The sequence below is a fragment of the Neisseria uirgultaei genome, from assembly GCF_962719845.1.
Taxonomy (GTDB): domain Bacteria; phylum Pseudomonadota; class Gammaproteobacteria; order Burkholderiales; family Neisseriaceae; genus Neisseria; species Neisseria bergeri.
Genome location: NZ_CAUIYF010000014.1, coordinates 1 through 42,955, shown reverse-complemented (window position 1 = coordinate 42,955; position 42,955 = coordinate 1). Strand labels below are relative to the sequence as shown.

The 42,955-nt window shown below is 50.8% G+C and carries 36 protein-coding genes and 1 pseudogene; 15 read left to right on the top strand and 22 right to left on the bottom strand.

The window, feature by feature from the left end; genetic code table 11:
* The first annotated feature begins 97 nt into the window (after positions 1-97).
* Positions 98-3,424 (top strand): autotransporter family protein, encoded by a 3,327-nt coding sequence (locus Q9J32_RS08470; protein WP_301884829.1) that lies wholly within the window; start codon positions 98-100, stop codon positions 3,422-3,424.
* Positions 3,425-3,562: 138 nt separating this feature from the next.
* On the opposite strand, the gene Q9J32_RS08465 is transcribed toward Q9J32_RS08470, so the two are convergent.
* Positions 3,563-4,219 (bottom strand): response regulator, encoded by a 657-nt coding sequence (locus Q9J32_RS08465; RefSeq protein ID WP_301884831.1) that lies wholly within the window; start codon positions 4,217-4,219, stop codon positions 3,563-3,565.
* Complete coding sequence (locus tag Q9J32_RS08460; RefSeq protein WP_301884833.1) at positions 4,216-6,090, bottom strand: histidine kinase; 1,875 nt, start codon at positions 6,088-6,090, stop codon at positions 4,216-4,218. Before Q9J32_RS08460 ends, Q9J32_RS08465 begins: the two co-directional genes overlap by 4 nt.
* Positions 6,091-6,295: 205 nt before the next feature.
* On the opposite strand from Q9J32_RS08460, the gene Q9J32_RS08455 reads away from it, so the two are divergent.
* The 3 genes from Q9J32_RS08455 (at position 6,296) to Q9J32_RS08445 (ending at position 8,560) form a co-directional block, all read left to right on the top strand.
* On the top strand, positions 6,296-6,910 hold the full coding sequence (locus Q9J32_RS08455; RefSeq protein WP_301884834.1) for a molybdenum cofactor guanylyltransferase: 615 nt from the start codon (positions 6,296-6,298) through the stop codon (positions 6,908-6,910).
* Between the two features lie 161 nt (positions 6,911-7,071).
* Positions 7,072-7,689 carry a riboflavin synthase subunit alpha gene (locus Q9J32_RS08450; protein ID WP_301884835.1) on the top strand — a complete coding sequence of 206 codons (618 nt, stop codon included), beginning with the start codon at positions 7,072-7,074 and terminating at the stop codon, positions 7,687-7,689.
* A 7-nt stretch (positions 7,690-7,696) separates the two neighbouring features.
* On the top strand, positions 7,697-8,560 hold the full coding sequence (locus tag Q9J32_RS08445; RefSeq protein ID WP_301884836.1) for an ATP-binding protein: 864 nt from the start codon (positions 7,697-7,699) through the stop codon (positions 8,558-8,560).
* A 12-nt stretch (positions 8,561-8,572) separates the two neighbouring features.
* Here Q9J32_RS08445 and Q9J32_RS08440 read toward each other — a convergent pair whose 3' ends face one another.
* The gene (locus Q9J32_RS08440) at positions 8,573-9,007 is read right to left on the bottom strand and encodes a Spy/CpxP family protein refolding chaperone (RefSeq protein WP_301884838.1); all 435 of its coding nucleotides are present in this window, start codon (positions 9,005-9,007) and stop codon (positions 8,573-8,575) included.
* Between the two features lie 259 nt (positions 9,008-9,266).
* Between Q9J32_RS08440 and rpe the strand changes: the two genes are divergently transcribed.
* Positions 9,267-9,950 carry a ribulose-phosphate 3-epimerase gene (gene rpe, locus Q9J32_RS08435; protein ID WP_301884839.1) on the top strand — a complete coding sequence of 228 codons (684 nt, stop codon included), beginning with the start codon at positions 9,267-9,269 and terminating at the stop codon, positions 9,948-9,950.
* An 82-nt stretch (positions 9,951-10,032) separates the two neighbouring features.
* Here the strand turns inward: rpe and Q9J32_RS08430 are convergent, their stop codons facing one another.
* The 8 genes from Q9J32_RS08430 to leuC form a co-directional block, all read right to left on the bottom strand.
* Positions 10,033-10,512, bottom strand: a complete 480-nt coding sequence (locus tag Q9J32_RS08430; protein ID WP_301884841.1) for a TonB-dependent receptor domain-containing protein — start codon at positions 10,510-10,512, stop codon at positions 10,033-10,035.
* Between the two features lie 35 nt (positions 10,513-10,547).
* Positions 10,548-11,111: a YceI family protein gene (locus tag Q9J32_RS08425; protein ID WP_301884844.1), complete on the bottom strand. Its 564-nt coding sequence runs from the start codon at positions 11,109-11,111 to the stop codon at positions 10,548-10,550.
* 347 nt (positions 11,112-11,458) lie between these two features.
* Entirely contained in the window at positions 11,459-12,529 is a 1,071-nt protein-coding gene (gene leuB / locus Q9J32_RS08420; protein WP_004464412.1) for a 3-isopropylmalate dehydrogenase, read from the bottom strand.
* Positions 12,530-12,620: 91 nt separating this feature from the next.
* Positions 12,621-13,082, bottom strand: a complete 462-nt coding sequence (locus Q9J32_RS08415; protein ID WP_301672943.1) for a NanQ anomerase/TabA/YiaL family protein — start codon at positions 13,080-13,082, stop codon at positions 12,621-12,623.
* Between the two features lie 97 nt (positions 13,083-13,179).
* Positions 13,180-13,848: a DUF2625 domain-containing protein gene (locus Q9J32_RS08410; RefSeq protein ID WP_301672944.1), complete on the bottom strand. Its 669-nt coding sequence runs from the start codon at positions 13,846-13,848 to the stop codon at positions 13,180-13,182.
* A gap of 68 nt (positions 13,849-13,916) precedes the next feature.
* Positions 13,917-14,558, bottom strand: a complete 642-nt coding sequence (gene leuD / locus Q9J32_RS08405) for a 3-isopropylmalate dehydratase small subunit (RefSeq protein WP_107819337.1) — start codon at positions 14,556-14,558, stop codon at positions 13,917-13,919.
* Positions 14,559-14,619: 61 nt separating this feature from the next.
* Positions 14,620-14,862 carry a hypothetical protein gene (locus Q9J32_RS08400; protein ID WP_301884853.1) on the bottom strand — a complete coding sequence of 81 codons (243 nt, stop codon included), beginning with the start codon at positions 14,860-14,862 and terminating at the stop codon, positions 14,620-14,622.
* 95 nt (positions 14,863-14,957) lie between these two features.
* On the bottom strand, positions 14,958-16,367 hold the full coding sequence (leuC, locus tag Q9J32_RS08395; RefSeq protein WP_301884856.1) for a 3-isopropylmalate dehydratase large subunit: 1,410 nt from the start codon (positions 16,365-16,367) through the stop codon (positions 14,958-14,960).
* 259 nt (positions 16,368-16,626) lie between these two features.
* On the opposite strand from leuC, the gene gshA reads away from it, so the two are divergent.
* On the top strand, positions 16,627-17,976 hold the full coding sequence (gene gshA, locus Q9J32_RS08390) for a glutamate--cysteine ligase (RefSeq protein WP_301884858.1): 1,350 nt from the start codon (positions 16,627-16,629) through the stop codon (positions 17,974-17,976).
* Here gshA and Q9J32_RS08385 read toward each other — a convergent pair.
* Positions 17,950-18,072, bottom strand: a complete 123-nt coding sequence (locus tag Q9J32_RS08385; RefSeq protein WP_255265604.1) for a hypothetical protein — start codon at positions 18,070-18,072, stop codon at positions 17,950-17,952. The two genes, gshA and Q9J32_RS08385, sit on opposite strands and share 27 nt — an antisense overlap.
* Before the next feature lie 26 nt (positions 18,073-18,098).
* On the opposite strand from Q9J32_RS08385, the gene radC reads away from it, so the two are divergent.
* Together radC and Q9J32_RS08375 are read left to right on the top strand one after the other, a co-directional pair.
* On the top strand, positions 18,099-18,776 hold the full coding sequence (radC, locus tag Q9J32_RS08380; RefSeq protein WP_301884862.1) for a RadC family protein: 678 nt from the start codon (positions 18,099-18,101) through the stop codon (positions 18,774-18,776).
* 72 nt (positions 18,777-18,848) lie between these two features.
* Positions 18,849-19,574, top strand: coding sequence for an epoxyqueuosine reductase QueH (locus Q9J32_RS08375; RefSeq protein WP_301884864.1), 726 nt, complete (start codon positions 18,849-18,851; stop codon positions 19,572-19,574).
* Positions 19,575-19,596: 22 nt separating this feature from the next.
* On the opposite strand, the gene Q9J32_RS08370 is transcribed toward Q9J32_RS08375, so the two are convergent.
* A complete protein-coding gene (locus tag Q9J32_RS08370; protein WP_301667688.1) occupies positions 19,597-19,728 on the bottom strand; it encodes a hypothetical protein in 132 nt (43 codons plus the stop codon).
* Here Q9J32_RS08370 and Q9J32_RS08365 point away from each other — a divergent pair.
* The 4 genes from Q9J32_RS08365 (at position 19,727) to Q9J32_RS08350 (ending at position 25,490) form a co-directional block, all read left to right on the top strand.
* A complete protein-coding gene (locus tag Q9J32_RS08365) occupies positions 19,727-21,007 on the top strand; it encodes a CAP domain-containing protein (protein ID WP_301884866.1) in 1,281 nt (426 codons plus the stop codon). The genes Q9J32_RS08370 and Q9J32_RS08365 overlap by 2 nt on opposite strands.
* A 4-nt stretch (positions 21,008-21,011) precedes the next feature.
* Positions 21,012-22,193: a GTPase HflX gene (gene hflX, locus Q9J32_RS08360; protein WP_301884869.1), complete on the top strand. Its 1,182-nt coding sequence runs from the start codon at positions 21,012-21,014 to the stop codon at positions 22,191-22,193.
* The gene (locus tag Q9J32_RS08355) at positions 22,190-24,670 is read left to right on the top strand and encodes a heavy metal translocating P-type ATPase (protein ID WP_301884871.1); all 2,481 of its coding nucleotides are present in this window, start codon (positions 22,190-22,192) and stop codon (positions 24,668-24,670) included. The genes hflX and Q9J32_RS08355 overlap by 4 nt, the downstream gene beginning before the upstream one ends.
* Positions 24,671-25,346: 676 nt before the next feature.
* Positions 25,347-25,490 (top strand): hypothetical protein, encoded by a 144-nt coding sequence (locus Q9J32_RS08350; protein ID WP_002244108.1) that lies wholly within the window; start codon positions 25,347-25,349, stop codon positions 25,488-25,490.
* 70 nt (positions 25,491-25,560) lie between these two features.
* On the opposite strand, the pseudogene Q9J32_RS08345 reads toward Q9J32_RS08350, so the two are convergent.
* The 6 genes and pseudogenes from Q9J32_RS08345 to Q9J32_RS08320 form a co-directional block, all read right to left on the bottom strand.
* Positions 25,561-25,667: pseudogene (locus tag Q9J32_RS08345) on the bottom strand (IS5/IS1182 family transposase); the annotation flags it as partial.
* A 75-nt stretch (positions 25,668-25,742) separates the two neighbouring features.
* Positions 25,743-26,519 (bottom strand): ferredoxin--NADP reductase, encoded by a 777-nt coding sequence (locus Q9J32_RS08340; protein ID WP_002213456.1) that lies wholly within the window; start codon positions 26,517-26,519, stop codon positions 25,743-25,745.
* Positions 26,520-26,706: 187 nt separating this feature from the next.
* Positions 26,707-27,501 carry a BUD32 family EKC/KEOPS complex subunit gene (locus Q9J32_RS08335; protein WP_301884874.1) on the bottom strand — a complete coding sequence of 265 codons (795 nt, stop codon included), beginning with the start codon at positions 27,499-27,501 and terminating at the stop codon, positions 26,707-26,709.
* Positions 27,502-27,547: 46 nt separating this feature from the next.
* On the bottom strand, positions 27,548-28,957 hold the full coding sequence (gene thrC, locus Q9J32_RS08330) for a threonine synthase (protein WP_301884875.1): 1,410 nt from the start codon (positions 28,955-28,957) through the stop codon (positions 27,548-27,550).
* A gap of 72 nt (positions 28,958-29,029) precedes the next feature.
* A complete protein-coding gene (locus tag Q9J32_RS08325) occupies positions 29,030-29,398 on the bottom strand; it encodes a hypothetical protein (protein WP_301884878.1) in 369 nt (122 codons plus the stop codon).
* 303 nt (positions 29,399-29,701) lie between these two features.
* A complete protein-coding gene (locus tag Q9J32_RS08320; RefSeq protein ID WP_369415177.1) occupies positions 29,702-33,475 on the bottom strand; it encodes an autotransporter outer membrane beta-barrel domain-containing protein in 3,774 nt (1,257 codons plus the stop codon).
* A gap of 527 nt (positions 33,476-34,002) precedes the next feature.
* On the opposite strand from Q9J32_RS08320, the gene Q9J32_RS08315 reads away from it, so the two are divergent.
* A complete protein-coding gene (locus Q9J32_RS08315) occupies positions 34,003-35,313 on the top strand; it encodes a replication-associated recombination protein A (protein ID WP_301884880.1) in 1,311 nt (436 codons plus the stop codon).
* A gap of 231 nt (positions 35,314-35,544) precedes the next feature.
* Here the strand turns inward: Q9J32_RS08315 and Q9J32_RS08310 are convergent, their stop codons facing one another.
* Positions 35,545-35,745, bottom strand: a complete 201-nt coding sequence (locus tag Q9J32_RS08310) for a hypothetical protein (protein ID WP_301667676.1) — start codon at positions 35,743-35,745, stop codon at positions 35,545-35,547.
* A 61-nt stretch (positions 35,746-35,806) separates the two neighbouring features.
* Between Q9J32_RS08310 and glgX the strand changes: the two genes are divergently transcribed.
* Together glgX and Q9J32_RS08300 are read left to right on the top strand one after the other, a co-directional pair.
* Positions 35,807-37,798, top strand: a complete 1,992-nt coding sequence (glgX, locus tag Q9J32_RS08305) for a glycogen debranching protein GlgX (protein WP_301884883.1) — start codon at positions 35,807-35,809, stop codon at positions 37,796-37,798.
* A gap of 113 nt (positions 37,799-37,911) precedes the next feature.
* The gene (locus Q9J32_RS08300) at positions 37,912-40,383 is read left to right on the top strand and encodes a glycogen/starch/alpha-glucan phosphorylase (protein WP_301884885.1); all 2,472 of its coding nucleotides are present in this window, start codon (positions 37,912-37,914) and stop codon (positions 40,381-40,383) included.
* Between the two features lie 299 nt (positions 40,384-40,682).
* Here Q9J32_RS08300 and ribBA read toward each other — a convergent pair whose 3' ends face one another.
* Together ribBA and Q9J32_RS08290 are read right to left on the bottom strand one after the other, a co-directional pair.
* Positions 40,683-42,023 (bottom strand): bifunctional 3,4-dihydroxy-2-butanone-4-phosphate synthase/GTP cyclohydrolase II, encoded by a 1,341-nt coding sequence (gene ribBA / locus Q9J32_RS08295; RefSeq protein WP_301884888.1) that lies wholly within the window; start codon positions 42,021-42,023, stop codon positions 40,683-40,685.
* 195 nt (positions 42,024-42,218) lie between these two features.
* A partial coding sequence (locus tag Q9J32_RS08290) for a glycosyltransferase family protein (RefSeq protein WP_304675404.1) occupies positions 42,219-42,955 on the bottom strand: 737 nt, incomplete at its 5' end.

Genomic DNA, 42,955 nt, shown 5'->3' with positions numbered 1-42,955 from the left:
GGGGGGGGGGGGGTAAAATTTTAGTAAGTTCATTCTTATTAAAATGATTGACATCAATTTTTACTTATCTTTATGTTCTGAAATTACGGGCTCCCTTATGAAACCATTTCCTTATCACAAAACGCTTTTGAGCATTTTGATTTCTTCTCTTTCTGCAACAGCTTTTTCAGCTGAATATACCAGTATTAATGAAAATAAACAGATTTCCGGTGAAGGTCCGGTTCACGAAGTGAGCGATACCGAGAACACCGTTACCGGTGATGTAAATATCACGGTTACGCCTGCAAATCCTTCAATACACACTTATCCTAAAGCCATTATCATTCGTGGCGATCGCAGCGAAGAAATTCAAGGAAAAACCGATATTGCTGTTACCTTAGCCAGTGAAGGAAATCCTAATAAGTCACCAGATTCCAACGCTGCTTATGGCATTGCGGTAGGTTATGACTACAGCGGAAATGGGACAAAAGAAAGCATTTTAACATTAAAAGAAAATGCAACAATTACAGTAGATAATACCCCAGATACTATTCTTGGTTCTATGAGCTATAGCGGTGCCACAGCTAAAACCGGTCATCAACTTTCAGGGATTAGAATCTATCGAAAATCATCCGATCATTCAACTCCTATTTTAAATTCTGAAAAATCATTAACTATCAACGTTGAAGATAAATCAACCGCAAAAATTGGCGATTATTTAGTGGGTATCTACATTGCAGGCGACGGCGCGGAAGCCAATTTAAAAGACAGCAAAATCACTGTAAAAGCGAATGGCAAACATTCCGCAGCACTGAAAATCGGCAAACCGGAATTACCTAACACAGATAAACCTAATGATTACAAAGGTGCGGTAATCAACTCGACAGGCAATATGGTGCTTGATACTTCCGAGACGAAGGATTCGGCTGCGGTACGTTTGTTCGGCACAAAATCCCGTTTAATCGCGGATAGTGAAACCAGCACAGGAACAATCACATCAGGTAATTCGGCTATTGTGTTTGATACAGGGGATTACGCTACTGATGTAACCTATTTTCTCACTGTACCCGTTTCCCGTAACGAACCAAACAAAAACCAAGAAGTGCGGTTGAACAATACCAAGATTTCAACCACTTCTGAAAATGCCTCATTGATTGTCGCTAATGCTGAGAATGTGAACAGCCTTGCGGTATCTTATGCGGGAAACAAAGTCGCCAACTGGTTTAACAATGGGGAATTTGTTGCCGAAAATGCAAAATTCTTATTAAAAGGCGTGCAATCTGAAGCAAGGGCGGCAAACAAAGGTTGGTTGGCTGAAACAAAATTAGCAAAAAACAAAGCCTCAGATCTCACTTTTACGCTGGATAATAAAGCAAAAGCGATTGGCTTGACGCATCAGCAAAGTGAGGGACTCATCAGCTCTAAACTTGATGTTGCAATCAAAAATGGTGCTATTTGGGAACTCGCACCTAAAATAGATGAGTCAGTTCAACGTGCGACAGCTTATGATGTGGAGCTTGCTGATGGCGGTGTATTAGATGCTTCAAAACATTCTCTAGGAGATGGAACGGATTATAAAGTAACCCTGACTCACGCTGCGAATGAGCAAAAAATTGAAAAGAATATCACTAATGGCACAATAAATGCCAAAGGTCTATTCAAAATAAAATCAAGTACGCTATTAAAAGCAGATGGCACAGAACAACCAAATGATAATACCGTTAAATATGTTACGAAACCATTCAAAATTGTAAACGGTGTAATAGAAATAGAAGATAAGGCAGGAACAATTAAAATTAAAGAGGGTAGTTTCGCGATTACAAAAGGTGTAGTCGAGACACCGGATGGGAATATACAACTTGCTAAAAGTACATTTACCCAGTCAAGTATGGGTGTTGCTTTATCAGGTACAAGTTATGAAACTGAAAAGGGAACATTCACCAACGGCGGCATCATTACGCTTGCCAATCAATCCTATGCAGACAAACTCACCATTGAAGGAAATTATGTCGGCAATAATGGCGTGTTAGAAGTAAACACCAAATGGGATACCCCGGGCGATTATCTCGGCGCACATTCAGAATCAGATTTATTAACGATTACAGGTGATGCCTCTGGTAATACGACTGTTAAAGCCGTTAAAACAGATGGTACTGAAAATGTTATTGATGGCTCAATCGGCGAACTTGCCGATCGCTACAAACGCAGTGTCCCTGTTATTAAAGTTTTAGGTGATGACAAAGGAACAGCAAACGGTGAAATAAATTCTACGGATGCAACCAAACCTTACGCTTACAATACACGTTCAACTTTTACTGGTACAGCAAAAACCACAGGGGCGGGAGAATTGCAATTGGTTTCACGCAAAGATGAGGCGGGCGCGACAGAATACTTCTGGACTTTAACCAAGCCGAATCAAGATAAAACCATCATCACGCCAAGCGCGCCGGCTTATACGCTCGTTCCACGTCAAAACTTGGAATTAGGCTATACAATGTTGGATACACTTCACCAACGCCGTGGCGAAAACCAAACCCTTTCTTGGGACAAGCAAGGCAGTTATTGGCAAGATGTGGAAAAACAATCTTGGGGGCGCGTAATCGGCAAACACTTCAAACTCGACGGTAAAGAACGTTTTGGTTTCAAAACCGATATGTACGGCTTCCAAGTGGGACACGATTTTGATGTTAAAACCAAACAAGATGATGAGGGCAAACTTACTCGTCGTTTTACCGGCTTGTATTTCGGTGCGTTACGTTCCCACAGCAAATTCTATGATGAATACCGCGCGAAAAACGGCATCGTGATTGCAGATAAATTAACTTCCCACGTAAAAACTACCGCACTTAATCTTGGTGTCACTGATACGCGTTACAATGAAAACGGCACTTACATTGATTTGGTGGGGCAGCTTTCTTGGTTAAATAACCGTTATTCATCCGTTGATGGCACACAAGCGAAAAATCACGGCTGGGGAGCTGCCCTTTCAGTGGAAACCGGCCGCCCTTACGCATTAGGTAAAGACAAAACCAACAACGGAGATAGCTGGATTTTAGAGCCGCAAGCGCAACTGATTGCGCAATACTTGCGCTTAAGTAACTTTAACGACGGCACTCGTGCCGTTTCGCAAAAAGGTTACGGTTTGCGCGGCCGTGTCGGTTTCCGTTTGGCGCATAACCAACCGAACGATAAGCAACGCACGCGCACCTATTATTTCACCGGCAATATTTGGCACGATTTTAAAGCAAGGGGCAACGCATTAATCGGGTCGGACAAATTAGCCGGGAAGTTTGCCCGCACTTGGTGGGAATTAGGCTTAGGTTCTCAATTCTTCTTAAGTGAAAACACTTACCTTTATGCAGATGCTCGCTACGAAAAATCATTCGATAGCAACAGACATAAAGGTTACCAAGGCACCGTGGGTGTGAAATATTCTTGGAAATAAACCGCCTAAGCCATTCCGTCCGGATTACGGCGGTAATGGCGTACTTAAAGGGACGGCACACCGGATGCCGTCCCTTATATATTGCACCCCGTCAAAGGGGCGCATTGCTTTTTTCCTTGCCCGATGCCGTCTGAACGCCTAGTCCAGTACAGGTTGGGGGACGTTGTGCCGGATGGCGTAAACGGCGGCCTGCACCCGGCTGCTGAGGTTGAGTTTGCGGAGCAGGTTTTGAACGTGGACTTTGACGGTGGATTCGGCAAGATCGAGGTGGCGGGCGATGATTTTGTTGCTGTGTCCTGCGGCGAGATAGCCCAAAATTTCCAACTCGCGGGGGGTCAGCGAGGCAAGCGGCTGCGTCCCTTGGGCGGGTTGCGGGGAAATCAGGCTTTTGACGAGTTTGGCGGTCATCTCGGGCGAGAATACATTATCGCCATCGGCGGCTTTGCGTATGCTTTCGAGCAGAAAGTCGGCGTTGATGTTTTTCAGCAGGTAGCCGCGCGCGCCGATGCGCATACATTCGGTCAAATCGTCGCTGTCTTCGGAAACGGTCAGCATAATCACTGCCTGTTGCGGATTGATGCTGATGATTTGGGAGAGTGCCTCGCGTCCGTTCATACCGGGCATATCCAAGTCGAGCAGGACGACATCGGGTTGCAGCCGGCTGATCATTTTGATGCCCGAGAGGCCGTCTGCGGCTTCGCCGATGACTTCAAAACCGTGTTGGCGCGACAAAAGGGCTTTAATGCCGCTGCGGAAGAGGGTATGGTCGTCTATCAGAATAATTTTAATAGTCATTTCAAGCTTTCTTCAGATGCAACCGTCAATGAGACGGTGGTTCCCTGTTGTGCTTGGGAACGGATTTCTAAAACGGCACGGATGCGTTTGGCACGCTCCTGCATGATGTGCAGTCCGACATGGCTGCCCGTAGGTTCTCCTATTTTCTCCGTGTCGAAACCTTGTCCGTTGTCTTGGATGGTCATGGTAAAGCGTCCGCCGTGTTCGGAAAGGGTGAATTTTACATGAGTGGCGCGGGCGTGTTTGCGGATGTTGGACAGGCTTTCTTGCAGGATGAAAATCATTTGGAGCTGCTCGTCCTGTGTAGGCAGGTGCGTGCCGTTTTCCCAAGCGGTTTCGACAGTCGTGCCGGTCTGTTGCGTAAAGCGCGAGAATAGGTCGGCAACGGCTTCGGGAAATTCTTTATTACTGATTTTGGTACGGAAGTTGAGCAGCAGTTCGCGGACATCTTCATAACATTCCTGCACGCCTGTTTTGATAAAGCTGATGTTTTCTGCGGCTTCCTCCCGTTTGTTTTCGGCAAAGGCGGTTTCCAGCATCTGTACCTGTAGGTTTAGGAACGTTAATGCTTGTGCGATGCTGTCATGTAATCCTTGCGCAATCAGGTTGCGTTCTTGCAATACCGCAAGCAGACGTTTTTCTTCCTCCTGTTTTGCACCGGCAAGCGATACACCCAATTGCCGAATCAGTGTTTGAAGCAGTGTGCGGTCGTCTCCGGTGAGGGAAATGCCGTCTGAAAAGCTGAGCGAAAGCATACCCAGTTTCTCGTTTTGATATTCGATGGGGAAGGTTTCGTCATGGCATAGTGGATTAAATTTAAACCAGTACGGCGTTGCCTCGCCTTGCCGTACTATCTGTACTGTCTGCGGCTTCGTCGCCTTGTCCTGATTTAAATTTAATCCACTATATTTTTCCAAAGGGGGCTTTTTGCCGTGTTCGGCCGTATGGACGGAAATGTCTGTGTCTGAACCGTTTTCCAGGTAGATGCTGCCGGATTGCGCGCCGACGGCGGGCAGGATGTGGTTCAAAAATTCTTCCGCCGCCTGTCGCGGCGTATAGGATTGATGCAGGTCGCGCGTGGTCCGGTACAGCAGGGTCAGGTTGCGGTTTTGCTTTTCAAGGTTGTGGGTTTGTTCGGCAACCTGCCCTTCCAAATTGTCGTACAGGACTTTGAGTTTGCCGCCCATCTGGTTGAAACAGCGGCCTACCTGTTTGAATTCGGGCGTACCGTCTTCGGGAACAGGGATGTCGAAATGCCGCTGACCGATACGTTCCGCACCTTCTCCCAATGCCTGAAGCGGGCGGATAACCCAAATCTGGTGCCAAAACAGCATCAGTACAGACGACACCAGTGTCATCAGTATAATCGCCCATTGGAACTGCCTGAGCCACCATGTGTTTTTTTCGTTGGCATTTTCCAATGCCTGCAAAAACAGTTCGATATTGCCGGCAAAGCGGTAAAGTTCGACTTGTGTCGGGCGGCGGTAGGCCTGCAGCGGGGGAAGGATGTTTGCCTGCCAGTCGATAATCAGCATGGATTGTATCAAATCGTAGGCAAGGGGGTTGTCGGAGGGGATCAGCGGATGGATGGCATCGCTTTGGGCAATGCGTTTTAAACTTTTTTCAAATTCGGCAATCTGATTGTCGATTTGCGCACGGGGCGAGCCTTCACCCGCCATGTATGCCAGACGGTATGCCTGCATTCTCAAGTTGCCCGCCTCTTCGATGACGGAGGCCGCGTTTTCCAAGCGCAAAGAGAGCAGCAGTGTCAAAACGACAGACAGTGCCGCCAACCCGACCCACAGTCCGGTCAGGAGTTTCAGGCGAAGGGAAAGGCTGATGCCGTCTGAAAAACGGGCTGGCAGTATCATGCTCGGCGAAAAATTGTTCCAAATAATGCAAACAATATCATTCTTTGGGATTAGATACAACTGCTCAGAAAGAATTGGTTAAGGAAAACTCAATCCGTACCGCTTCAGTGTTAAATCATGTTATGATAAAATTCAGATAATATGAATTTATTTGCCGTCTGCTTCAGACGGCATTTTGAGTCATTGGGAACGGCAGACTGCAATCATGAAAACCTCGAACTTTTCCAAGAGAACATCCGCAATGAAAACTTTTGCCCTGATACTGGCCGGCGGGCAGGCGAGCCGTATGGGAGGCGGGGACAAGGGGCTTGCTCTTTTGGGGGGTAAGGCGCTGATAGACCATGTCATCGACAGGATCAGGCCGCAGGTCAGCCATATCGCCATCAGTACCAACCGGAATTTGGAAGAATATGCTCGAAGAAGTCCGCATATTTTTCCGGACGCACGGCAGTGGCAGCATTTCGGCCCGCTTTCGGCATTGTGTACCGCAGCCAACGATTTGCAGTTGGCGACTGCCGACTGGCTTTTGGTTGTGCCGTGCGATATGCCGTATCTGCCGGACGATTTGGTGGCAAGGTTTGAAACCGTGTCGAAACGCACACCGTTGTGCAATGCGTTTTATGTGGAAACACCGGTAACGATGCACTACAACCTTATGTATATCCGCCCGCAAATTCTGCAAAGCGCGATTCCCTATCTGTTTTCGGGTATGAAAACATTAAGAAGCTGGTTGCAGCAGCAAAGGGCGCGGCCGGTCAGATTCGAGTTTGACGGGCATTTTGCCGACTTGAACACGCAAACCGATTTGCAGGAGGGATAAGGGCAACACTGCCGACCGGCGCGGAAAGGAAAGGTCAGGCCGTACCGGGCGGTTTTTGCCCGAACTGGAGGCACAATGCCGTCTGAAGGCGTTTCAGACGGCATTTTTCGCGGGGAAATGCTACAATTTGCACTATTTTACCGACATAGGGAAACAGGATTATGTTTACAGGCATTGTTCAAGGATTGGGAAAACTGACGGCAATCCACCGCCCGTCGGAGGCATTTCACACTTATGTCGTCGAGCTTCCGCAAGAGGCGGCGGACAATCTGCAACGCGGCGCATCGGTTGCCAATAACGGCTGCTGCCTGACGATTACCGAAATCGAAGGAAACCGCGTCAGCTTCGATTTAATGGCAGAAACTTTGGCAAAAACCAATTTAGGGCTGCTGAAGGAAGGCGATTGCGTCAACATCGAACGGGCGGCACGTTTCGGCGACGAAATCGGCGGACACGTCATGAGCGGACACATTATGGCAACCGTGCCTATTGTCGAAATCGAACGGGACGGGTTCAACCGCACGGTTTGGTTTGAGCTTCCGGACGAACTCAAACCCTATATCCTGACCAAAGGGTTCGTCGGCTTGGACGGTTGCAGCCTGACCATAGGCAAAGTCGAAGACAGCCGTTTCAATGTCCATCTGATTCCCGAAACTTTGGAACGGACGCTGTTCGGCAGCAGAAAGGTCGGCGACAGGATCAACATCGAAATCGATCCGAATACGCAGGCAATCGTCGATACCGTCGAACGGCTGATGGCGCAAAGATATGCAAAGTGAGGTAGAGATGGAATTGAACGAATTTCTCGATAAAGCCTATGCCGTTTTGCGGCGTTTGGATGCCGTGCTTCCGCCCGAACCCGGGCATACGGATTGGAACGCGCTTGCCTTCCGCTGGCAGAGTGCGGGCAAAAAAGGTTTTTTGGAACACTTGCCCGATCCGCACGTTTTCCCTTTGTCGCGGCTTGCCGGCGTCGGCAGGCAGACCGAATTGCTGGTGCGTAATACCGAACAGTTCATAGCCGGCAGACCCGCGAACAACGTATTGATGAGCGGCGCACGCGGAACAGGCAAATCCTCGCTGGTCAAAGCCCTGCTGCACGAATATGCGGATAAGGGATTGCGCCTGATCGAAGTCGATAAAAGCGATTTGATCGGCCTGCCGTATCTGTTGACGCTTTTGAAGGAACGTCCGGAAAAATTCATTGTTTTTTGCGACGATTTATCATTTGAAAGCGGCGACGAAACCTATAAGGCATTGAAAACGGCATTGGACGGCGGTTTGTCCCAACGTTGCGCCAACGTGCTGGTGTACGCGACTTCCAACAGACGGCACCTGATGCCCGAATATTTGGATGAAAATGCAGGTACGACAGGCGTGCGCGGAGAAATCCATCAGAAAGAAGCGGTGGAAGAAAAAGTATCTTTGTCCGACCGATTTGGATTGTGGCTCAGCTTTTATCCGTTCGATCAAAACGATTATCTGTCGGCAGTGCAAAGCTGGTTGGAAGATTTTGATATACCATATGACGAAGCCGCCCGGACGGCGGCGTTGCAGTGGGCGCAGATGCGGGGCAACCGCTCGGGACGTTCCGCTTGGCAGTTTGCCTGCGACTGGGCGGGCAGGCTGCCGGAGCAACGTGCGCCGTGAGCGTTTCGGGGATTATTTGAGGCAGGAAGAAAGCCACATTTGCTGCTGTTGAGGTGTGAGGATATGGAAGAAACGGTGTTGGATTTCCAACTCGTCCACCGCAAAATCCATGCTGGAGTGGTATCGGCTTTCGACATAACCGCGTGCTTCGCTGCGGTCGAAAGTATCTGAAGAGATGATTCCGACAATGGCTTGGCGGCGGCTGCGTTCGGAGCGTATGCCTTTGAGTTTGGCTTTGTCGTTTGCCAGCTTGAAGGCGGCACGGATTTTACGCAGGTCGTTGCGCTGCTCTTGGCTAAGCTCAAGCCGGCGTATGTCGCAGTTCGGTTGGAAATCGGTTAGGGAAATATAAGACGGCGCGGCGTAGGAAATCTGACAGGAAAGCAAAGCCATACCGAAAAAAGAGGCAACAGGTTTGGCAAAATGGCTGGAAACGGGCAGTGGCACGGCTTTTCCTCTTGTTGGAAATTTTAGGAAATATACTAGATTGACGTGTGAAAGATGGTATTATCGCGGTTAACTTTTGTTAATAATGCGTACGTATGTCCGGCAGGCAGACATAATGGCGGAATCGGAACGTATAGTGGATTAACAAAAACCAGTACGGCGTTGCCTCGCCTTGCCGTACTGTCTGTACTGTCTGCGGCTTCGTCGCCTTGTCCTGATTTTTGTTAATCCACTATAAAAGGATATTGAAGGAAAAAACATGACTACTTGCCGTATCGCACCCAGCATTTTATCGGCAGATTTTGCACGGCTTGGCGAAGAGGTGGAAAGCGTCATTGCGGCGGGTGCAGATCTGATCCATTTTGACGTGATGGACAACCATTATGTGCCGAACCTGACCTTCGGGCCTATGGTTTGCGCGGCATTAAAACCGTATGCGTGTGTGCCGATCGATGTGCATCTGATGGTCGAACCCGTTGACGACCTGATTCAGTCGTTTGCCAAAGCAGGAGCATCGATCATCACGTTCCATCCCGAAGCGAGCCGCCATATCGACCGCAGCTTGAGCCTGATTCGGGATATGGGCTGTCAGGCGGGGCTGGTGTTGAATCCGGCAACGCCCGTATATGTGTTGGAAAACGTGTTGGACAGGCTGGATATGGTTTTGCTGATGTCGGTCAACCCCGGGTTCGGCGGTCAGAGCTTCATTCCGCACACTTTGGAAAAAATCAGACAGGTTCGTGCCATGCTTGACCGCTATGAAGAGAAAAGCGGCAGACGTATTGCCATTGAAGTGGACGGCGGCATCAAAACCGACAATATCGCCGCCGTTGCCCGAGCCGGCGCAGATACCTTTGTGGCAGGTTCTGCGATTTTCGGCAAACCGGATTACAAGGCGGTTATCGGTGCTATGCGTGCAGAATTGAAAAAAGTGGCAGATTAAACGCCGTATCGGTGTTTGAAATAAATCAATGCCGTCTGAAGAATGTTCAGACGGCATTTCGTTTACAGGCGGTATTTGATGTTTACAGCGAAATTTTCACACCGGCGCGGATGGAACGTCCGGGCAGCGGCGCAATGTATTTGAGTATGGAGTTTTGCGCGCGCGCGGTACGGTTGGTCAGGTTTCGGCCGTCCAAGAACCATTCTGTGCTGTATCTGCCGTGTTTTTGCGTATGGCTGACATAGGCATCGAGCAGGGCGTAGGAGCCGAGTGAGGGTTCTTTGTATGCCGCAGCCATGTTTCCGGTGTGTTTGGCGGCGGCGTAGCGGGTCAGGCTGCTGCCGATTTGCCATGCCCCTTTGTTCCAGCTTGCACCCAGCCCGTAGCGGGAAACAGGCAGGTTGGGCATATAGTAGCCGTCATTGCGCAGGCGGTCTGAGTCCGCATTCCTACTGTCTTTGTCGTCGGCATGATTGCGGACCCTGTCGGCAAACAGGCGCAGTTCGAGTTGTCCGTATTGTTTCAGGTCGAAAAGTTGGGTCAGCTCGATTTCCAAACCCATTCAGACGGCATCTTTATTGATTCTTATCAAAGATTTTATTGTTTGGCTGCCTCGATTTGGATGTCGATGCGGACGCTTTTGGTCATACCAACGTTAACGAGGTAGTCCACGCCCCATTTGGTGCGGTCGATGGTGGTGCTGAAGTCGCCGCCGCAAACTTCGGTTTTCGCCATCGGGCTTTGGTAGCAGTTGAATTTTTCGGCTTTGAGTTTGACGGGGGCGGTTTTGCCGTGCATGGTCAGGTTGCCGTCAACGGAAACCAGTTTTTTGCCGTTGAAATTGAATTTGGTAGAAACGAAACGGATGTTCGGATATTGGGCGGCATCGAAGATGTCGGCGGATTTCAGGTGATCAGTAAAGTGTTGCGAACCGCTTTGCAGGTTGGCAACGGGAATGGTGATGTCGATTTTGCCGTCGCGTTTTGCTTGGTCGAACTCAACGGAACCGCTCAGACCGTAAAAACCGCCGACGTTGGTGCTGGTATTGAAATGGTCGATGGCGAAACGGGCGTTGGCGTGATATTCGTCCACTTTGTAGGTGGCGGCGGAGGCAGTACCGATGGCGGCTGCTGCGAGCGCGGCGATGATGATTTTTTTCATGATTCTTTTCCTTTGTGTGAGGCTGTAAAGATGCTTATCTTAACATAGGAAAGAATGCATATCATTTCTTAAGGGCGAACGGTGGATTTACCTGGATTTGATGATGGGGTCGTCTGAAAGCTGAGAAGGGTAATGCTGGGAGCTGTCAATATTCAATAGTTTCCGTGTTTTTTATGCTAAAGCGGCATCTTCTGCGTTGGAAATCCTCACCGGGTATCCAACCTTATTACGGTTTACGCCTTGAATCTTCCGCTTTGCAAACAAAAATCCCCCGGGAAAATTAAACGCCGACAACCCTAATGAAAAAAGCGCGGAGTAGTCCGCGCTTTGGGTTTTCAGACGGCCTTTTACAAGGCGGCGAGTACCGCATCGCCCATTTCGGAGCAGGAAACGAGTTTTGTGCCTTCTTCGTAAATATCGCCGGTACGCAAGCCTTGTTGCAGCACTTTTTGGACGGCGTTTTCGACTTGTTGCGCGCGGGCTTCGTCGTTCAGGCTGTAACGCAGCAGCATGGCAAGCGAGAGGATGGTGGCCAGCGGGTTGGCTTTGTTTTGTCCGGCGATGTCGGGAGCGGAGCCGTGGGACGGTTCGTACAGGCCTTTGCCGTTTTCGTCCAAAGAAGCGGAAGGCAGCATACCGATGGAGCCGGTCAGCATGGAGGCTTCGTCAGAGAGGATGTCGCCGAAGATGTTGCCGGTGGCAATCACGTCAAATTGTTTGGGTGCGCGTACCAACTGCATGGCGGCGTTGTCCACGTACATATGGGAAAGTTCGACATCAGGGTATTGTTTGCCGATTTCTTCAAAGATTTCGCGCCACAGTTCGGTGGTTTCCAAAACGTTGGCTTTGCCTACGGAGCAGACTTTTTTGCTGCGTTTTTGGGCGGATTGGAAGGCAACGTGGGCGATGCGGCGGATTTCGCTTTCGCTGTATTTCATGGTGTTGTAGCCTTCGCGTTCGCCGTTTTCCAAAACGCGGATGCCGCGCGGTTCGCCGAAATAAATATCGCCGGTGAGTTCGCGCACAATCAAAATATCCAAACCGGCGACGATTTCAGGCTTGAGTGTGGAGGCGTTGGCTAATTCGGGATATAAAACGGCAGGACGCAAATTGGCAAACAGGTTCAAATCCTTACGGATGGCTAACAAGCCGCGCTCAGGACGCAATGGACGGTCGAGATTGTCGTATTGCGGAGAACCGACTGCACCAAGCAGGACGGCATCGGCTTTGCGGCAGAGGTTTTGCGTAAATTCGGGATAAGGGTGGCCGTATTCGTCGTAGGCTTCGCCGCCCAATGGGGCGTATTCGTAGCCGGCATCCAAGCCTTGGGCGATAAGTTTGTCGAGTACGCGGACGGTTTCAGCGACGATTTCAGGGCCGATGCCGTCGCCGCGCAAGATAGCGATATGTTTGGTCATTGTTTTTCCTTTTTTTGTCAATAAAGAGTGTAGATGCCGTCTGAAAAAGGTTCGGGCAGGTTTAGAGGTCGGATGCGATGCCAAGATGCCGTTATAGACGCTCTGTTTCGATACGGATTTTAAAAACAACTTTGCGTATGTTTGCCCTGTCGCCGACCAATGGGGCATGCGCATCATTTGGGAAAAATAGCGCAAATTCTCCGGGCTCCAAGGTTAACCAGGTTTCCGGCTCGCAGTTGAAAAACTCGATATCGTGCTTTTCGTTGTAGCCCAAACCGTTTTTCAGACGGCCTCTGTCTATCCAGCCATATGTTTCGTTGCCATCAATCGGTGTTTGAATATCAATGTGTTTTAAGTGCGCTTCAGGCTGGGCTTCGTCTTTAGTCCTCATCGGCTCGCTGCCGATAAAAATACGGATATTGGGATTCTCGCATGGCACTTGACCGTCCGACAGTTTGGCAAAATCCAAGGTCTGCAACAGATGGAAGGCTTCGGCAAAGTCAGGATGCAGCGCGGCGTAGCGGGCAGCATTGCTTATGGTGTCGGTAATCATGGTGTGGTTAGGTAGAAATTAAACTTCAGGATGTGAAGAATACGTTTTAAGGACGCTTTATTGGGATTATGACAACAAGGCCGTCTGAAAGGGCTTTTTATGGAGTTGTGTTTTGCAGATTCAAAGTGGAAGCATAATGTTCAGCAATAGGAATACGCTTGCGGCTAACTTGGTTTATATCGCTGCCTTCTTCAGTCCATAAAAACGGAAAGAACGTGTAAACGCTGTCGCCATTCAAATCATGGATTTCTTCGCGCCAATTTTCCCAACGCAGGTTTTCGTAAAACAACTGTAAATCGCCAGTCAATGCCCAATTTAAGAAGTCGCCATAACCTTTACCGCAATCTTCCCATTCCAGTGTATCCGGTGGTAGGTAGAAAATATTACCTACTTTGCCATTCAATTCTCCGCCATTAATCGCAAAATAGCCTCCAGCAACATCATCGGCAAACAGATAATAGGGAGCAGGGCCTGCTGGCTCGGATTGTGTAAGGCTTAGATTCCAACTTCCCAAACCACGAGGTAGCTTCGCGCTGCCAGAACCAAGTATCCGTAACCAACCGTCATCGATAAGGATACCGCCGGTTTCATAAACGACAGCACCCATAAACGAACGTATTGTTACTTGGGTTTTGACAAGTTCTTCCTTTGCCTTTTCAAGCGTACGTGGCAAAACTTCAACGCTGTTTACCGCTTCTGTAAGCCACTCTTGAATCAATGGCCACGCAGGGTCTTGGGTTTGGATTAATTCGTCGAATGATCTCATGGTCTATCCCAATACATTCAGTAAAGGCCGTCTGAAACACTTAAATTTTTCAGACCGCCTTTTGTATATCAACCGTTAAACAGCCAAGGCTGGCTTTGGCGGCGTTTTTCTTCAAAGGCGTGAATTTCGTCGGCGTGTTGCAGGGTCAGTCCGATTTCGTCCAAGCCGTTTAAGAGGCAGTGTTTGCGGTGTTCGGTAATGTCGAATGTGAATGTTTCGCCGCTAGGGGTGGTCAGGGTTTGCTCGGCAAGGTCGATGGAGAGCTGATAGCCTTCGTTGGCTTCAACTTCTTTGAAAAGCTGGTCAACCTGTTCTTCTGTCAAAACGATAGGCAAAAGGCCATTTTTGTAGCAGTTGTTGAAGAAAATATCGGCAAAGCTGGGGGCGATGACGGCGCGGAAGCCGTAGTCGTCCAATGCCCAAGGGGCGTGTTCGCGCGAGGAGCCGCAGCCGAAGTTTTTGCGCGTCAACAGGATTTGCGCGCCTTGGTAACGCGGTTGGTTCAGGGAAAAATCGGGGTTCAGCGGGCGTTTGCCGTTGTCCATGCCCGGTTCGCCGTGGTCGAGGTAACGCCATTCATCAAAGGCATTAGGGCCGAAGCCGCTGCGTTTGATGGATTTTAGAAATTGTTTGGGGATGATGGCGTCGGTATCGACGTTGCTGCGGTCAAGCGGGGCGACGATGGCGGTAATTTTGGTAAAGGCTTTCATGGGTTTGCGTCTTGTGCTGACGATGCCGTCTGAAACGGTTTCAGACGGCATCGCAAATCGGTTATTCGGTGGCGTTTTCGATTTTTTCGCCGAGATGGGAAATGCCGCGTCCGACGGCATTGCCGCCTTTTTTGACGGCTTCTTTGGTTTTGTCCCAGCCTTTTTCGACGGCGTTGCCTGTTTGTTCGGCGGCGGCCTGTGTTTTATCAAGGTTGCGGGCGGTGTCTTGTTTCGCACCCTGCCAAGTGCCGGCGCAGGCGGACAAGGCGAGGACGGACAGGGCGGTAATGAAAAGTTTGTTCATGGTTAAACTCCTTGGTTTGAGTATTAAGGCGTTTCTGCCTTACGGGACATATTTCAGACGGCCTCGTCAAATTCTTAAAGACCGCCTGAAAATACTTACGCCATCGTACGGATGTCGGTAAAGTGTCCGGTAACGGCGGCAGCGGCGGCCATAGCGGGGCTGACGAGGTGGGTGCGCCCGCCGTTGCCTTGGCGGCCTTCAAAATTGCGGTTGGACGTGGAGGCGCAGCGTTGACCCGGCGTGAGGCGGTCGGCATTCATCGCAAGGCACATCGAACAGCCCGGTTCGCGCCATTCAAAGCCGGCTTCGATGAAAATTTTATCCAAGCCTTCTTTTTCGGCTTGTTCTTTAACCAAACCGGAACCTGGGACGATCAATACGCGCTGTACGTTGGCGGCTTTTTTGCGGTCTTTGGCGATGGCGGCGGCTTCGCGCAAGTCTTCAATGCGGCTGTTGGTGCAAGAGCCGATGAATACGATGTCGACAGGGATTTCGTTCAGCGGCGTGCCTGCCTTCAAACCCATATATTCGAGGGCGCGCTCCATACCGCTGCGTTTGACCGGATCGGTTTCTTCGGCGGGATTCGGCACTTTGCCGCCGATGTTTAAAACCATTTCGGGCGACGTGCCCCAAGTAACTTGCGGTTCGATGTCTTCGGCGTTGAAACGGTATTCTTTATCAAAAACCGCACCTTCGTCGGACACCAGCGTGCGCCAGTACTCGACGGCTTTGTCCCACGCCTCGCCTTTGGGTGCGAAGGGTTTGCCTTTGACATAGTCGATGGTGGTTTGATCGACCGCGACCATACCGGAACGCGCGCCTGCCTCAATCGCCATATTGCACAGGGTCATCCTGCCTTCCATCGAAAGGCTGCGGATGGCTTCGCCGCCGAACTCGACGGCGTAACCCGTGCCGCCCGCCGTGCCGATTTGCCCGATGATGTAAAGCGCCACGTCTTTGGCGGTAACGCCCGCTTTTAATTTGCCGTCAACGGCAATCAGCATGGATTTGGATTTTTTCGCGGTAATGCACTGGGTCGCCATCGTGTGTTCGACTTCGGAAGTGCCGATGCCGTGCGCCAGTGCGCCGAATGCGCCGTGGGTGGAAGTGTGCGAATCGCCGCAGACGACGGTCATACCGGGCAGGGTCGCGCCTTGTTCGGGCCCCATAACGTGTACGATGCCCTGACCTTTGTCCATAAACGGAAAATAGGCGAGTGCGCCGAATGTTTTGATGTTTTGATCCAACGTATCGACTTGCAGCTTGGAAATCGGGTCTTGGATGCCTTTGTCCCAATCGCCGGTCGGGGTGTTGTGGTCGGCGGTGGAGACTACGCTGTCGATACGCCACAGCTTGCGCCCCGCCATTTTCAGACCTTCAAACGCCTGCGGGCTGGTTACTTCGTGAACCAGGTGGCGGTCGATGTAAAGCAGGACGGTGCCGTCTTCTTCTTCGCGGACGACGTGGCTGTTCCAGAGTTTGTCGTAAAGGGTTTGTGCTGTCATGATGTTGTTCTTTTGGATAAATGGTGATGCGGATTGGGCGGATTTTAGACGTATTCTTTACACCGCGCAACAGATTTTGTCTAATTTTTGAGTCGGTGTTATTTTGTAAACAATTTTAACGAAAAAATTAGACATATTGTCCATTTTGGTAAACAGTTATATCTAAAGAATGATCCGATATGAAAGAATACTTGTCGTCATTCTTTCAAAGGCATTATTATCTGTACCTTGTCAAAAAACACACAGAGGCAGACGAAAGATGAAATTACCGGTTATGTCGCCCGAACATTCGGCGCAACTTCAGGCGTTTGAAGCAAAAATCCTGTCCAATCACGCCAAAATCGAAGCATGGTTCCGCACGCAATGGAACGCGCACCGCCCGCCGTTTTACGGTTCGGTCGATATCCGCAACGCCGGTTACAAAATTTCGTCTATCGATATGAATTTGTTTCCGGGCGGCTTCAATAATTTGAATCCCAACTTTATCCCACTGGCGGCAGTCGCGGCGCAAGATGCGGTACAACGCGCCTGCGAAACGGCGAAATCCGTATTGATTATTCCCGAAAACCACACGCGCAATACGTTCTACCTGCAAAATGTTTACGCCCTCAGCGAGATTTTACGCTCGGCAGGGTATGAAGTGCGCTTGGGCAGCCTGAATCCTGAGGTAACCGAGCCAACCGAGCTTGAAACCGCATTGGGCGACAAAATCCTGCTTGAGCCTTTATTGCGTATCCGTAAGCGTGTACATCTTGCAGACGGTTTCTCTCCTTGTGTCGTCTTGTTGAACAACGACTTGTCCGCCGGCATTCCCGACATCCTCAAAGGAGTCAGCCAAACCGTATTGCCTCCGTTGCACGGCGGTTGGACGACGCGCCGCAAAACAGATCATTTCGGCGCGTATAACCAAGTTGCCGCCGAATTTGCCAAGCTGATCGACATCGACGAATGGCAAATTAACCCGTATTTTGAAAAAATCGGCGGTTTGGACTTCCAAGAGCGGGAAGGTGAAGATGCGTTGGCAGAAGCGGTAGAACGCGTATTGGCGAAAATTCAAGCCAAATACGACGAACTGGGTATTACCGACCAGCCTTTCGTTATTGTGAAAGCAGACGCAGGCACTTACGGCATGGGTGTGATGAGCGTCAAGTCCGCCGACGAAGTGCGCGGCTTGAGCCGTAAAAACCGCAACAAAATGGCGAAAGTCAAAGAAGGCTTGGAAGTCAGCGAAGTGATTGTCCAAGAAGGGATTTATACCTATGAAACCTTAAACGGCGCGGTGTGCGAACCCGTCGTCTATATGATGGACCGCTTCGTCATCGGCGGCTTTTTCCGCGTGCACGAAGGGCGCGGTGCGGACGAAAACCTCAACGCCGGCGGTATGGTGTTTGTGCCGCTGTTCAACAGCATTCCGACCGGTAACGGCGACAATTCGCAAGAAGCTCCCGAAGCCTGCAAGCGCGTATTCGAACAATGGGACTCGCTGGGTATGCCGCGCTCTGAAAAAGACTGCGACGTGGACAACGAACACAACCGCCTCTACGTTTACGGCGTAATGGCACGCCTGTCGCTTCTGGCGGCTTCAATCGAGTTGGAAGAAACGGCGTAAGACTGTTTTGAAATACAGATGCCGTCTGAAGCGGAAATCCGGTTCAGACGGCATTTCGGATATTTGGCGTGTGGGAACATTTGTTTCAGACGGCATCTCAGACTATTTAAAAAAGGGAAAACATGAGCATCAAGCAATGGCCGGAAGGCGAAAGACCCAGGGAAAAGCTGTTGGAACGCGGGGCGGCGGCTTTGAGTGATGCCGAACTTTTGGCAATCCTGCTGCGCGTCGGCACGCGCGGAATGAGTGCGGTCGATTTGGCGCGCTACCTGTTGCAGGAGTTCGGCAGTTTGGGGAGGCTGATGAGCGCGGAGGTCGGCAAACTGTCGGCATACAAAGGGATGGGGACGGCAAGTTTCACACAGTTTGCCGTAGTCAGGGAAATCGGACGCAGGATACTGGCCGAAGAATTGCAGGAGGGCATCGTCCTGTCCGACCCCGATACGGTTGCCGATTACCTGCGCTTTCATTTGGGGCAGGAAAAAGTCGAAGTCAGCGTCGCGCTGTTGTTGAACCGCCAAAACCAACTGATTGCGGTCAGAGAGCTGTCGCGCGGTACGGTTGCGGAAAACACGATTTACATCCGCGAAATCGTCAAACTGGCATTGGACGAATATGCCGACAGCCTGATTATCGCACACAACCATCCGGGCGGCTCGCCCGAACCTTCGCAGGAAGACATCATGTTCACAAGGCGGCTGGCACAGGCAATGTCGCTGGTCGATGTGTCGCTGCTCGACCATTTTATCGTAACGGCGCAAAGCGTCCGTTCGTTCAGGCAGCTCGGGCTGATGCCCTGACACTCTGTTTTACATGCGACGGCTCTGATAAAATAGCCGCTTCAACCGTATTCAACAGATATTGTTAAGTTAATGGAAACACAAAACAAACCTACCGTTACCGACATTAACCGCCCCATACTCGTCCCGCCCGGCGGACATAAAAAAGTCTTGCTGCATTCCTGCTGCGCCCCGTGCAGCGGCGAAGTGATGGAGGCGATGCTTGCCTCCGGCATCGACTACACCATTTATTTTTACAATCCCAACATCCATCCGCACAAAGAATATATGCTCCGAAAAGAGGAAAACGTGCGCTTTGCGGAAAAGTTCGGCATCCCCTTCATCGATAAAGACGACGATTACGAAAACGACCGCAAAGAATGGTTTGCCAAAGCCAAAAGCATGGAGTTTGAGCCGGAACGCGGCATCCGCTGTACGATGTGTTTCGATATGCGTTTTGAAAAAGCCGCACAATACGCGCACGAACACGGTTTCCCCGTCTTTACCAGTTCTTTGGGCATTTCACGCTGGAAAAATATGGCGCAAATCAACGACTGCGGACACCGCGCCGCCGCGCCCTATGATGATGTGGTGTATTGGGATTTCAACTGGCGCAAAGGCGGCGGCAGCGCGCGCATGATCGAAATCAGCAAACGCGAAAACTTCTACCAGCAGGAATATTGCGGCTGCGCCTATTCCTTGCGCGATTCCAACGCCCACCGCAAATCGCAGGGACGCATCCCCATCAAACTCGGCGTGCTGTATTACGGCGACGAATCGACACAATACGAACCTGCACCCATCCGGGCGGACAAATAAACACCCGATGCCGTCTGAAGGTTCAGACGGCATCGGGTTCGGCATCGGCACGGGGAAAGGTTTGCCGGTTTGGCAATCGGCAAGCGGAAACCGCATTGACAAGTTTGCCGTTTTGATAAAACACCCCGTTGCCGGGGTGAAAGGGCGACATCATGAAATCCCTTGTTATCTGGCTGCTTCTGTTGGGCTCGGCGGCAGGCGTTTTCTACCATACCCAAAACCAATCCGTGCCGGCGGGCGAACTTGTCTATCCGTCCGCACCGCAAATCAGGGACGGCGGCGATGCGCTGCACTACCTCAACCGTATCCGCGCACAAATCGGTTTGCACGAGCTGGCACACGCGCCTGTATTGGAAAACTCTGCCCGCAGGCACGCACGCTACCTCACGCTTAATCCCGAAGACGGACACGGAGAATATCATCCCGACAATCCGCACTACACCGCACAAAAGTTGACCGAACGCACACGCCTTGCCGGTTACCTTTACAACGGTGTACACGAAAACGTCAGCACGGAAGAAGAAGCCGCCGAATCGTCCGACAGCGATATCCGTACGCAGCAACGCCAGGTTGACGGATTGATGAGCGCAATCTACCACCGCCTTTCCCTGCTTGACCGCCATACGGATGAGGCAGGAGCGGCATTTGTGCGCGAAAACGGCAAAACCGTCGTCGTATTCAATCAGGGCAACGGCAGGTTTGAGCGGCATTGCGCCCAAGGCAGAAATCAGCCTGAAGCGGGACGGAAATATTACCGCAACGCCTGCCACAACGGTGCGGTCGTGTACACCGACGAAGTCATGCCCGCACAGGAGCTGCTCTATACAGCCTATCCGGTCGGCAGCGGCGCGCTGCCTTATTTTTACGGGGAACGTCCCGACCCCGTGCCGGAATATGAAATGACGGGAAATCCTGCCAGCATTGATTTTTCCGAGGCGGCAGGCAAAATTACGATGAAAAGTTTCAAGCTGTATCAGGGTAAAAACGAAATCCGCCCCGTCAGGGTTTTAACCGCCGGCAACGACCCCAACGGCAGGCTGACCGCGTACCAATTCGCGCTTTTCCCGATCAAGCCTTTGGAGTACGGTACGCTTTATACGGCGGTATTCGACTATGTCCGCAACGGACGGCGCGCGCAGGCGAAATGGCAGTTTAAAACCCGAAAACCCGATTACCCTTATTTTGAGGTGAACGGCGGCGAGACGCTTGCCGTCAGAAAAGGCGAAAAATATTTCATCCACTGGCGCGGACGCTGGTGCTTGGAAGCGTGTACCCGTTATACCTACCGGCAGCGGCCCGGCAGCCGCCTGTCCATAGGAAGGCACGAGGCGGGCGGCATCGTCTTCAGCGTTGGCGGAATGACGGGCAGCCGCATCACGCTTGCGCCGGAAGACAGCCCGGAACGCGGCGTTACCCTTTATTTACAGGATTGAATACATGACAGGCAGAACAGGCCGCAACGGCAGTACCCAAGCGCAACCGGAACGCGTCATGCTGGTGGGCGTAATGTTGGACAAAGATGGTACGGGCAGCAGTGCCGCCCGTCTGAACGGCTTTCAGACGGCATTGGCAGAAGCCGTCGAGCTGGTCAAAGCGGCAGGCGGCGATCCCGTCATCGTGGAGACCGCCAAACGCGACCGTCCGCACACCGCGCTGTTTGTCGGCACGGGCAAGGCGGCGGAGCTGTCGGAAGCAGTTGCCGCAGACGGCATCAATTTGGTCGTATTCAACCACGAACTCACGCCCACGCAGGAACGCAATTTGGAAAAAATCCTCCAATGCCGCGTATTGGACAGGGTGGGGCTGATTCTGGCGATTTTCGCCCGCCGCGCACGCACGCAGGAAGGCAGGCTGCAAGTCGAGTTGGCACAATTAAGCCATTTGGCGGGACGCTTGATACGCGGTTACGGCCATCTGCAGAGCCAGCGCGGCGGCATCGGCATGAAAGGACCGGGCGAAACCAAACTGGAAACCGACCGCCGATTGATCGCCCATCGGATCAACGCCTTGAAAAAACAGCTTGCCAACCTCAAAAAACAGCGCGCGCTGCGCCGCAAGTCCCGCGAATCGGGCAGAATCAAAACGTTTGCGCTGGTCGGCTATACCAATGTCGGCAAATCCAGCCTGTTCAACCGGCTGACCAAGTCGGGCATATATGCGAAAGACCAGCTGTTTGCCACACTCGACACGACGGCGCGGCGGCTGTACATCAGTCCCGAATGCAGCATCATCCTGACCGATACCGTCGGATTCGTCAGCGATCTGCCGCACAAACTGATTTCTGCCTTTTCCGCCACCTTGGAAGAAACCGCACAAGCCGATGTGCTGCTGCACGTCGTCGATGCCTCCGCCCCGAACAGCGGGCAGCAGATTGAAGACGTGGAAAACGTACTGCAAGAAATCCATGCCGGCGATATTCCGTGCATCAAGGTGTACAACAAAACCGACCTGCTGCCGCCTGAAGGACAAAATACGGGCATATGGCGCGACGCTGTGGGAAAAATTGCCGCCGTCCGCATTTCCGTTGCTGAAAATACCGGTATAGACGCACTGCGCGAAGCCATTGCCGAGTATTGTGCCACCATGCCGACAACCGACGACGAGACCGAAACGCCATGAAAAAAACCTGTTTCCACTGCGGTTTGGATGTTCCCGAACACCTCCACCTGACTGTCCGTTACGAAAACGAAGACCGCGAAACCTGCTGTGCCGGCTGTCAGGCAGTCGCACAAAGCATTATCGACGCGGGCTTGGGCAGTTATTACAAACAACGCACCGCCGACGCGCAAAAAACCGAACTGCCGCCCCAAGAAATCCTCGACCAAATCCGCCTGTACGATCTGCCCGAAGTCCAGTCCGACTTTGTGGAAACCCACGGCGGCACGCGCGAGGCGGTTTTAATGCTCGGCGGCATCACCTGCGCCGCCTGCGTCTGGCTGATCGAACAGCAGCTTTTGCGTACAGACGGCATCGTCCGCATCGACCTCAATTACAGCACGCACCGCTGCCGCGTCGTCTGGGACGACGGCAAAATCCGCCTTTCCGACATTCTGTTGAAAATCCGGCAGACAGGCTACACCGCCGCACCCTATGACGCGCAGAAAATCGAAGCCGCCAACCAAAAAGAACGCAAACAATACATCGTCCGCCTCGCCGTTGCCGGACTGGGGATGATGCAGACGATGATGTTCGCGCTGCCGACCTACCTTTACGGCGGCGACATCGAACCCGATTTCCTGCAAATCCTCCATTGGGGCGGTTTCCTGATGGTGTTGCCGGTTGTCTTTTACTGCGCCGTTCCGTTTTATCAAGGCACGCTGCGCGACTTGAAAAACCGCCGCGTCGGTATGGACACGCCGATTACCGTCGCCATCATCATGACCTTTATCGCCGGCGTTTACAGCCTTGCGACCAATGCGGGGCAGGGGATGTATTTCGAATCCATCGCCATGCTGCTGTTTTTCCTGCTGGGCGGACGTTTTATGGAACAAATCGCCCGACGTAAGGCAGGCGATGCCGCCGAGAGGCTGGTCAAGCTGATTCCTGCGTTTTGCCATCATATGCCCGATTACCCCGATACGCAGGAAACCTGCGAGGCAGCCGTCGTCAAATTGAAGGAGGGCGATATCGTGATGGTCAAACCCGGGGAGACCGTACCTGTCGACGGTACGGTTGTCGAAGGCAGCAGCGCGGTCAATGAAGCCATGCTGACGGGTGAAAGCCTGCCCGTCGCCAAAATGCCGTCTGAAAAAGTAACCGCCGGCACACTCAATACGCAAAGCCCCCTAATCATACGCACCGACCGTACCGGCAGCAGTACGCGCCTGTCCCATATCGTCCGCCTGCTCGACCGCGCACTGGCCCAAAAACCGCGCACCGCCGAGTTGGCGGAACAATACGCCTCGACATTCGTTTTCGGGGAGCTGCTGCTTGCTGTTCCCGTATTTATCGGTTGGATGTTTTACGCCGATGCGCATACCGCGCTTTGGATTACCGTCGCCCTGCTTGTCATTACCTGTCCGTGCGCCTTATCGCTTGCCACGCCGACGGCCTTGGCAGCTTCTACCGGTTCGCTGGCACGCGAAGGCATTTTAATCAGCGGTAAGCAAACCCTGGAAACGCTCGCCCAAACCACCGACATCATCTTCGATAAAACAGGAACGCTGACCCGGGGAAATCCCACCGTCAGCCGTATCTCATTGTTGAGCGGCACAGACGAAGCCTTTGTTCTCGCGGTGGCGCAGGCGTTGGAACAACAGTCCGAACATCCCCTTGCACGCGCCATCCTCAACCACCGTGTTTCAGACGGCATGATTCCTGACATACGGGTCGGACAACGCCTCAATCACGTCGGTGAAGGCGTAGGCGCGCAACTGACCGTCAACGGGGAAACGCAGGTGTGGGCATTGGGCAGGGGGGCTTATGTCGCCAAAATCGCCGGAGAACCTCCGCAGGATGAACAGGCTTCAGAAAGCGGCAGCGCGGTCTATCTCGGCAACCAGCTCGGTTTCCAAGCTGTGTTTTATCTTCAAGACCCGTTGAAGGAAGGGGCGGAGGAAGTTGTCCGCAAGTTGAAGCGGCAACACCTGACCCTGCACCTGCTCAGCGGAGACCGCGAAACCGCCGTTGCAGAAACCGCACGCGCCTTGGGTATCGGACACTACCGTTCCCAAGCCATGCCGGAAGACAAGTTGGAATATGTCAAGGCTTTGCAGAAAGAAGGGAAAAGAGTGTTGATGATAGGCGACGGCATCAACGATGCCCCTGTTTTGGCACAGGCCGATACTTCTGCAGCGGTGGCGGGAGGAACCGATATTGCAAGGGACGGCGCGGATATCGTCCTTTTAAACGAAGATTTGAATACCGTTCCGCATATGCTGGCACAGGCGGGAAGGACGCGGCAGATTATCCGTCAGAACCTGTCGTGGGCGAGTGCTTACAACATCATTGCCGTACCGCTTGCCGTTTTGGGCTATGTCCAACCGTGGATTGCCGCGCTGGGTATGAGCTTCAGTTCGCTGGTCGTATTGGGCAATGCTATGCGGCTTCACAAGCAGGTGGACATGCCGTCTGAAAAAATGCCGTCCGAACAATGACGGACAGCGTTGCTTTAGACGTATAACAGTAACGGGGGCATTATTAGCACGACAGATACCATATTCCAATCTTTGCATACATGGCTTGATCATCAACCAAGATGATATTTCCCAAGCACAGCATGATACATGCCATTGAAAAATATAGAAAATTAATTGAAAGCTTAAATGGATATTGAAATGGATAATCACATAGTACAAATTATAAGAAGGTTCGGGCTAGGTAGGATATTTTTTTATTCGTATAGCAAATCATCTGTAATAATTTTTTCTTCGTATGTTGTTTATTATATAATTTACAATTATCAATTTAATTACCTTTCGCTTTTAATTTATTTATTACCAATGTTGTGTAGTATATGTATGATTATATTTTTTTTAAGAAAAACTAGGGAGATATTAACGATATATCAAAGAAAAAAATTTTTAAATTCTATTTTTTCATCCAGAGTTGAAATAATAATAGGTTCCAAGAAAAGAAAGTTGGGTATAAGCAGTTTTTATTTACTAAATTTATTATGGCTTATTTGGTGTCTTATGATTTATAGAGAACAAGTCCGATTAAATAACTTAACTCTCTTTTTATCCTTTATATTCTCATTATTTTCTTTATTATATAATTTTGTTTTATTTTTAAATGTTTATGTTAATTTTTTCAAATTAAGAGAAGCTCAATATGGAAAATAACAAAGTCAAGTCTGATTATGCAGCCAAACAGGAAAGTTTAGGAAAAGTTGATGAAAACAAAAATGAGACGATGAAGATTCCCCCGCAAGTGGGAACCCATATGCTTGGTTTTTCTTTTATTTTCAAATGCTAATTAACGGATAGGTCTGGATTCCCGCCTGCGCGTGAATGACGGAAATGTGCATTTCTAATTTTTACCCACTATATAGTGAATTAAATTTAAACCGGTACAGTGTTGGCTCGCCTTGCCGTACTATTTGTACTGTCTGCGGCTCGCCGCCTTGTCCTGATTTAAATTTAATTCACTATAAAAACCCCGAATCCTGATTGGCAGGATTCGGGGTTTTTGATTGCTGATGCCGTTCAGACGGCATTTTCAAGCAGATTATTGGTCCACAAATGCGCGCTCAATCAGGTAATCGCCGCGTACGCCTGTTTTCGGAGAGACGGTCAGTCCGAAATCGTCCAAAACTTTGCAGGTGTCTTTCAGCATCGCGGGGCTGCCGCACAGCATGGCGCGGTCGTCTTGAGGATTGATTTTGGGCAGGCCGATGTCTTCAAACAATTTGCCGCTTACCATCAGGTCGGTCAGGCGGCCGTGGTGTTCGAATTCTTCACGCGAAACAATCGGGTAGTAAATCAGTTTTTCTTTAACCAAGTCGCCGAGGTATTCGTGTTCGGGCAATTCTTTGGTAAAGCGGTCGTAGTACGCCAAATCTTTTTTGTAGCGCACACCGTGTACGAGGATGATTTTTTCAAATTGCTCGTAAATTTCGGGGTCTTTGGTGATGCTCAAGAAAGGGGCGATGCCGGTACCGGTGCTCAACAGGTAAAGGTGTTTGCCCGGATTCAGGTCGCCGGCAACCAATGTTCCGGTCGGTTTTTTGCTGATTAACACGTCGTCGCCGACTTTAAGGTGTTGCAGGCGGCTGGTCAGAGGGCCGTCTTGGACTTTAATGCTGAAAAATTCGAGGTGTTCTTCCCAGTTGGCGGAGGCGACGCTGTATGCGCGCATCAGCGGCTTGCCGTCCACCATCAATCCGACCATAACGAACTGTCCGTTTTCAAAGCGCAACGATTCGTCTCGGGTGCAGGTAAAGGTAAAATATGCGTCTGTCCAGTGGTGTACGGACAATACTTTTTGGGTATTGAATGCTGCCATTTGGGTTTCCTGTCAGTAAAAGAAATGGATAGTGCTTGTTCGGGACGTGCGGCAGAGTGGAAATGTCTGCCCGATTCGGGATAAAGTCAAAATTCTAAACGAAACGGATGGTTGCGACAATGCTTGATGCGCGTTGGTTATATGCCGTCTGAAGGGCTTCAGACGGCATCGCGCGGCGGGCGGCGGCTTACGGCGGCATATCGGCAAGGGAAATCAGGGAAATCGAGGCTGCCAGCCTGAGCGCGTCCCGTCCCCAGCGTGGGTGTTCCAGCCTGCGTATCGGGAGGATCGGTTTGACGGTGGCGGCAATCAGCTTTTGTATTTCGGCAGGCTGATTCGACAATACGTCGCCCCATTTTTCCGCAGCCGTTTCCAGCAGCCCGCCGTTTTTCAATATCAGTGCGGTCGAATGGATGTAGCAGAGCCAATCGCGGGCTTGGCATTGCGCTATGGTCAGGACTTCGGAAGGGTCGTCTTCAAAATCCAAAAAGCTGATGTTTTTTCCGTCCGACATCATATTCCGCGCAAACGCCTGACTGAGGAACTGCCGTTTTTCATGCACGCGTGCAATGGCTTCCAAACCGGCAAGCCAAGCGTCCGCCTTTCCGGCTTCGGCTTCTTGGCGGATTTGCGCATCGAGCGGGATGCCTGCCAAATTGCCGAACATAAGGGCATTTTTCCGGACGGCGAGCAATTCAGGAACGGCTATCCCCGCCGAGCGCAATTCGTACAGGCGTTTTGATTCGGTTGCAATGGCAGGCTCGCCGCCGAGGCTGGGGACCGGCTTCAACACCCCCAGTTTCAAATATCGGGCAACCATACCGAGCAGCGCGTAACGCCATAGCGCATTGTGCCTGCCTGCTTTGCGTACCCATACCTTGGTTCCGTCGGGAAGCAGGTGGGGGGCGATGGCGGCCTCCTGTTTTGCCGCTAATTCGTCCAGCAGTATAGAAAAACGGGTTTCCTGCATAGGTAAGGTCATTTTCTTTCAATCTTAAGTTCGGGCGGAATGCTGCCCACACGGGACATCAGGCAAGGGTTTGTTCGATGATGCCTTTTACCGCATCCGCACTGTTCGGCACGGTTTGCACGCGCTGCGGCAATTTTTCCAAACCTTCCAGCGCGGCAGGGCGCGGAATGGCGACATCGCCGACGGCTTCGCGTATGGTCGCATCGAATTTCGCCGCCAACGCGGTTTCCAAACAAACCACCGTTTCACCTTCTTCACGCACTTCGCGGGCGACTTTTACGCCGTCGGCAGTGTGCGGGTCGATGAGTTCTTGGTCTTGCTCGTAAACCTGTCTGATGGTGGCGAGGCGGTCGGCGTGGGTAGATTTGCCGGAGGTAAAGCCGTATTTGCCGCCAACTTTGTCCAAGGCAAACCGCAGGTTAAAGCCCTTACCCGCCGCCACTTCCGCCCACAGCGTATTGATTTCCTGAGGATCGCGATCCATCAGGTCGAACACGAAACGCTCGAAGTTGGACGCTTTGGAAATGTCCATCGACGGGCTGGAGGTAACATAAGTATGCGCGCTGTTGCGCGGGCGGTATGCGCCGGTTTTGAAAAACTCGTCCAACACATCGTTTTCATTGGTCGCCACAATCAGGCGGCGGATAGGCAGGCCCATTTGTTTGGCGATGTGTCCCGCGCAAACGTTGCCGAAGTTGCCGCTCGGCACGCAGAAGCTGACTTGCTCGTCATTGCTTTGCGTCGCCTTGAAATAGCCCGCAAAGTAATAAACCACTTGCGCGACGATGCGTCCCCAGTTAATCGAGTTGACCGTACCGATATGGTATTTTTCCTTGAACGCGGCATCGTTTTGCACCGCCTTCACAATGTCCTGACAGTCGTCAAACATCCCCTTCACGGCGATATTGTGGATATTTCCGTCTTGCAGGCTGTACATTTGCGCGCGTTGGAACGCGCTCATCTTACCGTCGGGCGACAACATAAATACGTTCACGCCCTTTTTGCCGCGCAAGGCATATTCCGCAGCCGAACCCGTATCGCCGCTGGTTGCGCCCAAGATATTGAGTTTTTTGCCTTCTTTGTTTAAAACATATTCAAACGCATTGCCCAAAAACTGCATTGCCATATCTTTGAACGCCAGCGTCGGGCTGTTGGACAAGGCTTGGATTTTGATGCCGTCTGAAAGCGTGCGGACGGGGGTGATTTCCTTAGTGCCGAACGCCGCTTCCGTGTAAGTACGGTTCAGAATATCGCGCAAATCGTCCTCCGGAATGTCGGTAACGAACAGGCGCATAATTTCAAACGCCAATTCGGGATAAGCCAAACCGCGCCATTTGTCCAAGGTTTCCCGCCCGATTTGCGGATAATGTTCCGGCAGCATTAGCCCGCCGTCGGGGGCGAGCCCCATCAATAAAACTTCGCTGAACGGTTTGGGTGCGGTTTCGCCGCGTGTGCTGATGTAGTCCATCAATTTTCCCTTCTGTAAAAGTTGCAATAAAAACGGCTTCAGACGGCATTGCCGCCACACCTTTTGAAGATTTTAGCGGTATAGCCTGCCGAAGCAGGCAGAAACCGTTTTGGCGGTCAGGGCGGCAAGCGCCTGATTGCGCGTGGACTGGTTCAGCATCTGCATCACATCGTTGCCGGTCAGCTGGTTGGGTGCTTCTTCGGTAGCGCAGCCGCAAATCTTGTTTTCCCATTCCGCCTGTTTTTCGGCACTCATCGCCAGCGCGGTCAAACGCCATTCGCTGCGTTTGTTCAATTCCGCACGGCATTGGCTTTCTACCGCCATTTTGACGATGCTGCCGCCCATACCCGTGCCGCCGTCTAAGCCACTGAATGTGTTGCCGCCGCCGGCGCAGCCGCCGAGTAAGATTGCCACCGGCAAAATAGATAAGGTTTTATTCATCTCAATTCCTTTTCGGTTGAAACCCCGCCGTTTTATGGCGATAGGAGCTGATTAGCCGCCCCGTTCGGGATAACGCGCAGGGCGGCGTTTTATGCGCCGTTCCGAGTGTTGGAGTAAACCGTTTGAATATCCGGTTGAATCCGGCGACATTATACTTCAATCGGGAAAATAAAAAATCCCGCCGCCGTCATTTTGCCTGTTTGCAAAAATGCCGTCTGAAAGCGGTTCAGACGGCATTTCATTGTGGTTTATCCTAGAGACTTGAATGGATTTAACCTATTGTTGCGATAAGGTTTCAATCATTCAGTCAAACTGATGGGAAATGGATAAGCGGATGTTGTACGATCCTTTTTTCCCGCCGGAAAACTCTTTTTCCGCATCGGCAAAGACATTCGTTTTTTTGCCTGTCCGCGCATTGTAGCCCAATCCGGCGGAATACCAAGTCCCCCTCGTATTCCATTTTTGAGCATAATTGCTGTTGCCTTCAAATGCCTTAAAGGAACGGCTGCCCAAAAATTCATGAAGGATATTGCCTTTGATATAGAAAAGTTTTTTGCCTTCGTCAAATTTTCTCACGACATCCAAACCCAAACGGCCTATCAGGCTGTTTACGTGGCTTAAATTGACGTTTATGCCGTTATCGAGCCGATAGTCGGCACCTCTCAAATAGGAATATTGCAACTGTACTTGCGGTGTAATCCGCCACAATTTATCGTCATCCAAAAATTTACGGCGGCCGTATTCGGTGCTGATAGAGAATAGGGTGTTGCTATATTTTCCCTCGCCCCATAATTGCCCCATATGATTTCGTGCAATCACACGGTTACGCAGTTTTCCTATTTTTAATACATTGTCGATATACCCTGTTTCGTCTCCTTCTTTATCTATGTATTGGGTAGTATTGTACAGAGCCAATTCATATTTCCTGATTTTGCCCTTGCCAAACGTATTCCATAATGATGTCCTGCCGTGGCCGTAGTCGAAACTTATGCCCCATTTGCGTTTTTTCTCCTGCTCGTTGAGGCTGAAGCGGTCATATCCGATTTCAAAATCGTTGTTATGAAACCTAAACGCATTGGATTGAATCAAACGGGTATGCGTCAGCCTTATCCAATCGCCTTCTTTTTTATCCAACGTTGAAAAAGCCCGCTCCCCTTCGCGTTTGGTATAAGTATCCAAAGTGAACGCATAATGTGCGGTTGAGTCGAACATATCATTGATATTTTTGATATTTCGGCTCGGATTGCCGGTAGCCTGTTTGACCAAATAGACATTTTGCCTGTTACCACCGGCATAAGTTTGATCGATATAATTATTTCCGGCTTTTTCCGTCGTCATTTCAGAGCCGTTAAAGGATTTATTATAGGCATCCTCGTTGTTTTTATCGCCGTTATGTGCGGAGTATTCGACAGTCAGGGCATCCTCCATAAGGTGCGTATCGTCAATATATTTTTTACCGTTCACAAATTCATTTTTTGAGTCTGTTACCGTAGCGAAACGCAAACGTTCGCCGTAATTCATACTGTCGAGCACTTCGGACAGATTTTTGACGACGACTTCTTGCGGAGTGGACGTTCCTTTTTTCACATAGAGCATATCGCTGTGAATGCCGTCTTTATTCAGATGCATCAAGAATTTATTGGCACCCGCCAATTCGCCGATATGTAAGGCGCGTCCGCTCGTTTTGCTGTTACTGTCAAAATCAACCGTACCTTCGCCGCTCAATTTATCCATCCAGCTTTGACCTGTCATCGTCCATAATGCGTCTTTAGCTAAATTAAGGTTAATTTCGCCCGCACTTTTGGCATCAAGACCATTAATATATCGATTGAATAAGTTTTTATGTTCAGGATGATCAAATTTCGCAAAGTTATCTAAGCGCCCTACCAAATGACTGTTTGGTGTAAGGTTTAATTCTACTTTACCCTTATTAACGGATAATACATCACCTGTTAATGCCATGGTGTGAGTAGAGAAATCTAATGGTTTAATCGCAATATTACCGCCATTTGCGATGGTTGCACCCGTAATTTCACTCTTATCAGCATAATTTAGCTTGATATTACCTTCGGTTGATGCGTGATTAGCAATTTTTGAGCTTAGTTTAATTTGACCATTTACATCTACTTTAGCACTGTTTAATGAATAAATACCTGTTTCAGAGGCTTTAATAGTATTGCTTCCAGCAGTTAAAGTAACACTTGCCTTATTATCTGATTTAATCCCTTCGTGTTTTGCATTAATCGTATTGTCTTCTTTTGCAGTTAATGAGATTGAACCATTATTTGAGGCAAATATATTAACAGTTTTATCGTTTTTAGAGTTACCATTGAGATTAACAATATTGCTTTTTTGAGAATCTAAATTAATAGTTGAATCATCACTGTAAATAGCAACATTACTGCCATTAACTTCGTTTTTATCTTCTGCTTTTAAAGTTTGCTGACTTTTTTCAGAGGCATGTAAACCCACTTTACTAGACACTTGGTTTATCTTTCCATTTAAAGTAATGCGACTTCCTTCATGTCTAGTCAAGATACCGCTTCCACCACTAATAATCTCATTTTTCTCAATAGCAGTCACAGTTTGTGTGCCTTTACCAAATGCTATCATTCCATTTTGAAAGGCTAAAATAGTATTATTTTTACCATCAATAGTGACAGTAGCTTGAGTGTTAGCATTAGACCCATTATTTGCCCCTGCAATAGCATTATCTTCTTTGGCGGTAATCTCAACTTTAGCGCCATCTTGCGACATCACGCCATTATGTTTAAAAGCTCTCGCTTTGTCGCTTAATTCAGTGAGAACATAATTATTTTCACCCGTCAATTTAACTAAAGACTTATCTCCCGCACTAAATATGCCATTTGAGCCTTTTTTATCTTTATAATAATCGGTTTCCTTTAACACAGTAGAATTTTCAAGATAATCCATATCTGCGTCGGTAGCTCTCATAGTAATGATATTATCTTTACCTGCTTCTAAGATAATTTTATTGCCATCATTAGTTAATGAAGGGCGGTCATTAGCTTGGGGGATTAAAGTCGCCACGCCGTCGCTACTATAGGCTGCGTTTTCAACCGTAATTTCATTGTTTTCTTTTGCTGTTGCTGTAATGGAAGAGTTGGCGAAAACTTGAAAACCTTCTTGATTCATCAGATTACCAGAGACTTCCACAATATTATTTTTGGCAGTCAAGGTGACTTTACTGTCGGTTGCTGATTGAATACCTGCCCTGTAGTGTTCGCCTTCCGCTTTCTCAATAGGTGTATTTAAATCTGGGTTTCTTACCTTAATGATATTATTACCTTCTTCTGCTTCAAGAGTCGCTTTTGCATTCTGAATGGCGACAATCCCTTTTACAGAAGAATGGTTTCTTACGTTTATATCTACTTCGTTATTGCCTTTGGTCGCTTTTAAATTTACAGAACTAAACTTATCAATAGTTGGATCGGTTAAATTATTCGATTGATTATTAACAAAAATACCTGTGGTATGCCCTGAATAAGGGCTGTCATTACTAGGGTTTCGTTTACCTAATCCTAATCCTAATCCATTGCCTTCAGTTGTAATGGAAACTTTATTATTTTCTCCAACTAAGGTGGTGTGAGATTTAAAGGCGGTTTCAATTCCTCTTAAATAACTTGGGGTGCTAAAATTTGCTGGGTTATCAATTTTGTCTTCTAAATGTGCATTAAGGGCAATAACATTATCGCCTTCTGTTGCCGTCAAATTAACATTTGTATTTAAATGGTTGACAATACCGCTATGGTGAATACCTTTGTGTATTTTTGCATTTAAGTTAAGATGGTTGCCTAATTTGGAGGTTAGAGATAATGAGCCTTTAGTGCCGTCTGTGGTGTAGTTGAGATATTTAATTAAAGATTTATCATTGACTAAGTATTCTTGATTCTTATCATCTAAATGCTTTTCAAGAATATTTAAATTAAAATCAATTTTTCCTTTTGCATCTAAACTGACCTTATTAGAATGTGGCTGGATATATACAGATTGAAAGTTATTATTAAATGTAATGTCATTATTACTTTTTATATATAATTCTGGTTTATACTCCAAACCTCTATCCGCATAGGAAAGAATGCCATAAAAACCATTAACTTCTAAGTTTCCATTGTCTCCTTTACCTGTCGTAACTACTCCCAATTTTCTGTGCGGTTTATTCTTTTCCCAATAAGGTTGAATATATTTATTAACTATAATGCTATCATTAGTCCATACCTGTTCTTCATCATTGGTAATTAATCCAATATAATCAGTTGTTTTACCAACAGGTATTTCCCTAGCTTCTGCATTGGCTTGCATTGCCACTGCCGTTTGAATCAACAAAGCAATGGTAGATAAAGCAAATTTTCTATTTTGTTTCATCAAAGTCTCCTTAATGTTTAATTGAAACTCTGATTTGAGTATTGTTGTGCCGGTGCGGAATCGGACTCCGGCCGGATATAGTGTGTGAAGTCTCTCGTCTTTTTCAGCATACGCCTAATATCGGCTTAATGTAAACGGCGGGGCGGAATCCGTATGCGGCACGCCGCCTTTCCCTGCCGTATAATCATATTGTTTGAAAACCTGTTGACGGAGCCCTTATGACCGATTTGTTTGCCCGAGAACCCGACGCACCGCTTGCCGAACGATTGCGTCCGCATACGCTTGACGACGTAGTGGGGCAGGAACATCTCATCGGAGAAGGCAAACCTTTGCGCGTGGCGGTGGAGGGCGGCAAACCGCATTCTATGCTGCTGTGGGGGCCGCCGGGCGTGGGAAAAACCACGCTGGCGCGGATTTTGGCGCAGAGTTTCAACGCCCAGTTCCTGCCGGTTTCCGCCGTATTTTCCGGCGTGAAGGACATACGCGAGGCAATCGATAAAGCCGAAATTGCTTTGCAGCAGGGACGCGCGACGATTTTGTTTGTCGATGAAGTCCACCGTTTCAACAAGGCGCAGCAGGACGCGTTTTTGCCGCATGTCGAAAGCGGTTTGCTGACCTTTATCGGCGCAACGACGGAAAATCCGTCGTTTGAAGTGAATCCCGCGCTGTTGAGCCGCGCGCAGGTGTATGTTTTGCAGCCCTTGTCTTCAGACGGCCTCAAAAAGCTGGTTGCCAAAGTTTTGGCTTTACCTAAATACCAAGAGTTTACGATTGAAGCCGATGCGCAGGAGCTGCTTGTCAATACCGCCGACGGCGATGCGCGCAGATTGTTGAATTTGTTGGAACAACTGTTACGCACCGCCGACACGCGCCGTCTGAAAATCCTGACCGCCGAATTTCTCGCCGACAGTCTCGGGGCGCAAATCCGCCGTTTCGACAAAGGCGGCGAGAGTTTCTACAACCAAATCTCCGCCCTGCACAAATCCGTGCGCGGTTCGCATCCGAATGCCGCGCTGTATTGGTTTTGCCGTATGCTCGACGGCGGCACCGACCCGCGCTATCTCGCCCGCCGCATTGTCCGCATGGCATGGGAAGACATCGGCTTGGCCGATCCGCGTGCCTTAACGATTGCCAATGATGCCGCCGCTACTTATGAGCGCTTAGGCTCGCCAGAAGGGGAGCTCGCTTTAGCGCAAGCCGTGTTGTATCTCGCCGCCGCTGCAAAATCCAACGCGGGCTACAAGGCATACAACCAAATGCGCCGCTTCGTCAAAGAAAACGCCAGTGACGAAGTGCCCGTCCACCTGCGCAACGCCCCGACCAAGTTGATGAAGGAATTGGGCTACGGACGCGAATACCGCTACGCCCACGACGAACCGAACGCCTACGCCGTCGGTGAAAGCTATATGCCCGACGGCTTGGACGAACCGGATTTCTATCAACCCGTTCCGCGCGGGCTGGAAATCAAAATCGGCGAAAAGCTGGCGTGGCTCAAATCGCTGGATGAAGAGGCATTGCCCAAGGGATAGGGCGGATTGGGGCAGGGCGGCTTCCTGCCGTGTTGTTTGACAGGCGCGGCGGATTTTGCCGACTTGGTGTTTTGCTCTATCTTGACTGCCTGCCGCAAAAGCCTTCAGACGGCATTTCGAGCCTCGGGATGCCGTCTGAACGCGTGCCGCCCTTGCCGTGCCGGTTGCGGAACGATTCGGGGTTTGTCGGCACGGGCTTTGCGGCGGCTGAAACGGCTTTTGCGCCACCGCTTATTTTTCAGACCGGGTTTTAACGATCCGCCGCTGCCGTCCGTTTGCAGGGAAGGGCGGCGATGCCGTCTGAAGGCGGTGTGGCGCGTCGGTGTTTAGATGCTTCAACACACAGGACGGCACATAAAGCACCGCACGATGAATCGGGTTTTGAAGTTTGAGATGCCGTCTGAAGGCGGGAAAGCCCGCTTCAGACGGCATCGGGGCTTTATCCGTTGTATCGGGCTGAGTCATTTGATTATTTTATTTTTGGAACGGTTTTATGGTTGCCGAAAAATATGTTATCGAAAGCGGATTTCCTTATCCGATGGGGGCGGTGCCGATGGACGGCGGGGTCAATTTCGCCTTGTTTTCAGGCAATGCCGAAAAAGTGGAACTGTGCCTGTTTGATGATGGAAACAGGGAAACGCGCTTGGTGCTGCCTTCGCACGAAGGCACGGTGTTTCACGGCTTTGTGCGCGGAATCGGCGCGGGGCAGCGTTACGGCTACCGCGTGTACGGTAGGGCGGACGCGGAGGCGGGATCCTGTTTCAATCCGCAAAAGCTGCTGCTCGATCCGTATGCGCGGCAGACCGACGGCAAACCGGGTTTCCGCAATGCGGAAGAGATGGCATGGTTCAGACCGGAGGACGGGCGCGACAACGCGGCGTTCGCGCCCAAAAGCGTGGTGCGTGGCGATGACGGTTTCGACTGGGGCGGCGACCGCCGTCCGCGCGTCCCCTTGGCGCAAACCGTGATTTACGAGGCGCACGTCAAGGGGCTGACCAAACAGTTTCCCGATTTGGCACACGCCGGAACATACCGCGCCCTGTCCGATACGCGCGTGATTGCCTATTTGAAGGATTTGGGCGTTACCACGCTCGAGCTGCTGCCGGTTCAGCAGCATCTTGACGAATACCATTTGCAGCAGGCGGGGCTGTCGAACTATTGGGGTTACAACACTTGCGCCCATTTCGCAGTCGAGCCGTCCTATGCGGCGGAGGCGGAACAGGCTGCGGCGGAGCTGAAACAGGCGGTCAAATCGCTGCACGCGGCAGGTTTGGAAGTGATTTTGGACGTGGTGTACAACCATACCGCCGAACAGGACGAAACCGGCGCGATGCTGTGCCAGCGCGGTATCGACAATGCGCGCTGGTATTGGCACAAGCCGCACGGCGGTTATGAAAACTGGTCGGGCTGCGGCAACACGCTGCGTATTGCCGACCGCGATGTGGCACGTTGGGCTGCGGACAGCCTGCGCTATTGGGCGGAACACTTCCATATAGACGGTTTCCGCTTCGACTTGGGAACGGTTTTGGGACGCGGGCCGGATTTCCGAACGGACGGGCATTTTTTCCAAACGCTTTACCAAGACCCCGTGCTGGCAGATGTGAAACTGATTGCCGAAGCGTGGGACATCGGCGGCGACGGCTACCGTTTGGGGCAGTTTCCGCCGCCGTTTGCCGAATGGAACGGACGTTTCCGCGACGATATGCGCGCGTTTTGGGTGTGGGAAAACGGCAATTTGGGCGCGTTTGCCGAACGTCTGGCAGGCTCGTCCGACCTGTTCCGCCACGGCGGACGCAAGCCCTCGGCAAGCCTCAACTTCATTACCGCACACGACGGCTTTACCCTGCGCGACCTGGTCAGTTACAACGAAAAACACAACGATGCCAACGGCGAAGGCAACCGCGACGGACACAACGGCAACATCAGCTACAACCACGGCATCGAAGGCGCGGCCGGCGACGCGGACATACGGCAAAGCCGCGAATACACCGCCAAAGCACTGCTTGCCTCGCTGTTCCTTTCCAACGGCATCCCGATGCTGCTCGGCGGCGACGAGTTCGGCAACAGCCAGCAGGGCAACAACAATGCCTATTGCCAAGACAACCCGATTGCGTGGCTAGACTGGCAGGACGCGGACGAAATGTTGCAGGATTACACGAAATCGCTGATTGCCCTGCGTCGGGAAATCAGCATTTTGAACGAAAACATCTGGTGGATGGAGGGCAGGGTGCGCTGGCTGAATGCCGACGGTGTGCCGATGAATCATGAAAACTGGCACGACAGGACGGCAAAATCGATGCAGGTTCTGCTTGACGGAGAATGGCTGCTGTTGGTCAACGGTGCGCGTAATCGGCAGTTTTTTAACCTGCCTCAAGGACGGTGGCAGGTTTCTTGCGTACCATCGGAGAAATTTAATTACAATGCTTCTGAAAATCGGTTTGCCGCCGGACATATGGGCATTTGGGTTTTGAAGCAGGAAGCATGACCCGCCCGAACACAAAGAACATAAATAAAAGAAATGTCGTCTGAACCGGCGACCCTTCAGACGGCATACGGAAACCTATTTTTCAATCACCCCACAGAGAAAGGCTGTTTCACATGGCTCAGAAACTTCCCATTTCCGGTTTCGACTACGTTATGCCCAAGCCGGATGCAGAGACCATCCGCAAGGCAATCGTCTATAAGCTGATTTTCATTTTGGGCGCAGACCCCAAAGATGCCAACGAACACCAATGGCTCAACGCCGCGATGCTTGCCGCACGCGACCTGATTGCCGAAGACTTCCTGAAAACCCGCCGCGCCCACATCGAAAACGGGAAGCGTATGGTTTACTACCTGTCTATGGAATTCCTGCTCGGCCGCGCATTTGTCAACGCCCTGATCAACGAAGGCGTTTACGCCGAATTTGAAGAGGCGTTCCGCCAACTGGGCAAAGCGTTCGCCGACGTTTGCGAACAAGAACAAGACCCGGGTTTGGGCAACGGCGGTTTGGGCCGCCTTGCCGCCTGCTTCTTGGATTCGCTCGCCACTTTGCGGATTCCGGCAATGGGCTACGGCATCCGCTACCAATACGGTATGTTCAAACAGGAAATCGCGGACGGACAGCAGGTCGAAAAACCCGATTTGTGGCTGGATCAGGATTTGGCTTGGCAGTTTGCCCGTCCGAACAAACAGTATTCCGTCCGTTTCGGCGGTCAGCTTCTGAATATGGGCGGCAAAAAAGAATGGCTGCCCGAAGAAGAAATCTCCGCGATGGCATACGATGAAATCATCCCGGGCTACGGCGGCGAATGTGCCAACCCGTTGCGCTTGTGGACGGCGCACGCCGGCAAACTGTTCAACCTTGCCGACTTCAACAAGGGCGACTATGCCTCTGCCGTCCGCGCGCAAAACAGCGACGAAAACATCTCCCGCGTCCTCTATCCGAACGATTCTACCGACAGCGGCAGAGAGCTGCGCCTGAAACAGGAATATTTCCTTGTTTCCGCCTCGGTTCAAGACATCGTCGCACGCCACAAATGCCGTTTCCCGAGCGTTGAAAACCTTGCCGACAAAGCCGCCATCCACCTGAACGACACCCATCCCGTGCTTGCCATTCCCGAGCTGATGCGCATTTTGATCGACGAAGAAGGTATCGAATGGACAAAAGCATGGGAAATGTGCTGCAAAATCTTCTCCTACACCAACCACACGCTGATGAGCGAAGCCTTGGAAACCTGGCCGGTCGAGCTGATGGCGCGCCTGCTGCCCCGACATCTGGACATCGTCTTTGAAATCAACGCCCGCTTCCTCAACAGCGTACAGGAACAGGGTTTTGGTGAAGACTTTGTCCGCCGCGTCTCCATCATCGACGAAACCCACGGGCGCCGCGTGCGTATGGGTTGGCTTGCCGTCATCGGTTCGCACAAGGTCAACGGCGTGGCAAAAATCCACTCCGACCTGATGGTCAACACCATTTTTGCGGACTTCGCCAAAGTGTTCCCCGAACGCTTTACCAACGTAACCAACGGCGTAACCCCGCGCCGCTGGATCAACATCGCCAACCCCGAGTTGACCAAGTTCCTCGACAAACATTTGGGCGGAGACGACTGGCGTTTGCATTTGGACAAGCTGACCAAGCTCAACGGCACGGCGGACGATGCCGCCGTGCAGGCGGAATTCGGCGCAGTGAAAAAAGCCGCCAAAGAACGCCTCGCCAAATACATCGAAACCGAGCTGGGTATCAAAGTCAGCACCGACGCGCTTTTCGACATCCAAATCAAACGTATCCACGAGTACAAACGCCAAGCTTTGAACGTGATGCACATCGTGGACCGCTACAATAAAATCTTGGAAAACCCCGATTACGATTGGCAGCCGCGCGTGTTCATCTTTGCCGGCAAAGCCGCATCCGCCTACTATATGGCGAAAAAAATCATCCGCCTGATTAACGATGTGGCACGCGTCATCAACAACGACGAACGCATCCGCGACCTGATTAAAGTCGTGTTCATCCCGAATTACAGCGTCAGCCTCGCACAAATCATCATCCCCGCCGCCGATTTGCACGAACAAATCTCACTGGCGGGTACGGAAGCATCCGGCACCGGCAATATGAAATTTGCCCTCAACGGCGCAATCTGTATGGGTACGCTGGACGGCGCGAACGTTGAAATTTTGGAAAAAGTCGGCGCGGACAACTGCTATATATTCGGAAACACCGTCGAACAAGTCGAAGAAATCCGCCGCAACGGTTACGACCCCTTGGGCTATATCGAGCGCGACAGCGACCTGCGCCGCGTCGTCAACCAAATCAGCCAAGGCGCGTTCTCGCCGGAAGAGCCGGGCCGCTACAAAGACGTGTTGCAGCCGTACGGCGATTTCTATCAACTGATGGCGGATTTCCGCAGCTACATCGACACGCAATACAAAGCGGACGGACACTACCGCAACACCTCCGCGTGGCGCAAATCAGCCTTGATCAACATTGCCAATATGGGCTTTTTCTCATCCGACCGCGCCATTGCCGACTACTGCCGCGATATTTGGCACATCGAGCCATTGAGCAACAAAGAACTGCCGTCTTCCTGACGCAAAGCAGACAGCCGTTACACAAAGTAACGGCTGTTTTTTCAGACGGCATTTAAAACGGCAATGCCGTCTGAAAACGGAAGCAGGGGCACGCAACAGTCTCGCAGGTTCAGACGGCATTTTCAAACAGAAAACGCAAGCCCGTCATTCCCGCGAAGACGGGAATCTAGGCGTTTGGTTTTGCTGCTGTTTTCAATCCTTACCGAAACGGAACAGTCCGGATTTCCGCCTTCACGGGGAATAACGGGGAAACAAATGCCGTCTGAAATCAGGTTTCAGACGGCATTGTACGGACGGGTTTATCTGTTTTCTGCTTCTTCAAAACCGACGACTTCCAAACCGAAGCCGGTCAAGCCGGTAAAGGACGAGGGCTGACCCAATACACGCAGTTTTTTAACATTGAGGCCGGCGAGGATTTGTGCGCCTATGCCGTAGCTTTTGCTGTCCCATTTGTAGGCTTGGTTTGCGCCTTTGGGCAGGGTGCGGTCGAGCAGGGCGGCGCCGTCTTCGGTGCGGTGCAGAAGGATGACGACGCCGCTTTCGGCTTGTTGGATGCGCTCAAGGGCTTTGGGCAGCGACCATGAATGACGCGGGTTGGCTTGGATGAAGTCCATGACGCTGAAGGGTTCGTGGACGCGGACGAGGGTTTCGGTGTCGGCGGAGGGCGTGCCTTTGACGAGGGCGAGGTGGGTTTCGCCGGAGAGCTTGTCCACGTAAACGTGTTGTTGGAACTCGCCCCACGGGGTTTGTACGGGTGCGTTGCCCATGTCTTCGAGCAGGCTTTCGGTGCGGCTGCGGTATTCGATGAGGTCGGCAATGGTGCCGATTTTGAGATTGTGTTCTTCGGCAAATTTCATCAGCTCGGGCATACGCGCCATGGTGCCGTCGTCATTGATGATTTCACAGATGACGGCGGCGGGGATAAGCCCGTTCATTTGAGCCAAATCGACACCGGCTTCGGTGTGTCCGGCGCGGACGAGTACGCCGCCTTTTTGGGCACGAAGCGGGAAGATGTGGCCGGGTTGGACGATGTCTTCGGGTTTGGCGGATGGGGAAACGGTGGTTTGAATGGTCAGGGCGCGGTCGGCGGCGGAAATGCCGGTGGTGATGCCGTGCGCCGCTTCGATGGAAACGGTAAAGTTGGTGCCGTATTGCGCGCCGTTTTTTTGGGTCATCATCGGCAGGCCGAGTTTTTCGACCATTTCGCCCTCCATCGGCAGGCAGACCAAGCCGCGCGCGTGTTTGATCATAAAGTTGACGGCTTCGGGGGTAACGAATTGAGCCGCCATCAGCAGGTCGCCTTCGTTTTCGCGGTCTTCGGCATCGGTAATGATGACCATTTTGCCGACTTTGATGTCGGCTAGGATTTCGGGGATGGTGGAAATATGGGACATGGTGTGTTTTCCTGTGTGTTCGGTCGGGCTGTCGGTGTGTTCGGTATCGAGCCAGAAGGCGGGCATTTTTGCCGCCTGTTCGATTTTGCGGGCTTTTTTCTCGCCGAAGGATTTGTTTTTCAACAGGGCGGAGAGTTCGCCTGTGTTGAGGGCAACGGCTTCGGCAAAACGGGTTTGCAGTCCGCCGTAGTGTTCCGCTATCCATTGCCGCAGGTTGCGGCGGCGCAAGCCGGCTGTGTCGGTCATCGTTTTATCCTTTGTAGAAATCGGATGTAGCGGATTGTAGTCCTGTATTTACCAAAAGGCAAATCTGTTTTTTTCGCCAAACCTGATTATTTGCTTTTTGGTAAACAGATGCCGTCTGAAGCCGGATTCGTGGCTTCAGACGGCATTACCACAACCCCGCCGGCGGGGCGGCTATTTCTTTCCGCACGCTTCTGATTATGGGGTTTCCGGAGGGTTATTCCGAAAAAATTTCTGATAAAAAGCCTTGATTGCCGGGTACAGCATAGGCGGTACGAGCAGGCGCAATACCGGCAATCCTATGATGAATGCCGCCTTCCCGATAAAAACCGGACGGATTGCCTTCGCGCCGAATATCTTTCTGCATTTTTCTTTAAATGAAAAATATTTCCGGTAGATGACGATAATGTTTTTGGAAAAATAAAGCCTTACCAATATAGACCTCAGATAGCCGATATTGTCGAAGACAAATTTTTGCAAACCGCCGTAAATGGGGGAATTTTTGTTTTCGACTAAAAAATCCACACCCTGGTCGAGATGCGTCAGCATATCGCTGAAATTTTTGTATTTGATGTTGTGGCTGATAGAGCCGCCGAGAACGCGGTATTGGTAAAAAGGGTTATCGTAAAAGGCAAAAGTCTTGATAAAACGCGCCAATTGCAAACTGTACGGGAAATCCTCGTGAATGTATCCTTTTGGGAAAAACAGATTGTTTTTGATGATTATTTCCCGCCTGACAATCTTTGTCCACGTGTTGGCGATATAGTACCGCCCCTCCACCAGCGTTTCAAAATGGCGGACAAAATCATTATCCGAAAAGTCCTCCCCTTTGGAGATGTCGCGGTAATTGAAGGACGAAGGGTGCAGGATCAAATCAATCTTTTTATCTGCAAGTTGTTGTAAATCAAAGAGAATCCCCCCCCCCCCCGTTTTTT

Coding starts and splice junctions, on each gene's coding strand:
- leuB (WP_004464412.1), bottom strand. CDS start 12,529: ATGACCAAACATATCGCTATCTTGCGCGGCGACGGCATCGGCCCTGAA.
- Q9J32_RS08400 (WP_301884853.1), bottom strand. CDS start 14,862: ATGAACAAACTTTTCATTACCGCCCTGTCCGTCCTCGCCTTGTCCGCC.
- Q9J32_RS08425 (WP_301884844.1), bottom strand. CDS start 11,111: ATGAAAAAAATCATCATCGCCGCGCTCGCAGCAGCCGCCATCGGTACT.
- Q9J32_RS08370 (WP_301667688.1), bottom strand. CDS start 19,728: ATGATGTCGCCCTTTCACCCCGGCAACGGGGTGTTTTATCAAAACGGC.
- gshA (WP_301884858.1), top strand. CDS start 16,627: ATGAAATTACCGGTTATGTCGCCCGAACATTCGGCGCAACTTCAGGCG.
- Q9J32_RS08460 (WP_301884833.1), bottom strand. CDS start 6,090: ATGATACTGCCAGCCCGTTTTTCAGACGGCATCAGCCTTTCCCTTCGC.
- Q9J32_RS08375 (WP_301884864.1), top strand. CDS start 18,849: ATGGAAACACAAAACAAACCTACCGTTACCGACATTAACCGCCCCATA.
- Q9J32_RS08325 (WP_301884878.1), bottom strand. CDS start 29,398: ATGAATAAAACCTTATCTATTTTGCCGGTGGCAATCTTACTCGGCGGC.
- Q9J32_RS08470 (WP_301884829.1), top strand. CDS start 98: ATGAAACCATTTCCTTATCACAAAACGCTTTTGAGCATTTTGATTTCT.
- Q9J32_RS08455 (WP_301884834.1), top strand. CDS start 6,296: ATGAAAACCTCGAACTTTTCCAAGAGAACATCCGCAATGAAAACTTTT.
- Q9J32_RS08355 (WP_301884871.1), top strand. CDS start 22,190: ATGAAAAAAACCTGTTTCCACTGCGGTTTGGATGTTCCCGAACACCTC.
- Q9J32_RS08410 (WP_301672944.1), bottom strand. CDS start 13,848: ATGAGATCATTCGACGAATTAATCCAAACCCAAGACCCTGCGTGGCCA.
- hflX (WP_301884869.1), top strand. CDS start 21,012: ATGACAGGCAGAACAGGCCGCAACGGCAGTACCCAAGCGCAACCGGAA.
- glgX (WP_301884883.1), top strand. CDS start 35,807: ATGGTTGCCGAAAAATATGTTATCGAAAGCGGATTTCCTTATCCGATG.
- ribBA (WP_301884888.1), bottom strand. CDS start 42,023: ATGACCGACACAGCCGGCTTGCGCCGCCGCAACCTGCGGCAATGGATA.
- rpe (WP_301884839.1), top strand. CDS start 9,267: ATGACTACTTGCCGTATCGCACCCAGCATTTTATCGGCAGATTTTGCA.
- Q9J32_RS08340 (WP_002213456.1), bottom strand. CDS start 26,519: ATGGCAGCATTCAATACCCAAAAAGTATTGTCCGTACACCACTGGACA.
- Q9J32_RS08310 (WP_301667676.1), bottom strand. CDS start 35,745: ATGCCGTCTGAAGCGGGCTTTCCCGCCTTCAGACGGCATCTCAAACTT.
- Q9J32_RS08385 (WP_255265604.1), bottom strand. CDS start 18,072: ATGCCGTCTGAAACAAATGTTCCCACACGCCAAATATCCGAAATGCCG.
- Q9J32_RS08465 (WP_301884831.1), bottom strand. CDS start 4,219: ATGACTATTAAAATTATTCTGATAGACGACCATACCCTCTTCCGCAGC.
- Q9J32_RS08315 (WP_301884880.1), top strand. CDS start 34,003: ATGACCGATTTGTTTGCCCGAGAACCCGACGCACCGCTTGCCGAACGA.
- Q9J32_RS08365 (WP_301884866.1), top strand. CDS start 19,727: ATGAAATCCCTTGTTATCTGGCTGCTTCTGTTGGGCTCGGCGGCAGGC.
- Q9J32_RS08300 (WP_301884885.1), top strand. CDS start 37,912: ATGGCTCAGAAACTTCCCATTTCCGGTTTCGACTACGTTATGCCCAAG.
- Q9J32_RS08350 (WP_002244108.1), top strand. CDS start 25,347: ATGGAAAATAACAAAGTCAAGTCTGATTATGCAGCCAAACAGGAAAGT.
- Q9J32_RS08415 (WP_301672943.1), bottom strand. CDS start 13,082: ATGATTACCGACACCATAAGCAATGCTGCCCGCTACGCCGCGCTGCAT.
- radC (WP_301884862.1), top strand. CDS start 18,099: ATGAGCATCAAGCAATGGCCGGAAGGCGAAAGACCCAGGGAAAAGCTG.
- Q9J32_RS08430 (WP_301884841.1), bottom strand. CDS start 10,512: ATGGGTTTGGAAATCGAGCTGACCCAACTTTTCGACCTGAAACAATAC.
- Q9J32_RS08335 (WP_301884874.1), bottom strand. CDS start 27,501: ATGACCTTACCTATGCAGGAAACCCGTTTTTCTATACTGCTGGACGAA.
- leuC (WP_301884856.1), bottom strand. CDS start 16,367: ATGACAGCACAAACCCTTTACGACAAACTCTGGAACAGCCACGTCGTC.
- Q9J32_RS08445 (WP_301884836.1), top strand. CDS start 7,697: ATGGAATTGAACGAATTTCTCGATAAAGCCTATGCCGTTTTGCGGCGT.
- thrC (WP_301884875.1), bottom strand. CDS start 28,957: ATGGACTACATCAGCACACGCGGCGAAACCGCACCCAAACCGTTCAGC.
- Q9J32_RS08450 (WP_301884835.1), top strand. CDS start 7,072: ATGTTTACAGGCATTGTTCAAGGATTGGGAAAACTGACGGCAATCCAC.
- leuD (WP_107819337.1), bottom strand. CDS start 14,558: ATGAAAGCCTTTACCAAAATTACCGCCATCGTCGCCCCGCTTGACCGC.